Below are 57,671 nucleotides of genomic sequence, written 5' to 3' on the forward strand. Positions count from 1 at the left end.
CCGATGCTGCGTATCCTGGCGCTGATTACAACGGCCCCCATTCTCAGTGAGAAAACGATACCCAAGCGCGTCAAAGTGGGGCTGGGCATCATCATCACCATTATCGTCGCCCCTTCTCTCCCGCCCGTGGATATTCCGATCTTCTCGGCGAAAGCGGTGTGGGTTGCACTGCAACAGGTGATGATTGGCGTGGCCGTAGGCTTTACCATGCAGCTTGCCTTCGCGGCCGTGCGGACCGCCGGCGAACTGATTGGCCTGCAAATGGGTTTATCATTCGCCACGTTTGTGGATCCCGGTAGCCACCTCAACATGCCGGTGCTGGCGCGCATTATCGATCTGCTCGCCATGCTGCTGTTCCTGTCGTTCAACGGCCATCTGTGGCTCATCTCCATGCTGGTGGATACTTTCCATACGCTGCCGATTGGGGAAAACCCGGTGAACAGCAACGCGTTTCTGGCGCTTACGCGTGCGGCCGGGCTTGTTTTCCTGAACGGCCTGATGCTGGCGCTGCCGATCATCACCCTGCTGCTGACCGTGAACCTCGCCTTAGGCTTACTCAACCGAATGGCACCGCAGCTCTCAGTGTTCGTCATTGGTTTTCCGCTGACGCTGACGGTCGGTATTTTATTAATGTCATTACTGATGCCCCTTATCGCCCCCTTCTGTGAGCACTTATTCGGCGAGATATTCAATCTGTTAGCAGATATTGTCAGTGAGCTACCGCGTAAATAATAGCCCTCACAGTTGATATTGTCTTTCTGAGGATATTCCTAAAATAAAACGTGAAAAACATCTTCCAGGATATATCTGACGCGGTTTAATTGTTTCTAACCACCTCACAATACTTAATATTTACTTTACTTTAAGAAGATTCCTGGCAAATTATACGTAACTTTACGGGATAGTGAGTCCGCCTGAAAGTCTTTGTCATGCTCACAGGTTTATTAATTTTTTCCATCCCGTATGGCTGTTATGAGCTCTCAGGCAGATGGTGAATTATCGTTACGCATTGAGTGAGGGTATGCCATGTCAACGATCATTATGGATTTATGCAGCTACACCCGGCTAGGGTTAACCGGGTACCTGGCAAGCAGAGGGGTAAGAAAGAGAGACATCAACGATGCACACACCGTTGACGAACTCGCAGCCGCTTGTGACGAACTTAAACCAGGCGTGGTGTTTATTAATGAGGACTGTTTCATTCACGATCCAGCCAACAGTCAGCACATTAAGCAAATCATTAATCAGCATCCAAAAACCCTGTTTATTGTTTTTATGGCGATCGCGAATATCCATTTCGATGAGTATTTGTTGGTTCGTAAAAATTTATTGATCAGTTCTAAATCGATTAAACCAGAGTCGCTGGATGACATTCTGGGTGATTATTTGAATAAAGAAGTTAAAAATGTAGGAGCGGTTAACTTACCCACCCTATCATTAAGCAGGACTGAATCAAGCATGCTGCGAATGTGGATGGCAGGGCAAGGGACTATTCAGATCTCAGACCAGATGAATATTAAAGCCAAAACCGTTTCGTCACATAAAGGAAATATTAAAAGGAAAATTAAAACGCATAATAAGCAAGTGATCTATCACGTGGTACGCCTCACCGATAATGTGACGAACGGGATTTTCGTCAACATGCGTTAGTCGCTAAAAAAACCCTTTGCACCCTACCTTTGATCTCTGGCCTGGCCAGAGATTTTTGCTTCTGTGGACAGTGTCGGGCGCGCCAGTCGCCACCCGACGCCATGCTATTGCGCTTTCTCTACAAAGATGCCATCCGGGTGTCCCAGTTCGTTAAAAAACCAGATGCCGAGCGGGTAGTCTTCAAGTGATACCAGGTACATCGTGCCTTCACTAAACTCTTCAATTGCCAGGACCACACCCGGGCGGCGCGGTCCACCGTCCGTTTTAACGGTTACCCGATCGTTGACCTTCATACGTTCCTCCTCTGGTTTTGAGCCAGTGTAGAACAAAACGCCTTAACTGGCATCGCTGCCCGGTGTGAATGGCGTTTTTGTGCGCAGTCTATACTTACGGTTGGAGACGGCAAAATGAGGTACCCCGTAATGAAGACCGACAAAGAGTACAGCGACACCATCAAACGCGAGGTTGAGGTGGATGTCGATGCCCTGCTGGCCGCCATTAATGAGATCAGTGAGTCAGAAGTCCGTCGTTCAGACGACAATTCCGACAGGGTCATTGTGAACGGAAGGGATTATCACACCTACCGTGAACTGGCGGAGGCCTTCGAGCTTGATATACACGATTTTAGCGTGTCTGAAGCAAATCGTTAGGACGAAAAAAATCCCGGTCATGGGGATGGCCGGGATCAAAACTTGCTTATGCAAGAAGCACTTGAAAATTCGTTACACCAGGAAATCTGATGTACACAAAACACTATCCTCAACCATTTTGTATGACAAGCATATATTCTCATGGCGAATATAATATTTGGTACATAATAAATTTAGTTATGAGGGACAACATGCGCCGCATGCGGGTTTGGCAGGAGAGATACCCTTTTGCCTCACTTAAGCGTTAGGAATTTTTTTAGGAATATTCTTAGGTGGCAGTTTGTCAGTTATCAGGAGTCGTTATGCCTTCACTGCAGGATAGCCTGCTGATCTTTTCCGATCTCGACGGCTCGTTGCTCGATATTCATACGTACGAGTGGCAACCGGCCATGCCCTGGCTGGACACCCTCCAGGATAATCAGGTGCCGGTTATTCTCTGCAGCAGCAAGACCGCGGCAGAAATGCTGGATATCCAGCAGGATCTGGGTCTGGAGGGGTTACCCTTCATAGCTGAGAATGGCGCGGTAATTCAGCCCGACGTGCGCTGGGAGACAGGTCAACGCCACATCAGGGGGATGACGCACCGTGACATTCGCCCGCTGATCGACCAGATTCGCCAGCAGCGGGGCTTTAAATTCACCACCTTTGATGACGTCGACGAACGGGTTATCAGCGAGTGGACGGGGCTGACGCACTATCGTTCGACCCTCGCGCGCCGACACGAAGCCTCCGTCACGCTCATCTGGCGCGACAGCGATGAAAAAATGGCGCAATTTGACGAGGCGCTGGCGCAGTGCGGCCTGAAATGCCTGCAGGGAGCCCGCTTCTGGCATGTTCTGGATGCTCGCTGCGGTAAAGACGTTGCGGTTGACTGGCTGATTGAGCAGTACCGTGCGCGGGAAGGCATTGTGCCGGTCACCCTGGGGCTCGGCGATGGTCCAAATGATGCCCCGCTGCTGGACAGCGTGGACTACGCCGTGGTGATCAAGGGCATTAACCGGCAGGGCATCACGTTACGTGACGATAACCCCGCCCGGGTGTACCACACGCAACAGCCCGGCCCCGCGGGCTGGCAGGAAGGGCTGGATCACTTCTTATCCTGATCGTGCCAGAACACCCGGTTGCGCCCGCACTGCTTGGCCTGATACAACCGGGCATCCGCCACTGACTGCAGCTGTTCGAAATCGTAATTGTCCTTTTCCTGGGCGCTACTTACCCCCAGTGAGGCACTGATACGCACGGTGGTACTCTTTTTCACCAGGATCTCTTTACTGTTGATGCGTGAGCGAATGCGTTCCGCAATCCCCCTCGCCTCTTCAAGCCCGCTGCCGGGCAGTACCACGCAGAACTCTTCCCCACCCACGCGTCCGGCAACATCATTCTTGCGCAGTGCGCTGCCAATCAGGCCTGCGGCATGGGAAAGCACTTTGTCCCCGGCCTGATGGCCAAAGCGATCGTTAATGCTTTTAAAATGGTCGAGATCGATTTGAATCACCGAGAACGGCAGCGACTGCTGCCGACATTTTTCCGACAGCATTTTGGCACGCTCAAACAGGGCACCACGGTTATTCAGGCGGGTGAGCGGATCGTGCCAGGCCTGCCACTGCAAAGAGTGCTGAAGCGTATACATATTGCTGACCATCCGACGGATAACCAGCCACGAGATAAGAAGCATGGCGGTGAAGAGTGCCCAGAGCAGCGCCAGCACGATACTGATACTGCCGAAGTCCCCCTTAACGCCTTCATGAAGGGTATGAACGCGTAAAATCACACCATCGAAGTGGTCGAGCCGCTCCCAGCTGATAAAGCGGCTTCCGAGACGGATCCCCCCGCCGGTATCGTTCTCAATCGCGTGCGCTATCTGCGCCGTTTCGCGTTCGTCAAACCGGTTCACCAGACTACCGGCCTCTTCTGACGTGGCAATCATATTCAGCCGGGTGTCGTACAGCTGATATTCCCCCTCTGTACGCTCTTGCGTTGCCTCTTCCAGCAGATGTTTCATGGTCTTCAATGAGAAATCCATCGCCACAACGCCATACCAGTAATGGTCAAAATAGATCGGCACGCTGGCCGTGATCATCCGTTCACCACCGGTCCAGGGCGACGGGCTGGAGATAAACCAGCGCACCGCGCGAGCGCGATTGTTACGTTCAGACTGCTGGGTAAACCACGGCTGGATAACCAGATAGTAATAGCGCTGGCTAATATCACTCGTCTGTTCAGGCGTGTCCGTCGCAAGGTAAAACCCGGCGCGTGACGCATAGATAACCCGCTCTTCACTTTGCCCCACCGAGGACGCCAGTCGGAGTAAATACCCCACTTCGAGGGCGGCAGAAATTTCATTGCTGATACGCTCAGGATCACGATTCAACAACGTGGTTTTTTCGACGAACGCATCCGACACGCCGTTAATGGGGAGAGTGCGTTTTTTATCAACGGCGAGCTGCCAACTGGGGCGCGTGCGAAAGGCGTTAAAGCGTGAAATCGCTTCATACAGGACATCAAAGGCCAGCGGCGTCTGGATGGCATCACGCATGCTTTTGCGGAAAAACAGCATTTTATCCACGCTGTACTGTAACTGCCGGTCCAGCGAAGTGGCTACCGTTTCCAGATGATTACGCTGGCTGGAAATATACGCATCTTCCAGTACCACCACCTCTCGCCAGGTCAGGAGCGTGGAAAATATCAGTACGATGAGAAAACAGAGATTAACAATCAACCCCGGATTGCTACGCATATGCAGCCATTGCAGAAAAGATCGTCTTACAACAAAGGTCTCGCGCTGCACACACACTCCCTGATTACTGCCCGACGCCGGATACGGAAGGTAAAAACGCCCGGCAAAGCCGGGCGTTATGTCATTAAGCCTTGTCTCGCTTGCGCTGCCCGTCTCCCGGTTGAAGCTCATCTTCACGGAACGCTTCCCGCTTGATGCTATAACCGTCGTGCCACCGGCATTCCACCATACCGCTGGAATACCCGGTGACAATCATACGTGGGCCGCCCTTCTTAGGCTTAACTTCATCACTGACCAAAAAGACCATACCTGCCTCCTGTATCAGGGTGAAACGTTTTCAATTTAGACGAGGAATGATCTTTTTGCACCCCGCAACAGGTAACAATTAGTGCGACGTTCCGCGGATTTTTTCGACCAGTTTTACGGCCCCAACCACGATAATGCCAATGATAAAGCCCAGCACAAGATTAAGCAGCGTGGGCAGAATTGCCGCCACTATGCTGCCCTGCGCCGAGGCGAAATGTTCAATAGCATGATGCAGCGGCGCGATACCGTGAACCACAATACCACCTCCGACAAGGAACATCGCCAGCGTACCAACCACTGACAGGCTCTTCATCAGCCAGGGCGCGGTCACCAGCAGGCTTTTGCCGATACCTTTGGCGATAGCGCTCGATTTTTCTTCCAGCCAGTAGCCGATATCATCCAGCTTAACGATAAGCCCCACCAGCCCGTACACCCCCACCGTGACCAGAATGGCGATCCCGGAGAGGATCAGGACCTGGTTCAGAAGCGGTGCTTCAGAGACAATACCTAACGTAATGGCCACGATCTCCGCCGACAGAATAAAGTCGGTACGAATGGCACCTTTCACCTTATCACGCTCGAAGGTTTTAGGATCCTGCGCGGCCAGCGCCTCAAGACGCTGCTGGCGCATTTCCGGCGTGTCGCTGTTCTTACGTGCGGCGAACGAGTGCAGGATCTTCTCAGCGCCTTCGAAGCATAAAAATGCGCCGCCAATCATCAGCAGCGGCGTGATCGCCCATGGGATAAACGCGCTGATCAGCAGCGCAAGCGGCACCAGGATCACCTTATTCAGGAATGAACCTTTCGCTACACCCCATACCACCGGTAATTCACGGTTGGCCCGAACGCCACTCACCTGCTGGGCGTTGAGCGATAAATCGTCTCCCAGAACCCCGGCGGTTTTCTTCGCCGCCAGTTTTCCCATCACCGAAATGTCATCCAGTAAGGTGGCAATATCATCCAGTAATGTTAATAAGCTACTTCCTGCCAAAATCTCATTCCTTCTTTTTTTGGTAATTAAGTGAATAGTATGGAGCAAAAGTGTAAACCCGGAAACAGGCACCTCGCGTCAACAAAAAATTCACATCAACTACACAATTAAAGCGCTCGCCAGCCCGATAGTTTTGGCGTTTACTGTCAGCGACCTTTTCATTTTGTCGCGAGGGATTATGCGTTTCCGGCAACTGCTACCGCTCATTGGGGCACTTTTTTCGCTGTATATCATCTGGGGTTCCACCTACTTTGTCATTCGTATCGGCGTGGAGAGCTGGCCGCCGCTCATGATGGCGGGCGTACGCTTTCTCTCGGCGGGCGTGTTACTGATGGCCTTCCTGCTGTTACGGGGCCATAAGCTGCCTCCGCTTCGCCCGATGCTCAATGCCGCTCTGATTGGCCTGCTGCTACTGGCCATAGGGAATGGGTTTGTGACGGTCGCCGAGCACCAGCACGTGCCGTCCGGAATCGCCGCCGTCGTGGTCGCGACCGTCCCGCTGTTTACCCTGTGCTTTAGCCGTCTTTTCGGCATCCGCACCCGCAAGCTCGAATGGGTAGGGATTGGGATCGGGCTTGCCGGGATCATCCTGCTCAACAGCGGCGGTAACCTGAGCGGAAATCCGTGGGGCGCAGTGATTATCCTGATCGGCTCGATGAGCTGGGCATTTGGGTCGGTATACGGTTCACGAATTGAGCTACCGACCGGCATGATGGCGGGCGCGATTGAAATGCTCGCGGCGGGAATTGTGCTGCTGATTGCCTCAACGCTGACGGGCGAAAAACTGACAGCCATGCCGGACCTTTCGGGCTTCCTGGCCGTGGGTTACCTGGCTCTATTTGGCTCTGTCATCGCCATTAACGCCTATATGTTCTTGATCCGCAATGTCTCGCCGGCGATCGCGACCAGCTACGCTTACGTGAACCCGGTGGTTGCCGTACTGCTGGGCACCAGCTTTGCGGGCGAAACGTTATCTCCGGTGGAATGGCTGGCGCTGGGCGTGATTGTCTTTGCCGTTGTGCTGGTAACGCTGGGGAAATATCTGCTTCCTGCGAAGCCGGTTGTTACGCCGTGTGAGGTGGAGAAACCGTAAGCGGGTGAATACCCTGGGTGTCGATCTGCGCGGCCTGCCCGCCGCCGCAGATCCACTCTTCCAGCCGTTCTGTCAGGTCGGCATCGGTACGTCTTAATCTGCCGCGCAGCGCGCACTCCCAGACAATCAACACCCGCCAGCCCTGCGCGAGAAGCGTGCTAAGGTCACGGTTGTCCCGCGCGACGTTCTTGCCAATCTTCTCCAGCCAGAAATCCGTACGCGTCGCGGGAACCTTAAACAGGTAGCAGTCGTGGTGATGCCAGAAACAGCCGTGGGTAAAGATGATGCATTGATACGCATCGATAACGAAATCAGGACGGCCCGCAAGCGCGGCATCCTGCACGCGGAAATCAAACCCCGCCTCGGTCAGCAGCCCGGCTAGCCGCTTTTCAATGGCGGTATCACGCGTGCCGATGGCACGCATGTTTTTACTGCGCGTCGCCTTATCGTGAACATCCGTCATTGACGGCCTCACTCTCACGTAACGCCACGGCCTGTCTGATGCGGGAGGCCAGCAGTTTTGCCACCGCCGCAAACGCGGGAACGACCACCGAGTTACCAAACTGCCGATAAGCCTGGGTGTCCGACACCGGAATGCGGAAGGTGTACCCCTGCGGGGTCTCAAACCCCATCAGCCGAGCGCATTCACGCGGCGTTAAGCGGCGCGGACGGTGACGCTGGTTATCGGGATCGTCAAAATCTTTCTCCCCCAGCGCTTTATCCCAGCCCCGGTCGATCAGGATCTCTGCGCCATCTTTATAGTAGCGAGCGGACAACGTGCGCGTCACACAGTGCGGATCGTTCGGATTAACCATCCCGAAGCCAAAACCGTTGCCTTTGGCCTGGTGTTTTTTCGCATAGCGGTAGAGGTATTTCCACAGCACCGGGGTGAGGATAAATTTCGCGTCGACGACAGGTTCCAGCAGGTCGGCCACGGTTGGGCGACGCGCAGGGTATAAAGAGGGAATATCCCGCAGGGTAAAATCCCCCTTCAGGTTGAGATCGCGGCGAAAACCAACCAGCACAATGCGTTCGCGGTGCTGTGGCAGGAAATGTTTACCGTCGATGATTTTCGGGTCATCCGCGCCCATATGCTGAGCATCCGCTACGTCATACCCCAGCTCATCGAGCGTTTGCATGATAATGCGGAAGGTCTTCCCGCCGTCATGGCTCTTGAGATTCTTGACGTTCTCCAGCACGAAAATCGCCGGACGACGGGCGTCGATAATGCGGACAACATCAAAGAACAGCGTGCCTTGCGTATCGCAGGCAAAACCGTGGGCGCGTCCGAGGGCATTCTTTTTCGACACGCCGGCCAGCGAGAAAGGCTGGCACGGGAAGCCCGCCAGCAGCACATCATGGGCCGGAATTGACTGGCGAATGTGCTCAGCCGCCTCTTCATCACTCACGCCGCTTTTGTGGCTCAGCGTAACATCACGGATATCGGCGTTGAAACGGTGTTCATGGGGATCGCAGTACCAGTTGGCTTTGTAGGTACGGACCGCATGTTTGTTCCACTCGCTGGTAAACACACACTGCCCGCCAATCGCCTCAAACCCGTGTCGAATGCCGCCAATGCCGGCAAACAGATCGATAAAACGGAAGGCATAGTTTGGGTGCGCGGCTGAAGGACGCGGAAGCAGGTTTTGCAGATAACGAAACTCGCCCTCACTCAGACGCTGCCCTGCCCGCTCGCTGGTCAGCAGTCTCTTCAGGATTGCCGGGCTCCAGTGGCTCTCACCGTGCGCCACCAGCTGATTCGCCAGCGTTTTAGCATCATAGATATCCAGCAGCTGGCGCAATAAAGCCTGTACCGTTGCCGTTGATTTCTCAGCCTGCTCTGGCGCGGGCTCACTCACTGATCGATTTTCCTGCATTCTTTTAACCGGAGAATAAAGACTGGAAACAGATTACCACAGTTCACTCGCTCAAACTGCGACGGAAGCGGCTCAGCACCTGGGTATCCAGCCCCAGGCAGTCGCCCTGTAATTCGGCACTTAATTTCGCCATAAACTGGATGAGAAAATCGGCGTTGTGTTGCGCAAGTTCGCGCCCCACGTCTGTGTGCATTGTATCAGGCAAGCGCAGCAGCTTGGTCTGAAAATGGTCGAGGGCAAAGGCGCGATCATTAAGGGTGCGCGCGTCGGCAAACGGGTCTTCAGCGTTAAAGAGCGCCACGCCCAGCGCCCCCGATACCGCAAAGACGCGCGCAAGACCAATAGCACCAAGCGCTTCCAGCCGGTCAGCATCCTGAACAATTTTGGCTTCATGACTGTGCGGCGCGATACCGGCGCTAAAACTGTGCGCTTCAATGGCATGCTCCACGGCCGCAAAGCGTTCAGAGGAGAAATCCGGAAAATCGCGACGCAGAATATCGAGCGTCTTGCTGGCCGCCAGACGTGATGACTGGCTGCGTTGGGGATGGTTTTTCGGCAGGCTGACAATGTCATGGAAATAACAGGCGGTCAGTACCACCAGTGAATCGACCGCCTGGTTCGCCATGATTTTTTGCGCCGTCATCCAGACACGACGAAAGTGCGAAATATCATGCGCAGCGTCGTGGGTCGCGTGGTTTTTATCGAGCCAACGCTCAAAGCGAGACTGCCACTGCGTAAGTTCCATCATCACGTCCTGTTGTTAAAACGGCTACAATAGCAACTTTCCCCGCCGCTATCACGGCTTGTCCTGACAGGGACGCGTGTACCCTGCATTCCCGAGGAAATATATTTAATATCAATTGGAGATATTAAATAATACTGCCGCTAAATACTTAATGATAATTTATTTCTATATATTCTAAACTCTAATTCACCAGAAAAATAAAGCGACAGATAGAAATGTTTTGCAATATTTCTACGATTTTAATTACATTTATTTTTGAACCAAAACGACATTGCGTAGAATAGTATCAATCCTGTAATGACAGAGAGTGATTACATATATTCATATTAATTATCTTTAAAGGGAATATATAATGAAAAGAAAAGTTCTGGCAATTCTCGTACCCGCATTATTAATGGCTGGCGCAGCACATGCAGCTGAAATGTATAACAAAAACGGCAATAAAGTTGATCTGTACGGTAAGATCGATGCGCGTCATACTTTCTCTGATCACCCTGGGGATGATGGCGATGAAACCTATGTACAAATTGGTTTCAAAGGCGAAACACAAATCACTAACGATGTTATTGGTTATGGCCAGTGGGAATATAAAACTTACGCCAATAATACCGAAAGTGCCGGTGATACTTCATTTAACCGTCTGGCGTACGCTGGCCTGAAATATGGCGAATACGGTTCGTTCGATTACGGTCGTAATTACGGCGTCGTGTATGATGTTGAAGCCTGGACCGATATGCTGCCCGTATTTGGGGGCGATTCTTATACCTGGACCGACAACTTCATGGTCGGCCGTGCAAACGGTGTGGCGACCTACCGTAATGCCGATTTCTTCGGCCTGGTTGAGGGTCTGAACTTTGCGCTGCAGTATCAGGGGGCAAACGAAGGTCAGGACGCAACAGAAGATCAGGAAGGGACCAAGAACGGTCATAACGACGTGCGTTTCCAGAACGGTGACGGCTTCGGTATGTCCACGACCTATGATTTCTCCGGCGATCTGTCTGGCCTGACCTTAGGCGCGGCCTACTCCTCTTCTGACCGTACCAATGAGCAGGAAGCGAAGGGTATACAAGACAGCGCACGTTTCGCCGGCGGTAAGACTGCGGAAGCGTGGACCGTTGGCGCGAAATATGATGCCAACAGCGTTTATCTGGCGATGATGTATGCGCAAACCCGTAATATGACGCCATATGGCGATACCGGGATTGCGGATGAGACGCAGAACTTTGAAGCCGTAGCGCAATACCAGTTCGACTTCGGCCTGCGTCCGTCCCTGGCATGGGTTTACTCCAAAGGCAAGGACATGACTTATCCTGGCAAGGCGGGTAACCCACAGGGCCAGCATGGCGACATGGATCTGGTTAACTATATCGACGTCGGTATGACCTACAGCTTTAACAAAAACTTCTCCACCTATGTTGATTACAAAATCAACATGCTGGACAACGACGAAAGCTTCTACGAAGCAAACGGCATCTCTACAGATGACATCGTTGGCGTAGGTATGACGTACCAGTTCTAACTTCCTACTATGATAAAAGCCCGCATCGCGGGCTTTTTTTATTCAACAGAGAAATGTTACGGAGCTTCCTGCAGTGCCAGACGAATAAAGCCGTTGTTCTGCGCCAGCAGTTCATGCGCCTTCCAGGCATCCAGCCCTGTCAGCACCATCAGCACCGCTGTTTTACAGTTATGGTTGCAGCTCTCCAGCGCGGCTTTCGCCTTTGACCGGGTGCATCCCCCCGCTTCCATGACGATGGCAATTTGCCGTTCAGACCATTTGGTGTTGCTGGCGTCCAGATCCACGCGCAGGTTGCTGAACACGCGTCCGGTTCGAACCGCCAGGCCGGTGGTTATCATGGTCAGGATCATTTTTTGTGCGATCCCGGCTTTGGTATTGATATAACCCGCGATCGCGTCCGCGCCGAGTTCCGGGGCAATCACCATGCTCGCCAGCTGCGCGGCTTCACTTTGCGCGTCATCCGTAATAGCCGCGACCGGGGAACCCAACGACCACGCATGGCGCATCGCGCCCCAGACCCACGGTGTTTTTCCGCTGACGGTGACCGCCAGCATCATATCCTGTTCACCAAATTTGATGGCCTGCAGGTCGGCGACACCGCGCTCGTAGCTGCCCGCCTCCTCTCCCGCCGTTATGGCGATCACTGGCGTTTTTCCCGGGGCATACTCATCGGCTGCCTGCTGCGCGACACGGCCTGACGGGCCGGCGCCAACAATGACCAGACGACCACCGTGACTCAGGGTCGCAGCGGCGTTATCCACCACGCGGGCGATCGTTGTTAAACATGGGGTTATTGCAGTGGAGATGAGGGCATCATCCTGGTGAATGACTTTCAGCATGTCCAGCGTGGACAATCTATCGATATTCATCGTGCTGGCGTGCCGTCTTTCCTTGACCGAACCGGTAAGCGTAATGCTCATAAACAACCTCCTTATTATGAGTACCCCTACACTATAAAGTGTTTTAGACCGGTGACCTGCGAGGAGGGTCACGAAAAGAGGACCGAATCCATGCCTTTACATGGCTTTAAGAAACGCGCGTCATCGGCGATAATTACCCCTTTCTTAATCATCGCGGAGTTTTGATGAGCGATTTGCAGCCCTTCCCCCTGACGCGCAAGCGCCCCATGAAACTGAACACCCTGGTCACGTTAATGGTGTGCGCGATTATCGGTTCTGTGCTGCTGGTGGTATTTGCGCTCTATTCCGTCCAAATCACCCGCGCCACCCGCGATGATGTTAAGGATACGGCCCTTGGGATCGCGCGAACGCTGGCCGACAGTCCCGAAATCCAACGCGGTCTGATGCAGGCTCCCCAGGCGGATATTATTCAGCCTATCGCCCAGGCGGTCACCAGGCGCAACGACCTGCTCTTCACCGTGGTCACCGACATGCGCGGTATTCGTTACTCGCACCCGAACGAAGCCCTGCTAGGTCTGCACTTTATCGGCGATGACCTGACGCCCGCGCTGGAAGGAAAGGAACATGTCGCCGTTAACCGGGGTGCCCTCGCCGAAGCGCTTCGCGTCTTTACTCCCGTCTTTGATAGCCAGCACGAGCAGATCGGCGTAGTGGTGGTCGGTATCTCCCTTAAAAAAGTGGAAGATCAGATTGCCCGCGGGCGGCTTAACGCCGTCTGGACCATATTATTCAGTATATTGATGAGCTCGCTGGCCATCTGGGGTCTGGTTCGCGTGCTCAAACGTATCCTGTTCGGCCTTGAGCCGTATGAGATCTCGGCGCTGTTCGAACAGCGGCAGGCGATGCTGCAGTCGCTTCGCGAAGGGGTACTGGCCGTGGATATTCAGGGGCGGGTGACGATGATTAACCACACCGCCAGAGAAATATTGCTTCTGCCTTCCGGCAAACAGACCGAAAATGCCAGTGCTCCCCTGCTGGCAAGCCTGCGGGAAGTCTCGAAGAGCGGCATTGCACGCAAGGATCAGGAGATCAGCTGCAACGGGCGACTCTTGCTGTGCAACATGGTGCCTGTAAAAAGCCAGGAGCGGGTTATTGGTGCCATCACCACTTTTCGCGATAAAACGGAAATCAGCCAGCTGATGCAGCGTATTGATGGCATGGTCAATTATGTCGATGCCCTGCGCTCCCATACGCACGAGTTTATGAACAAACTGCACGTGATCCTCGGTCTGCTGCATATGAAGCGCTACGACAAACTTGAAGAGTACATCATCCAGACGGCGCATAATTATCAGACCGATATTGGTACCATTCAGAGCAAAGTTAAATCTCCGGTGATAGCCGGGTTCCTGCTGGGTAAAATCAACCGGGCTAAGGAAGCAGGGATCGCCCTGACGCTGGCCGATGAGTGCCAGATACCGGATACCGCCAACGAAGAGCAGGTTGCGGTGCTGATTACCGTGCTGGGTAATCTCATTGAAAACGCGCTCGACGCGATGGCAGGACAGCAGGAAGGCGAAATTGGCCTGCTGCTACATTATCAGAATGGCTGGCTCAGTTGCGAAGTCAGCGACGATGGCCCCGGTATTGATCCGGCTCAGCTCGAGGCTGTTTTTACAAAGGGCTTCTCAACCAAAGGCGAAAATCGCGGCGTTGGGCTGTTCCTTGCTCGTCAGCAGATCCAGAACCTGGGCGGAGACATTACCGTCGAGTCTGAGCCTGGCGTATTTACCCAATTTTTTGTTCACATCCCCTGGGATAGCGAGAGGAATATCGCGTGATAAATGTGTTAATTGTCGATGATGACGCCATGGTGGCCGACCTCAACCGTCTGTATGTCAACCGTGTTGAAGGCTTTAGCTGCTGCGGCGTCGCCTCCACGCTCAACCAGGCCAGGGCCATCATTAACGACCCCAGTCAGCCTGTCGATCTGGTGCTGCTGGATGTCTATATGCAGCAGGATAACGGGCTGGATCTCCTTCCCGTCATCCGTGCCTCAGGCCGGCCGATTGATGTCATTATGATCTCCTCCGCCGCCGATGCCGCCACCATCCAGACCTCCATCCATTACGGTGTGGTGGATTATCTGATTAAACCGTTCCAGTTCCCGCGTTTTGAAGAGGCGCTGAACGGCTGGAAGGCAAAGCACAGCCTGATGGGATCGCATCAGTACTATGAGCAGGCCGACGTCGACAGATTGATCCACGGCGGTGCGCCGGAACTGGCGGACAGTAAAAAACTGCCGAAAGGGTTAACGCCGCAAACGCTGCGTACGATTTGTCAGTGGATTGATGCGCACCCGGAGACGGAGTTTTCCACCGATGATCTGGCAAACGCGGTTAATATCTCGCGCGTGTCCTGTCGCAAATACCTGATCTGGCTGGCGCAAATCAATATTCTGTTCACCAGCATTCATTACGGTGCCACCGGCCGGCCAGTGTATCGCTATCGCCTGCAGCCCGAACAGACGGCACTGCTCAAACAGTACTGTCAGTAACGCGGTAGCTGTTATCCAGCAAGGTAAAGCGGAAGTGGTGCGCTGAAGAGAGCACCACTTCTTTTGTTTTGGTCACGAAGATTGCTTCAATGTCGGGTCGTGCACGCAGCGCTGAACAGCCTTTACTGACGCCCATGCCGTACATCAGCGTGGTCCAGATATCACCGTCAATGGAGTTTTTCGAAATGATGGTGACGCTGTCCAGTTCGTTATCCAGCGGATAGCCGGTACGCGGGTCAAGTATGTGGTGATAACGCCTGCCATTTTGCTCAAAAAAGCGTTCGTAGGTACCCGATGTCACCACCGACATGTTCTCTACGGTCATCGTACCGATCAGCGCCTCCCCGGCGAACGGTTTTTTGAGCCCCACGCTCCAGCCCCCTTCTGGTGAACCCAGCGTCTGGATATTACCGCCAAGATTAATAAGCCCCAGTTGAGCACCCTCTTTACGCAGGTAATCGCGCACTCTGTCGGCGATATAGCCTTTGGCGATAGCCCCCAGATCAATCTCCATGCCCGCCCGGGTAAGAAACACGCTGCTGCTGGCCTCATCAAGGACCACATCCTCAGGATGGGTAATGGCGAGCAACGACGCGATTTCATCGGCAGGCGGAACGCTATCTCCCCGAAAACCGATTTTCCAGCGTTTCACCAGCGGGCCGATGGCCAGGTTAAATGCGCTGTCCTTGAGCTGGCTTGCCGCTTTCGCACAGCGGATAAGCTCAAAAACCGGGCGACTGACGGTGACAGGATGCTGGCCGGCAGCATGGTTGATATCCATCACCTGCGAGCTGGCACGGTTGACGGTCAGCAGGTCTTCATACTGTTTAATCAGTCTAAAAACGCGAGAAGCGAGGGCTTCATCATGAGAGAAAAGCTTCAGGAGAATGGGCGATCCCATCAGAACGGCGGAGTAACTGTAGACGCGGTGGTCAGAAGACATGGTGCAAGCTCCCTGGTTGAAATGCCGGATACACGGTGCGTATCCGGCATACCCTTATGGCTGACTTACGCCCTTTTCGCGCGCATCGCCGCCTGATGTCCGGCAAGCGTACCAAAAATAATGATATCTGCCACCGCGTTACCCCCGATGCGGTTACCACCGTGGATACCACCGACCACTTCACCGGCCGCAAATGCCCCTGGCAGCACGTTGTGGTTGCTGTCCAGTACGCAGGTTTCGGTGTTAATGGTCACACCGCCCATGGTGTGGTGCACGCCCGGCGCAATCTGAATGGCATAAAATGGCCCTTCGTTGATTGGTGCACGCAGCGCGGTCGTACGGCCAAAATCGTCATCGTGCTGTTTTTCAACAAACCCGTTGTAACGCTCCAGGGTCGCCAGGAAAGCGTGATAATCCATACCCAGGGCTTCAGCCAGCGCTTTAGGTGAGCTGGCGCTGGTGACAAATCCTTTGGCGATGTACTCATCTGCCGCTTTGTTTTTGGCGCGGACATGCTCATCAAAGACGATGTAAGCGTATTTCTCCGGCAGGGCGATAATTTGTGCAGAGACTTTATCGCGGGTTTCCATCTCGTTGAAGAAACGGTTCCCCTGCTGGTTCACCAGAATCGCCCCGCCACCGCGGATGGATTCGGAAATCAGGTACGAGGTTTTCTGCTCAACAGTTGGGTGGATCTGGATTTCCCCCATATCGACCGTACCGGCGCCAATACGCTCCAGCAGCGCGATACCGCCCCCTGTCGCCCCTTTGTGGTTGGTGGTCACGAAACCTTCCAGGTCAGGACGGTACTTCACCACCATCTGGCTATTGGCGCTGAAACCACCGGTAGCCACAATGACGCTTTTGGTTGCTACGGTAAGGGTTTCGTTTTCTTCCGTGGTCAGACGTACGCCGGTGACTTCGCCGTTCTCGAAAAGAATGTCGCTGACCGACGTATCGAGCATGACCTCGATGTTGCGTTTGTTGACGTTACGCACCAGGCCGCTAATCAGATAGCCGCCCACCGCAGAACCGTCTTTTGGACGGTGAGTACGGTCGATGCTCATCCCGCCGGTGGTGGTGATGTCGTTGAGCATAATGCCGCGGGTCGCCAGCCACTCTATCGCCTGCGGGGCATTTTCCACAAAGCGGCGCAACAGTTCCGGGTTGTTCTTGTTTTTACCGCCTTTCAGGCTTTCCTGATAGAACAGCTCTTTGCTGTCCTGAATTCCTTTCACCCGCTGGAAGCGTGTTTCCGCGGCGTTCATCCCCGCAGACGCTTTAATGGTGTTACCGCCGATGGAGGGCATTTTCTCGATAATCAGCACGCTTGCGCCTTCGTCATGCGCCTGGATTGCTGCGGCCAGACCCGCGCCACCGCTACCGACCACCACAACGTCAACGCTTCGGGTCTCGTTCGGGTCGACACCCACTTCGGCTGCCAGCGCTTTGCTGGATTTCAGCATGGCTTTGGACACCGCTTTTTTGACCGCTTCACTCTGGCTGGTTGCACCGGTAATGGCATCCACGTGCGGGGTGTTTGCATCCAGAATACGGGTGCGGATCTCTTCGAAGCTGGTGACAAACTCAACGTCCTGGGTCGGGCCAGAAGCCAGTTCAATGTCGGCGATGCGGTCGGTCTCCAGGCTGACGTTAATCACCAGTTCATTGCTATCGTCCCGAACATTTTCAATAAACATGCCCGGTTTAAATTTCGATTCACCCATGCTCATATCGCGGATCATCGCCTCCACCAGCGAGAAACGCCACAGCGGCTCAGGGATGCTTAGCGCTTCGCGTCGGGTGCTGTCCATAAACAGTTCCAGCGTTTCTCCCGCCGCGATGCGGTCTGTCCAGTCCGGATAGGCGATGGTGGCGCGGCCTACGGCGATAAGATCGTAGCCATGTTCCAGCGCCTCGTTCGCATCCGCGGCATTGACCACGCCACCGACGCCCATGACCGGCACCTGCGCCAGCGTGTCAGAACGCATTGCGCGGTATTTTTCGATAAGCGGGGTCGGATCCTGCGTGTCGACAATAGAAGGACGCAGGGTTGCGCCAACGGAGAAGTGCAGGTAATCCACACCGCGCGCGGCCAGCTTTTCCAGCAGGTACATGGTGTCTTCAAAGCGGATGCCCGGCTCTTCCAGCTCTTCAGGGGAGAAGCGATAGCCGATGATAAAGGCGTCATCGGCGTACTGGCGCACCATTTTATGGGTGATGTCGAGCACGGCCAGCGGGAATTTCGCGCGGTTATCGCGGCTGCCACCCCACTCGTCGTCACGCTGGTTAGAGTTTGGAGAGTAGAACTGCTGAATCAAATAGGTGTTGGCCCCATGGATTTCAACGCCATCGAAACCCGCCTGAATCGCACGGCGTACTGCTTCACCGAACTTACCGATCATCCCTTCGACGTCTTCCCCCGTCAGGGCAACCGGCGTGGCGGCGCCGTCACGTGGCGCGGCAACGGCACTTGGCCCCACCGGCGTGCGGCCACCGATCAGTTTCGGATCAACCATGCGGCCGCCGTGGTAGATCTGCAGCAGCGCTTTAGATCCTTTGGACTTAATCGCCTCAGCGATCTTCGCCAGCCCGGCGATTTTCTCGTCGTTATCAATGCCAATCGCACCCGGGAAGGCGAGACCGAGATCGTCAACAAAGCAGCACTCAACAATAATGGTACCAATACTGCCTGAGCGGGCGCGATAGTACTCAACCAGCTCGCTGGTCACCGTACCGTCGTAATAACCGGTACAGGTCGTCATAGGGGCCATTAACAAACGGTTTTTCAGTTCGGTACCATTCGGTAATGTGAAGGGGCTTAGAATACGTTCGTTAGTGCTCATAATAGAAACTCCAAACTTTAAAATTAAGAATTCGTTATCGGGCTCAGTTTTATTTCGATTTTTTATTCCGATGTCATAATACTAATATAATGATTTTTTTAGTTTCTAAAGCTATTACGTTAGTTAAAAAACTATTTAATCCCTTCAATAACATTAATAACACATTGGTGTTAGCAATATTAATTACTCCATTCACAATCCTTTAAACACTGTTAACGTATCAATGACCTTTTCACGATCCCAAGAGACAAAAACAAACCATTAAAAACAAATAGTTATATGAAAATGGTTATTTGAAATGTTAACAACATTGAGTAAAATCCATATCAAAATAAATAATACCCACATACACCAGAGTGGTTATTATCAGTTGAACAAAAACACCACTGCAACTCTATTTTTTTGATCGCGATCAAGCATCGAGACAGTCAAAGGCGCAATATATAAATATCATCAATTTTTAATTTAGCGCATCAAAAATGCGTTAAATCGCTATTGCTGAAATAGCAAATGCGCACCTTTAGTAACTAAATAAAATAAAAACAAACTAAAGAAAGCAAATGAATATTTCAGCGCATAACCGAATTCCTGACAACTTAAGACGCGAAACTATGAATACAAAAACTGCTGTAACGCCCCCTGTGGCGAGTCAAGCATCCAACGGAAAGGCAAAACGTCTGCTAATGATGGCATTGCCCGTTGTCGTTGCCGTGCTGTTACTGTTTGTTCCGGTCCCGGAAGGGCTTCCTCCTTACGCGTGGCACTACTTCGCTATCTTTGTCGGCGTGATTGTCGGTTTGATCTTCGAACCGCTGCCAGGCGCGGTCATTGGCCTGACCGGCGTCGTGGCGATTGCGCTCTGCAGCCAGTGGGTGTTGTTCAGCCCGGAACAATTGGCCGACCCGAAATTCAAACTGGCGGGTGCCTCCTTTAAATGGGCCGTGAGCGGTTTTGGTAACTCTACCGTATGGCTGATTTTCGGTGCCTTCATGTTTGCCGCAGGCTATGACAAAACCCGCTTCGGCCGCCGTCTGGCGCTGATTCTGGTGAAATATCTGGGTCGTCGCAGCCTGACGCTCGGTTACGCTATCACCTTCGCAGACCTGCTGCTGGCACCGTTTACACCTTCCAACACCGCGCGTAGCGGCGGGACCATCTATCCGATTATCGCTAACCTGCCGCCGCTGTATGGTTCGAAACCAAACGATCCAAGCGCGCGTAAAATTGGTTCTTACCTGATGTGGGTGGCGATCACCGCGGCCTGTATTACCAGCTCAATGTTCCTGTCCGCCCTCGCACCGAACCTGCTGGCGCTGGCGCTGGTGAAAAGCACCGTGGGGATCGACATCTCCTGGGGCACCTGGTTTATCGCATTCCTGCCGCTGGGCGTGCTGCTGATTCTGACCATGCCGCTGCTGGCCTACTGGTTCTACCCGCCTGAAGTTAAAGTGAACAACGAAGTGCCGCTGTGGGCGACCCGTGAACTGGAAAAACTGGGCAAACTGTCCCGTAACGAAATCCTGCTGCTGATTTTCGTCTGCTGCGCGCTGCTGATGTGGATCTTCGCCGCCGCGTGGATTGAACCGGCGATGGCTGCACTGTTAATCGTGGGTCTGATGCTGTGGACCGGGGTGCTGGAGTGGAACGATATCACCGGGAATAAAGCCGCCTGGAACACCTTCGTCTGGTTCGCCACCCTGGTTGCGCTGGCGGATGGCCTCTCCTCCACGGGCTTCATTAGCTGGCTGGGTAAAGAAGGCGGTCTGCTGATGAGCGGTATCTCGCCGGGTGTTGCCACCATCGTACTGCTGCTGGCGTTCTACCTGCTGCACTATCTGTTTGCCAGCACCACCGCACACACCACGGCGCTGCTGCCAGCGATGCTGACCATCGCCTCTACCATTCCTGGCATGAATATGGAGGTGTTCGTCCTGCTGATGGTGACCTCCCTGGGTGTCATGGGGATTATCACCCCTTACGGTACCGGCCCTAGCCCTATCTACTACGGTAGCGGCTACCTGCCAACCAAAGACTACTGGCGCCTCGGCACCATCTTTGGTGCCATCTTCCTGGCGGCCCTGCTGCTGATTGGTTATCCGTGGATGTCCATGATGTTCTGATCCCTGACCGCCGGGCTACCTCTCCGGCGGTTTTATTTTTTTGGAGCAATACGCTATGTCAAACAAACCGTTTTACTACCAGAACCCCTTCCCTCTCGCACACGACGATACCGAATACTATCTGCTGACCAAAGAACACGTCTCTGTTGCCGAATTTGAGGGTCAGGAGATCCTGAAAGTGGAACCCGAAGCGCTGACGCTGCTGGCACAGCAGGCCTTCCACGACGCCGCCTTTATGCTGCGCCCTTCGCATCAGAAACAGGTTGCCGCTATTCTTAACGACCCACAAGCCAGCGAAAATGATAAATACGTTGCCCTGCAGTTCCTGCGCAACTCTGAAATCGCGGCCAAAGGCGTGCTGCCCACCTGCCAGGATACCGGCACAGCGATCATCATGGGTAAAAAAGGCCAGCGCGTCTGGACCGGTGGCGGTGACGAAGCCGCGCTGAGTCAGGGTGTCTATAACACCTACATCGAAGATAACCTGCGTTATTCCCAGAATGCCGCGCTGGATATGTATAAAGAGGTCAATACCGGCACTAACCTGCCTGCGCAGATCGATCTCTACAGCGTCGACGGGGACGAGTATAAATTCCTGTGCATGGCAAAAGGCGGCGGTTCCGCGAATAAAACCTATCTCTATCAGGAAACCAAAGCGCTGATTACCCCGGCGAAGCTGAAAAACTACCTGGTTGAGAAAATGCGTACCCTGGGTACCGCGGCCTGCCCGCCTTACCATATTGCCTTCGTGATTGGGGGAACCTCGGCTGAAGCGACGCTGAAAACCGTTAAGCTCGCCTCAACGCGCTATTACGACGCGCTGCCCACCGAAGGCAACGAACACGGTCAGGCGTTCCGTGATGTTCAGCTCGAACAGGAACTGCTTCAGGAAGCACAGAACCTCGGCCTGGGCGCACAGTTTGGCGGGAAATACTTCGCCCATGATATTCGCGTGATCCGTCTGCCGCGCCACGGTGCCTCCTGCCCCATTGGCATGGGCGTCTCCTGCTCCGCTGACCGCAACATCAAAGCCAAAATCAACCGCGACGGTATCTGGATTGAAAAACTGGAGCACAATCCGGGCCAGTATATTCCTGAATCCCTGCGCCAGCAGGGCGAAGGCGACGTGGTCAGCATCAATCTGAATAAGCCGATGAAGGAGATCCTGGCCCAGCTTTCTGCTCATCCGGTCTCTACCCGCCTGTCGCTGAACGGCACCATCATCGTGGCGCGCGATATTGCCCACGCGAAGCTGAAAGAGCTGCTCGACAACGGTGAAGAACTGCCGCAGTACGTCAAAGACCATCCAATCTACTACGCAGGCCCGGCCAAGACTCCGGAAGGCTATGCATCAGGCTCTCTCGGCCCAACCACGGCAGGACGGATGGATTCGTACGTCGACCTGCTGCAGTCTCACGGTGCGAGCATGATCATGCTGGCGAAAGGCAACCGTAGCCAGCAGGTGACCGATGCCTGTCATAAGCACGGCGGTTTCTACCTCGGCAGCATCGGCGGCCCGGCGGCGGTACTGGCACAAAACAGCATCAAGCGTCTGGAGTGCGTGGCCTATCCTGAGCTGGGTATGGAAGCCATCTGGAAAATCGAAGTGGAAAACTTCCCGGCGTTTATCCTGGTGGATGACAAGGGTAACGACTTCTTCCAGCAGATCCAGAATCAGCAGTGCAATGGGTGTTCACAGCGCTGAGTTTTTCCACAACGCCGGTAACAGTGACAGCGTTTCAGCGATCCTCTCTCGCTTGTCGCTTCCCGGCTTCCAGATGGTCACCATCGTCTGACTTATCCCCTGGCTGCCCACTTCGGTGTGCAGCCTTTTTACCTTTTTCCACCCGGTCGGCTGGAAATGCGTCGGTAAAAACCCCCAGCCGCATCCCTGCTCCAGCAGGCCCCGCAACATCTCCAGCTCGTTGGTAAAAAGGGTGTGCCCCGAAATCTGCAGACGACGCGCCACCGGCTCATCCGAGGCGGCGTGCATAATCACCTGCGGCACCAGCGACAACTCAAGCAGCGACAGCGGCTGCGTGGCTTCGGCGAACAGCGTGTTGCAGGCGTAGAAATCCATATCGATCGCCCCGAGCGCCCGCCACTCCATTTCATTACCCACACTGCGATTACGTGCCTGGCAAATGCCCAGATCCGCCTGCCCGCTGGCCAGCATCGCTTCAGCCTCATCCCGGGAGGCGCTGACCAGGCTCAGACGTAAATGTCGCTTCGCCATCTCGCCAATCAGCGCCTACAAAAATGGCCTCGAGGTAAAGGGATCGTAAACCAGCGTGATGTCCTGCGTAGCACGCTCCGGCACTGCGCTGGCAAATGCCTCAAAGGCTTTCACCTGGCGCATCAGCAGGTGCGCCTGCCGCTGCAGCTGCTCGCCCTCAGGGGTCAGACGCAGCGTGCGTCCTTCACGCACAAACAGCCTGTACCCTAATCCATCTTCGAGAAAATCAATCAGGTCGCGCAGCGTCGTACGATCTTTCCCGAGCTTCATCGCCGCTTTTGTCAGGCCACCGTATTCCACCACGGCGGTAAACGCTTCCAGTTGGGCAAAGGAATAAATTACCGTCGACACGCCACTCTCCATTCAGTTTTCGGGGGGAATTTCCCCCATTACGCGTTTTTTATTATAAGTCGCGGGTTCTTAAACTGAAGGCGTTCCTAATCACAGCGAGAAAAATGATGAATTATCCTTCACTGAACCGCACGCTGCTGGCGGGCGTTGTAATTAGCCTGTGCAGCGGTCTGTTTGCGCCTGTCGCGCTGGCTGCCTGCGACGGTACTGACCTGAACACCTGCCCTGCTCCGTTCGACAAACAGCTTCCTGACACGCACAAGATGCTCACCTGGAGTCAGGCGGATCGCGTGGTCGGCTTTCGAAATGACTACCGCAACTACGCGGGAGATGTGTTCCATCACGGCAACGCCACGCCGCTGCTCAGCGCAGAGAAACCGCTCACTGACGCCCGCTATCAGGTCAACGGCAAGACCTATAACCTGCAGGACTACCTGAAACGTCAGAACGTGAGCGGCATGCTGGTACTGAAAGACGGCAAAATCGCGTGGAAATATCTCGGCGAAGGCAATACGGATACGACGCTCTGGACCTCCCGTTCGGTCGGGAAATCCGTGGTCTCAACGCTGGTTGGCGTGGCTCTCAAAGAGGGAAAAATTCGCTCACTCGACGACCAGGTCACGCAATACGAGCCAGACCTGAAAGGCACCGCCTGGGACGGCGTGACGTTAAAACAGCTGATCACCCACACCTCCGGCGTGGCATGGAACGAAGACTACACTAATCCCGCCTCCGATTTCGCGCAGCTCACCGAATGCGAAGCGAAACCAGGCACCTATGACTGCGTGCGTAAGCTGGTGTCCGGGCTGAAACGCGAACACCCGGCAGGCCAGCACTGGTCTTACTCCTCCGGTGGCGCCTGGCTGTTGGGTGACGTGCTTGAGCGTGCAACGGGCATGACCCTGGCCGCCTATCTTGAGAAGAGCATCTGGCAGCCGTACGGCATGGCGAGCGACGGTGTGTGGCATGCCTACCGTAAAGGTCAGCATGATGTCGGCGCGCATGGCTTTAACGCCACGCTGGAAGACTGGGGACGCTTCGGGGAATTTATCCTGCATAACGGCACACTACCGAACGGTAAACAGATCCTGCCTGACAACTGGGTGAAAGACGCCTCACGCTGGACGCAGGCTGATGGCTCTGTCTCTGACGCACACCCGACCGGCTTGTACGGCTATCAGTGGTGGAACAACGAAGTGCCCGTCACGGCCACGAAGGTGGTGCCCGCGGCGAATGAGTCGCTGAAAGGCTCGCTCTGGGCGCTGGGCATTTTTGGGCAGATGATCATGGTAAACCAGGCGGAAAATCTGGTGATCGTTCAGTGGTCCACCTGGCCGCAGGCCGAACCGTCGTTTAGCGCACAGCCGCTGGAAGCCTCACTGATGTTCAGTGCGATTGCCAACGCGTTGCGGTAAGTGATAGTTAACAGCCAGGCATCGCCTGGCTTTTGTATTCGCTGCAAACAGGGGTGCCTCTGCGCGATGTCACAAAACGGCAATATCAGTGACTTACCCAAACTGGTGAATAAAAAATCAATTAATTGTTAAGTTGCTGTTACGACAATCACTCCCGATCGGCTCTTCGCCATTGATGCGTTAAATGCATCAGTCCATGTATTAATTGCGCTTATAAATTTGGGGTTCTTGATCCAGTTTTCAGAAACAGACGAGCAAAACGTCAACAATAAACTGGAGATAACCATGTTTTCCTCAACCTCACCTGCAACCGTTCGCTCGAAAGCGGGCGCGATACTTCGCGTGACGTCCGGCAACTTTCTCGAGCAATTCGACTTCTTTCTCTTCGGCTTTTATGCGACCTACATCGCGCATACCTTTTTCCCGGCGAGCAGTGAATTTGCTTCCCTGATGATGACGTTTGCCGTCTTCGGCGCAGGATTTTTAATGCGCCCCATCGGGGCAATCGTACTGGGTGCCTATATCGACAAGGTTGGGCGCAGAAAAGGACTCATCGTGACCCTGTCGATTATGGCGGCGGGTACCTTCCTGATCGTACTTATTCCGTCTTATCACAGCATAGGTCTGTGGGCACCGTTACTGGTTCTGACTGGCCGACTGTTGCAGGGTTTTTCTGCCGGAGCGGAGCTAGGTGGCGTATCGGTCTATCTGGCAGAAATTGCCACGCCCGGCCGCAAAGGTTTTTACACCAGCTGGCAGTCCGGCAGCCAGCAGGTCGCTATTATGGTTGCGGCAGCCATGGGGTTTGCGCTGAATGCGCTGATGGCAGAGAGCGCCATTCGTGAATGGGGCTGGCGTATCCCGTTCCTGGTCGGTTGTTTAATCGTACCGTTTATCTTTTTCCTGCGCCGCAAGCTGGAGGAGACAGAGGAATTCAACGCACGCCGCCATCATCTGGAGATGCATCAGGTCTTTAAAACCCTGCTCGGTAACTGGCAGGTGGTCATTGCCGGCATGCTGATGGTGGCAATGACCACCACGGCCTTTTATCTGATCACCGTTTACGCGCCGACTTTCGGGAAAAAAGTGCTGATGCTCAGCGCCTCGGACAGCCTGCTGGTCACGCTTCTGGTGGCAATTTCCAACTTTATCTGGCTGCCGGTAGGCGGTGCGCTATCGGACCGCTTTGGGCGTAAACCGGTGCTTATCGCCATGACGCTGCTGGCTCTGGCGACGAGCTACCCGGCACTGACGCTGCTGGCGCAGGCACCGAGCTTCTCAATGATGCTGAGCGTCCTGCTGTGGCTCTCTTTCCTCTATGGCCTGTACAACGGTGCGATGATCCCGGCGCTCACGGAGATCATGCCTTCTGAAGTTCGCGTGGCGGGTTTCTCTCTGGCCTACAGTCTGGCAACGGCGGTATTTGGGGGGTTCACGCCGGTAATGTCTACCGCGCTGATTGAATATACCGGGGATAAAGCCTCTCCCGGCTACTGGATGAGTTTCGCCGCGGTATGCGCCCTGCTGGCAACGCTCTACCTGTACCGTCGTCGTGCAGTGACGCTGCAAAATACCGTGAAATCAGAGGGGGCGGCATGAGACTGATTCCTCGACTGACCACCAGCGCGTTGATACTGACCGTCCTGAGCTTTAGTGCCTCAGCGAAAGAGGTGACGGTCATGATCTCAGGCGGTTTCAAAGCCGCCCTTGAAAAGCTGGCACCGGAATATGAACGCCAGACCGGAGATAACATTGTGCTCATTCCCGGCCCGTCTATGGGAACGACTCCGCAGGCAATTCCTAACCGGCTTGCGCGTGGGGAAAAAGCCGACGTGGTGATCATGGTGGGCGATGCGCTGGCAACACTTGAAAAGGACAACCTGACTCAGCCTGGCTCGCGCACGGAACTTGCGGACTCCCCTGTCGGTATGGTGGTAAAAAAAGGCGCAGACGTCCCGGATATCAGTAACGAGGCAAAACTTCGCCATACGCTGCTTCAGGCGGAGTCCATCGCCTACTCCGACAGCGCCAGCGGCAGATACGTCAGCCAGACGCTGTTCAAAACGCTGGGGATTGAAAAAGAGGCGATGGGTAAAGCAACGAAGGTTGAGCGCATCCCCGTCGCCGAAGAAGTGGCGAAAGGGAAATACGCGGTAGGTTTCCAGCAGGTCAGCGAACTGCTGCCGATTCCAGGGGTGACGTTTATTGGCAAACTCCCGGACAACCTGCAATACATCACCCGCTTTGCTGGCGCCGTGACCCTCCACGCCGACCATCCTGGCGAAGGGAAAGCGCTGCTGGATTACCTTTCCTCGACACAGTCCAGCGCCGTGATTCGCGACACGGGGATGAGCCCCGTCACGTCCCGCGGTACTGCTCAGTAATGTGTTTTTCCAGTTCAGCCGCAATGTAAGACTGGATACGCCCCCGGCGTCGAATCAGCCCCACAGTGCGTTTCACCTCCGGTGCCACGAGCGGGACAGACGTCAGTAGCGAGTGCTCTGACGTCGGCATCGACATGGCGGGCACGGCAGCAATGCCGATGCCCGCCTCTACCATACCGAGCATCGTGGTCACATGGCGCGTTTCGCAAACGCTGGGACGCGCAGGCACGATATCCCCCAGCATCCGGTCGAGCAGGTTACGGTTGCCTGACGTTTTGTCGAGGATGATATAGTCCTGCTGATAAAACGCCTGCCACGTCAGGTGAGTCTTTTTTGCCAGCGGGTGATCGCGCCTGCACGCGGCGACATAGCTATCTTCCACAAGGGGGAAAAACTCGATTTCAGAGGGCAAACTCCCGGCGAAACAGATCCCGAAATCCGCCTGGCTACGGGCAACCGCGTCAATGACATTCCCCGCGCTGCTGTCGATGAGCTTAATCCGGACACGCGGATAACGGGACTGAAAGCGACGAATGACATCCGGCATAAAGTAATAGGCCGCAGACGGTACCGTAGCGACGGTAATCAGCCCGGTCCGCTCTTCACTCACTTTATCAATATCAGCCAGCATGGACTCAACGTTATCGAGCAACTGCGTTGAACGTTCAGCAAAGTTCTGCCCGTACAGTGTCAGAGCCACGTGGCGGGTGGTCCGGTCAAACAACTTCGCTCCCAGCGCCGCCTCCAGTTTTTCAATCCTGCGGCTCAGTGCTGACGGGGACAAACAGATAGATTCAGCAGCAACCCGAAAGTTGCCGTATTCCACTAACGCTCTGAAAGCATAAAGATCGTTAAGGTCAAAATTTACGGGCATAGCGTCTGAATGTCCTGTCTGGCAATACGAACGAAAGTCAAAAATAATAGCGGCTTATTGTCCTGCCGCAACCGGTGAAGCGCCGAAATTCCTTAAGGAGTTGGTTTTCACGCTGACCTTAATGGGGTAAGTGTCATAAGATTAGGCTTCGACTGAGTTCACAAAATGAAGGTGATACCAGCAAACCGCTATCCACCGTTACGTACGAAGTGATAGTTTATCCAGGCTGGAATTGAAGCAATGACCGAATGTCTGGCATTTTAACAGAACCTTACCTTCCCCTTTTGTTCAAGTGACGAGTTTGCGAGCAAAGCGATGATTAAGTGGCCCTGGAAAACGAATGACGCTGGCCGAAATATGGCGCTGCCGTGGGATGAAGCGCTGGCGATCCCTGTTCTGGCTAATCTTCAGCCGGATGAACAATCAAAACTGGTTCAACTGGCGGATCGCTTTTTGCAGCAAAAACGTCTGGTTCCGCTGCAGGGCTTCGAGCTGGATCCCCTGAAAAACGCGCGTATCGCCCTGCTTTTCTGTCTGCCGGTACTGGAACTCGGTATTGAGTGGCTGGATGGCTTCCATGAAGTACTCATCTACCCTGCACCGTTCGTGGTGGACGATGAATGGCAGGACGATTTCGGCCTGGTGCATAACCAACGGGTGGTGCAGTCCGGGCAAAGCTGGCAGCAAGGGCCCATCATCCTGAACTGGCTTGATATTCAGGATTCCTTCGACGCATCTGGCTTTAACCTGATCATTCACGAAGTGGCGCATAAGCTGGATACCCGCAATGGGGATCGCGCCAGCGGTGTACCGCTGATCCCGCTTCGTGAGGTTGCAGGTTGGGAACACGATCTGCATGCGGCAATGGATAATATCCAGGATGAGATAGATCTGGTGGGCGAAAGTGCCGCCAGCATCGATGCCTATGCGGCAACCGATCCTGCGGAGTGCTTTGCGGTGCTGTCAGAATATTTCTTTAGCGCGCCTGAGCTTTTCGCCCCCCGTTTCCCGGCCCTCTGGCAACGGTTCTGTCAGTTTTATCAGCAAGACCCTCTGCTGCGTCTGCGGCAAAATGAGGATCCTGCCGGCAATTCATCTCACCAGCTCCATTAAGACGGGTCGACATGGGTACGATTGACCGCCCGTACCCATAGGCTCATCACCAGAAACATCAGCGCCATCACCCAGGCGGCCTGCGTTAAAAATACCTCGCCGAATAAACGCGTGACGACAGGCACCAGCAGCGCACTCAGGCCGTAGCCCAGCGTGTGGCTGGTGGCAATCACTCCCGCCCCTTTTCCGGTGGTCAGCCGTTCATTCAGCAGCAGCTGGTATCCCGGCGTCGCCATGGCGGCTCCCAGCGACGTCATGACAATCCCCACGTAGAACAACACCAGACCGGCAATACACATTAGCCCCAGTCCCGTCACCATCAGTACCGCGGCCAGGCAGAGCAATGTCACTGGGCTGAAATGCTGCGGACGGACCACCAGAAATTGTGCAGCGAGCGTTGCCAGCGCGGCCAGACTCAGCAGCAGCGCGACATGATGGCTCACCTCTCGTGGGTTACCGTCCAGCAGAGGGCTGAGATGCGGTGACAGGCCAAGCTGCATCAGGCTCACCAGTGCGGCCAGAAGCAACGCCAGCACAAGGTACGGCAGCATTGAAACCTGCACACGCGTCGCCTGATGTGCGACCGGCGGCAGCGGCGGATCGGCGACCTCTCGAAGGACCAGCAGGAGAGCGATAAACGGTGCAATCGCCATCAACCAGAGGGGAGCCACCGGATTGACGCTGAGCATCATCGCCGCCAGCGGCGGCCCCAGCAGACGACCGCAGCTGAGGCCGGAGCTTATGGTCGCCAGCGCGGCCATGCGTTTATCCAGCCCCGCGCGCTGGATGGCCCATGTCTGAGCCGCGGGCACCAGCCCTGAGACGGTCAGGCCGTACAGCGTACGCGAGAGGATCAGGCCCGCCAGCCCCCAGACAGCACTCATCATCCCGCTTGCCATCGCCCAGACCACCAGCGCCATCACGACGAAACTTGCCAGATAGCCACTTAGCGAGGCCTGCATCACGACCTTGCAGCCGTGTCGCTCGCTCTGACGCCCCCACCAGGGCGATGCGGGTAAAAAGAGCATGGAGCCGAACATTAACAGCCCCGCCCAGACGGAGAGCGATAACCCGGTCAGGGTGACCAGTTGCGGCAGCATGACCAGCAACCCGTTTTGCCCAATACCTAACAATCCGGCGCATAACGCCAGTGGCCAGTTCGCTTTCGGGGTGAGGTTTTCCGTCAGTGTTTCAGGGTAAGTGCGCATGAGAATGTGAACATAGTGTCAATAAATGTGTGGAAATCTTGAAGTTTATGAAAACAAATATTGCAAAAATAGTTGCGACTGTAAACAGAATGCATATCATAACGATAATTATTATCAATCATGGAATGAGGTACACCTATGCGTACTCTGCCCCGCTCCGCCGGTACAGACGTTGCGGCCCAGTGTTTTTTGAACGCCCTGTTGCGTGAAACGAAGGACTGGCGCTATCTCCCCGCTACCGTTGCGGATGAGCTATCGCAGATTCATATTCCGCTCTCTTCAACCCAGGCCATTCGGGTTCCGGTACGCTATTTCTCTCCGACTCAGCATCATCAGTATCACTTTCCGGCGATGCTTATCCAGCGCGACAGCGACAGCGGTGACGCCGTCACTTTCACGCAACTGATTGATTTAATCTTGGAAAAACCTTCAGTTAAAGGCTCACTCGATACCGAAACGCTGGCTCGCTTTAAGCAACGTGCCCTTGAAAGCCATGCCCACACCTGGCAGGCCATCGATTTGCGCCACAACTGGGCAAACCTGCGTGACAAACCGCTGAATTTTGCGCAAGCAGAACAGGCGCTGCTGGTGGGCCATGCGTTTCACCCGGCCCCCAAATCTCACGAGCCGTTTAACGAAAGTGAAGCGCGCCGCTATTTGCCTGATTTTGCCTCCCGCTTCCCGCTGCGCTGGTTTGCGGTTAAGCGTGAATTGATTGCCGGCGACAGCCTGGCCGTCTCTCTTCGCGAACGCCTGCTGCGCTTCGCAGCGCAGAGTGCCCCTGAGCTCCTCGGTCACTTCACCGATACCTGCTGGCTGCTGCCGATGCATCCGTGGCAGGCCGAGCATCTGCTGGGTCAGGCCTGGTGCCAGCGTCTTGTGGCTAACGGCGACCTGCAGGATTTGGGCGAAGCGGGCGCGCAGTGGCTGCCCACCAGTTCCTCGCGCTCGCTCTACAGCGAAACCAACAGCGACATGATCAAGTTTTCCCTCAGCGTGCGCCTGACCAACTCCGTGCGCACGCTGTCGGTGAAAGAGGTTAAACGCGGTATGCGCCTGGCGCGTCTGGCTAAGACAGCGCGCTGGCAGACCTTACAGGCACGCTACCCGACCCTGCGTGTTATGCAGGAAGACGGCTGGGCGGGGCTGCGTGATGAAAATGGCATCATCCAGGAAGAGAGCCTGATGGCCCTGCGCGTGAACCTGCTGTTCGAGACGCCAGAGAGCCAGACCAACGTACTGGTGAGCCTGACGCAGGCGGCCCCGGACGGAGGTGACAGTCTGCTGGTTGCGGCGGTACGTCGTCTGAGCCAGCGCCTGGATTTACCCCTCGCCGAGGCTGCGCGCTGCTGGGTGCAGGCGTATTGCGATCGCGTTTTACTTCCGCTGTTTAGCGCGGAAGCGGATTACGGCCTGGTTCTGCTGGCGCACCAGCAAAATATCCTCGTTGAGATGCAGCAGGATTTCCCCGTCGGGCTGATCTACCGCGATTGTCAGGGCAGCGCCTGGACTGAAGGGGCCGATGAATGGCTAAAAGAGGCGGGTGAACATGATGTGGAAAACCGTTTTGGCGAAAGCCAGCTGCTGCGCTACTTCCCCTACTACCTGCTGCTGAACTCAACGCTTGCCGTGACTGCCGCCCTCGCCGCCGCCGGTTTCGACAGCGAAGAGAGCCTGATGGCGCAGGTGCGTGACGCACTGGCCGAATTACGCAAAACAGCGAAACAGACCCGCTGCCTCGACTACGTGCTCGACAGCCCAACCTGGAACTGTAAAGGCAACTTTTTCTGTTACCTGCACGATCGCAACGAAAACACCATCGCCGATCCGGCAGTGATCTATTTCGACTTTAGCAACCCGTTTTACAAGGAGAAGGCGTGATGGCAAACGCGAATATCGTCCATTCTGGTTATGGCTTTCGCTGCACCGCAACGGAGAACACTCTGCCCCTGACGTTAGGTCTCGACGGCAGCGCAGTGCTTGAGCGCGTGGGTGGTATCCCGGAAGGCTGGTTAGTCGACGCGCTGGATCAGCTGTTTATCGCCGCACCGGCACTGACCGGCGTCACGCTCCCCTGGTCCGCCTGGCAGGATGAACCGCAGGCGCAGGCGCTGTTTACGCTTGCCAGCGGAGATTATCTGGCGCGCGAAACGTTCTGGCAGTTACCCCTGTGGCTGCAGGGAGAACGGCCCCAGAACCACGGCGGCATGCAGTTCGATGAAAGCCGTCAGCTTTACTTCCCGCTGCGCCCTCACCGCCCGCAAGGTGAAGTCTATCGCCGTTACGACCCGCAGATTAAACGCATCCTGAGTTTCCGCGTGGCCGATGTGGCGCAGGACGGCGAACGTTTCACCCGCTGGATGAACACCCCACGCGTTAACGCCTTCTGGGAGATGGCCGGCCCGCAGGCGGAGCAGGAAAATTACCTGCACCGTCAGCTCGACTCGACCTATTGTTATCCGCTTATCGGCTGCTTTGATGACCAGCCGTTCGGCTACTTTGAAATTTACTGGGCGGCGGAAGACCGTATTGGCCGTCACTATCGCTGGCAGCCGTTTGACCGCGGCCTGCACATGCTGGTTGGGGAAGAAAACTGGCGCGGCGCGCAGTATATCCGCAGCTGGCTGCGCGGTCTGAGCCATTATCTGTGGCTGGATGAGCCACGCACAACACGCATCGTTGCCGAGCCGCGTTTCGACAACCAGCGCCTGTTCCGCCATCTTTCGTCTGCCGGTTTCGAAACCGTGAAAGAGTTCGACTTCCCGCATAAACGCTCGCGCCTCATCATGAACCAGCGTCACCGCTTCTTCAGCGAGGTGGGACTGTGAACGTGTACTGGCAGAAAGTGAACCGCGACATGGTGGCGAAGATCCTCGCCGAACTGGAATATGAACGCACCCTGAGCGCCCGGCAGCTGGCAGACAATCGCTGGCAAATCACCATGGGCGCGGAGACCTGGCAGTTCCAGGCCACGCGCGGGATCTGGGGCTGGCTGCATATCGACCCCGCGAGCCTGACCACCGTCAGCGGTAAGGCAGTGGACGCAGAAACTGCACTGCTGCAGCTTGCGACGGTACTGGAGATGAGCGACGCGCAGACCGCGGAGCATCTGGAAGATCTCTATGCCACGCTGCGGGGTGATATTCAGCTGTTACAGGCGCGCGAAACGCTGGATGCTGATGCGCTCATTCATCTCGACCCGGACGAATTACAGTGCCTGATGAGCGGCCATCCTAAGTTTATCTTTAACAAGGGACGCCGCGGCTGGGGGCTGGATGCGCTACGCCAGTATGCCCCGGAATACCGTGGCCGTTTTCGCGTGCACTGGGTCGCCGTGCAACGTGCGCACCTGGTCTGGAGCAGCGATGTTGATTGCGATATCAATACCCTGCTGGCGAGCGCCATGGATAACGCCGAGCGCGCCCGGTTTGATGCCCGCTGGCAGGCGCTGGATCTTGATGATAACTGGCTGCCCGTGCCGCTGCATCCGTGGCAGTGGCAACAAAAGATTGCTGTCCATTTCCTGGCGCAACTCGCGCGCGGCGAAATGGTTGAGCTGGGCGAGTTTGGCGACGAGTACCTGGCGCAGCAATCGTTGCGTACCCTCACCAATGCCAGCCGCCGCGCGCCGTTTGACATCAAGCTGCCGCTGACCATTTACAACACCTCCTGCTATCGCGGTATTCCGGGTAAGTACATTGCCGCTGGCCCGCTGGCCTCACGCTGGTTACAGCAGCAGTTCGCCAGCGATGCCACGCTTATTCGCTGTGGCGCGCAGGTGCTTGGCGAGCCCGCGGCCGGGTATCTTTCCCACCCGGGTTACGCCGCGCTGCCGAAAGCGCCTTACCGCTATCAGGAGATGCTGGGGGTTATCTGGCGCGAAAATCCGTCCTGTTATCTTCAGCAGGGTGAAGAAGCGGTGCTGATGGCTGCGTTGATGGAGAGCGATAACGCCGGACGCCCCTTGATTGACGCATGGATCGCCCAATCCGGTTTGACCGCTGAAGCCTGGCTGGAAAAGCTCTTTGACGCGACGATTATCCCCTTCTATCACCTGCTCTGCCGCTACGGCGTGGCGCTTATCGCCCACGGCCAGAACGTGACGCTGGTGATGAAAGACGCCATCCCGCAACGCATCCTGCTGAAAGATTTCCAGGGGGACATGCGCCTGGTGGATGAAGATTTCCCGCAGGCAGCAAGCCTGCCTGAACAGGTGAAGTCCGTCACGGCGCGCCTGAGTGCGGATTACATCATTCACGATCTGCAAACCGGTAACTTTGTCACGGTGCTGCGGTTTATTTCACGCCTTACCCTGCAAAGCGGCGTCAGCGAAACCCGTTTCTACCAGATCCTGGCCGAGGTATTGCGCCGCTATATGGCCGCGCATCCCGATCTCGCCGAACGCTTTGCGACGTTTGATCTGTTTAAGCCGCAAATTATTCGCGTGATCCTCAACCCGGTCAAACTGACCTTCTCCGAACACGACGGCGGCAGCCGCATGTTGCCGAACTATGTCACCGATCTTGATAACCCTCTTTTTCTGGTCTCCCAGGAGTCAGCGCAATGAAAACGTATGATTTCATCGGCATTGGTATTGGCCCGTTTAACCTCAGCATCGCCGCACTGGCTGAAGGACTGGACGGTTTTAGTTCGCTGTTTCTTGAACGCAAGCCGCATTTCTCCTGGCACCCTGGCATGATGGTGCCGGACTGCCATATGCAAACCAGCTTCCTGAAAGATCTGGTGAGCGCCGTGGAGCCCACCAATCGCCACAGTTTTCTTAACTATCTGGTGCAGCGTAAAAAGTTCTATCGTTTTCTGACCACCGAGCAGCGTACCGTCTCTCGCGAAGAGTTTGCCGATTACCTGTGCTGGGCCGCGGAAAACCTCACCAACCTGTCCTTCAGCCAGCAGGTACAGCAGGTCAGTTTTGATGAAAAAAACGGTCTGTTCGACGTGGTGACTCAGCGCGATCGCTTCCTGGCGCGTCACGTCTGCGTGGGAATTGGCAAACAGATTAACCTGCCTGACTGCGCTCCGGCGCAGGATGACAGCTGCTTCCACGCCAGCGAGATGATGCTGCGCACGCCGGACTTAGCGGGCAAGCGCGTCACCGTCGTCGGCGGAGGTCAGAGTGGTGCAGATCTGTTTCTAAATATCTTCCGCGGGGAGTGGGGTCAGCCACTGAGCCTGAACTGGGTTTCCCGACGCAACAATTATAACGCGCTGGATGAAGCGGCTTTCGCCAACGAGTATTTCACACCGGAATATGTAGACAGCTTCTCCACGCTTGGCGAAGAGGCGCGTCGTCAGATGCTGCACGAGCAGAAGATGACCTCTGACGGCATCACTACGGAGTCTCTGCTGGCGATTTATCGCGCCATGTATCACCGCTTCGAAGTGCTGCGGGAAAAACCGTGGGCACACCTCCTGCCCTCTCGCTCGGTCACCGCGATCGCGCAGCAGGAGAACGGTAAGCGCCTGACGTTACAGCATCACCTTGACGGTGGCCGTGAACAACTCGATACCGACGTGGTGATTTTCGCTACCGGCTATCGCACCGTGCAGCCTGCGTTTCTGGCACCGCTCTCCCATCGCCTGCGTCTGGACGCCGACGAAACCTTCTGCATCAACAATGATTTCACCCTTGAATGGGACGGTCCGCAGAGCAACCGCCTGTTCGCCGTGAATGCCGGGATGCACCGTCTTGGCATTGCCGAACCCCAGCTCAGCCTGATGGCCTGGCGCGCCGCGCGAATTCTGAATCGCGCGCACGACGACGAGCCGTTTGAGCTGGCCACCACCCCTGGCGTGATCCACTGGCGTAGCACTCCCCGCCCGGACAGCAGCCAGGTTTATCAATCTTTAGCAAGAACCACCGAGTACTGACACACACATTCAGGAACTACATAACAATGAAACGTTCTCATCTTTGGGTTTTAAATCCTTGCTTGCTTGCAATGCTTTCTACCTCTGCGTGGGCGGAAGAACAAAAGGAAGAAAATATTGTTGTCTCCGCCAGCCGCGCGCACCGCAGCGTGGCGGAGATGGCGCAGACTACCTGGGTTATTGAGCGTGCTGAGATTGAACAGCAGGTTCAGGGTGGAAAAGAGATTAAAGAGGTGCTGGCGCAGTTGATCCCGGGCATGGACGTCAGCAGCCAGGGCCGCACCAACTACGGTATGAACCTGCGCGGCCGCTCGATGATGGTGATGGTGGATGGCGTGCGTCTTAACTCGTCCCGCAGCGACAGCCGCCAGCTCGACTCCATCGATCCGTTCAACATTGACCGTATCGAAGTGATCTCAGGTGCAACCTCGCTTTATGGTGGTGGCAGTACCGGCGGTCTGGTGAATATCGTGACCAAAAAAGGCCAGCCTGATACCGAAGTGGAGTTCCAGACCGGAGCAAAGAGTGGCTTTAACAGCCATAACGATCATGATGAGAACGTGTCAGCCGCGGTGAGCGGCGGCAACGACAATGCCTCTGGCCGGTTGTCAGTATCGTATCAGCGCTACGGCGGCTGGTACGACGGCAAAGGCAACGAGGTGATTATTGATAACACCCAGACCGGATTACAGTATTCCGACCGTCTGGATGTGATGGGAACAGGCACCCTCAACATCGACGATCACCAGCAGCTGCAGCTTACGACGCAATACTACAAGAGCGAGTCCGACGGGAAGCACGGCCTTTTCCTCGGGGAAAACTTCTCCGCGGTTACGGGTGATGCCAAAGCCTACAATAAAGGCAACCTGAACTCTGACCGCCTGCCGGGCACAGAGCGGCATCTGATTAACCTGCAGTACTCCAACACCGATTTCTGGGGCCAGGATCTGGTCGCACAGATTTACTATCGTGACGAAAGCCTGACCTACTACCCGTTCCCGACACTGACCAAAGGCGTGGTGAGCAGCATCGGTGCGTCGCAGCAGAAAACCGATTTTTACGGCGGCAAGCTGACGCTGAACAGCAAACCGATGGATGATTTAACGCTGACCTGGGGTGTGGATGCTGACCACGAAACCTTCGACGCTAACCAGCAGTTCTTCAATCTGGACAAAGCGGCAGCAAGCGGCGGTATGGATCTGGAGAACGCTTATAACGTTGGCCGTTACCCGGGTTACAGCATTACCAACCTCGCCCCGTTCCTGCAGGCCAGCTACGACATTGATGCCATTACCCTGAGCGGCGGCGTGCGCTATCAGTACACCGAAAACAAGGTGGATGACTTCGTTGGTTATACCCAGCAACAGGCCATCGCTAACGGGAAAGCCACATCGGCTGATGCGGTACCGGGCGGGAAAACCAATTACAACAATTTCCTGTTCAACGCCGGGATCCTTGGCCGTCTGACCGAACAGCAGCAGCTGTGGTTTAACTTCTCCCAGGGCTTCGAAATTCCGGACCTGGCGAAGTACTACGGCTCCGGTACTTACCAGCTTGTCGACGGGCACTATCGCCTGCTGAACAGCGTGAACGTTAACGACTCGACGCTGGACGGCATTAAGGTTAACGCGTATGAGCTGGGCTGGCGCTACACCGGCGATAACCTGCGCACGCAGGTTGCGGCGTACTACTCGCTCTCGGATAAAACCATCACCATCAACAAAACGGACATGACCATCAACCTGGAAGACGACAAACGTCGTATCTACGGGATTGAAGGCCAGGTGGACTATTTCTTCACCGACAGCGACTGGAGCACCGGCGCGAACTTTAACGCCATTAAGTCTGAAACCCGCGAGAACGGTAAATGGGAGAAGCTGACGGTAGACAGCGCCAGCCCGTCGAAAGCCAGCGCCTGGGTCAACTGGGCACCGGGCGACTGGACCCTGCGCGTGCAGAGTACGCAGACCTTTGACGTGTCAGATGCCGACGGTAAGAAGATCGATGGCTATAACACGGTCGACTTCCTGGGCAGCTACGACCTGCCGGTGGGTAAAGTCAGCTTCAGCGTGGAAAACGTGCTGGACAAAGACTACACCACCGCCTGGGGTCAGCGTGCGCCGGGGCTGTATAGCCCAACCTACGGTGCACCAGGTCTGTATACTTATAAAGGCCGTGGCCGTACGTTTGGTCTGAACTACTCCGTACTGTTCTAATCCTGCGCGCCGCCTGCGGGCGGCGCAATTTACTGTGTAATTTCAGCGCGAATTTGCTATAAAATCAGCGATTTGCTGAAATTGTCGGCAAACGAACGAAAAGTGCGTTTTCCCCCTTTGACAAGACGAACTGAGGTCGATACTATGCGCCTCGTTCACACGATTCCTCTGTAGTTCAGTCGGTAGAACGGCGGACTGTTAATCCGTATGTCACTGGTTCGAGTCCAGTCAGAGGAGCCAAATTTGAAAAGCCTGCTTTTAAAGCAGGCTTTTTGCTTTTCTGTTAGCCGTTACTTTCCACAGGCCCTGTCAACTGACGCCAGGCCGCCACTTCCTCATCCAGCCACTCACCAAAGAGAGCCACCTCCGGTTTCGCTTCCGTTAACTGCAATGTCACCAGCCAGTAAGGCCAGGGATAAGGTGCAGTGAAAGGGGTAAGCTGGACCCGTTCGCCTCGGGTGATGGCATCCTGTACCAGAGAGCGACGCTCCAGCGCGATACCTTTACCGAGTCTGACAGACTCAAGGACTAAATTTGAGTCGTTAATGCATAACCCGCCGGGCACAATATCTTTTTCCAGTCCCGCATTGAAACACCAGGTTTTCCACGACTCCATGGAGAATATGATTTTACTCTTCGCCACCTCAGCTGGTGTTGCCGGGAGGACGCCGCCGTTATAACCGGGTGCTGCAACCACAATCAGTTCATCTGAAAAAAGATAATGGCAGTTGCTTCCTTCCCAATTACCTTTCCCCATGCGTATCGCCACATCTATCCCTTCCTGCTGCATGCGGGTGATCGTCAGACTGGCCAGGATTCGCAGCGTGATGTGTGGATATTTTTCCCGAAACCGCTCCAGACGCGGCAACAACCAGTGACAACCAAAAGACGGCACCATCGCCAGCGTCAGTTCCAGTATTCTCGGTTTCACCTGCACTAACCGGGTGGCATCTGCGATATGATTCAGCGCTTCGCGCACCTGTAACGCGTAGAGACGCCCCTCTTCGTTGATCTGCACCCCTCGCCCATGACGGATAAACAGCTTCACCCCCACCATTTCCTCCAGCACTTTAATCTGCTGGCTGAGGCGGAATGGGTAACATGAAGCTCTTTCGCCGCAAGCGTTACGCTGCCAAGGCGAGCCACAGCTTCAAAACTACGCAAACTTGCGATAGGTGGAAAATCCGACATGAAACCACGCCCTCATACACTGAATCTGATAAACGCTAACCGGCCAATCTGTCAGTAATACTCACTCAGGCCGTAAGATACTGATGATATTCGCCATAACGAATTTATTGTAATGTCTGTTTATCATCTTCAATGAAGCGTTTTTTCACACAGACAGGAAAACGGGAATCATGATAAAGCTGATTGGCATGATGGATTCTCCTTATGTACGCCGCGTGGCGGTCTCCCTGGAACTTTATGGCGTTGCGTTTGAAAGCCAGCCGTTGTCCGTATTCAGCACATTTGAGGAATTTTCCCGGATTAACCCTGCGGTAAAAGCGCCAACGCTGGTTCTGGAGAATGGAACACGTCTGATGGACTCGTCTCTCATACTGAATTATTTTGAGGCTCAGGCCGCGCCTGAACGGAGACTCCTGCCCGTGACGCCGGATGCACTGGCGAACGATCTCCAGACGCTGGGCTTTATCCTCGCCGCCGCAGAGAAAGCTGTGCAAAATGTGTACGAACACAATCTGCGCCCGGCGGAGAAACAACATAATCCGTGGATAGAACGTATTACCGTCCAGCTACTGGCTGCCTGTCGGGAATGGAACGCGCTGCTGGAAGCACGCCCGGAAAACGCGGTGGCCGATCAGGTTGCTGTTACCAGTACGGTTATCTGGACATTTATTCAGTCAATGATCCCTCACGTCGTTAACGCCGGGGATTTTAAAAAGATTCAAGCGGTAGCCGACATTTTCGAAAACCAGGCGGCATTTAAAAAATACCCTTTTAGTTAACGCTTCGCTCGGCGTGTTATAGGGCTTTTCAGCCCCTTTTTTTTGCCGCACGCGAGTATTATCCTCATCTAAAAGAATCATATTTCTTTATTTATTCTTATATTTAACCCAATGGAAAATATGAGAAACATTTCACTATAAACCAATCTTATGACGTCACAGGGTATCGTTATTCATCAGGATATTCTTGAGAACTAGCGGTCAGGAAATTAAACGGTTTCAATAAAAAAGCCTGCTTTAATTGCAGGCTTGTGCTTCTTGTCGACGGGGATGGGTGCTATAAGGGGCTTAAATCTGATAATCAATCGCCACTTCTTCTGGCTCCATCACCTGACGTTTAATCTCATCCACGGACAGCCCGGCGTTGCAGAGCTCGATAAAGCGCCACACATAGTTGCGCTGCAGTTGTCCACGCTTCAGGCCGAGCCATACGGTATTGGCATCAAAGAGATGACGCGTATCCAGTCGTACCAGGTTCTCCGTCTCGCGTTCACCACCGGACTGTTCCGCCACCAGACCAATGCCCAGCCCCAGCTCGACGTAGGTTTTGATTACATCAGAGTCCTGTGCACTCAGCACCACATCCGGCGTTAAGCCTTTGCGGTTAAAGGCTTCATCAATGCGCGAGCGTCCGGTAATACCCTGCCGGTAGGTAATCAGCGGCCATTTCGCGATATCTTCCAGCGTCAGGGGCGTAACCTGATTCAGCGGATGGTCGACGGGAAGTAACAGACTGTGGTACCAGCGAAACCACGGGAAAGCCACCAGCAGCGGATCGTTGCTCAGGCGTTCACTGGCAATGCCGATATCTGCCCCACCGTTTTGCAACAGCACGTCAATTTCCTGCGGTGTGCCCTGGATAAGCTCCAGACGGACGTCAGGGAAAAGTTCACGGAAGGCTTTAATCACCGGCGGCAGGCTGTAACGCGCCTGGGTGTGGGTGGTGGCGATAGTGAGGACGCCCGAGGCGTCATTGGTAAAGAGATCCGCCAGGCGACGAACATTACTGGCCTCGTTGAGGATCCGCTCAGCGATGGTCAGCAAGGCTTTTCCCGGCTCCGTCATGCCAAGCAGACGCTTGCCGCGACGGATAAAAATCTCTATCCCCAGTTCTTCTTCCAGCTCGCGGATATGGCGACTGACGCCGGACTGAGAGGTATAAAGCATATTGGCGACCTCGGTCAGGTTGTAGTCCCGCCTGGCCGCCTCACGGATAATTTTAAGTTGCTGGAAATTCACGATTCACTCCGGCGCATCTGACATAACGCTATTGTTAGAGTCAGCCGACCTGCAGAACAAATAATAAAAACCAGCATCTTATGCTTTTATGGAATATCAACTCACCAGCTGCAGCTCACGGTTCTCCAGAGACGGTTTGCTGACCAGCGACATCAGAATCTCTTTTACCGCCTGCGCCTGAGGTGACAGCGATCCGCGCGCGGACATATTCAGCGACAGCGGTAAGCTCATCGAAGGCGTGGTGATGCGCGCCATCCAGCCGTTTGCCGCGCTGCACAGCGAACGTGCTGCGGATTCTGGCAGAACGGTCACACCCATACCGCTGGCTATAGCGGCGGTTAGCGTGGAGATGGAATCAATTTCACCGATAATTTTTGCCGTCAGGCGGCGCAGGGAGAACGCTTCATCCACACGCACGCGCACCGCGCTGTAGTCACGCGGCAGGAAAAGATTCATTTCTGCAACGGCCGTCAGATCGACGCTCTGCCCCGGACAGTCGCGGGTGCCCACAAGGTAGAGATCTTCTTTCAGCAGCGGCTGGCTGGTGATCCCGGCCACCGGTGAGCGGTCGTACAGCACCGCCATATCCAGCTGGCCGCTAAGAAGTTTGTCATTCAGCACAGAACCGCTGTTCTCATGCAGGTAAACCAGCACTTCTGGCAGCTCTGCGCGGACGGCCTGCAGCAGCGGCATGGTAATAGAGGACGCGGCCGTTCCCGGAGCCAGCCCAATGGATACGTGGCCGCTCAGCGTCTGGCCCACGTTATTCACCGCCAGCTGCGCCTGTTCGCACTGGCGAAGGATGGTGCGCGCATGGGTATACAGGATTTTGCCTGCTTCCGTTGGCGTCACGCCACGTTTGGTGCGGATCAACAGCTGCTGATCCATCTCGCCTTCCAGAGTAGCCACCTGCTGGCTCAGCGCAGGCTGCGCGATATGCAGCACTTCCGCCGCTTGAGTCAGGCTGCCGATATCGACGATTTTTACGAAGTATTTCAGTCGTCTTAAGTTCATTTTGCCCCCTGTTCGAAATGCTGTGCCGGTACTGGCTTTTCATTGTTGATAGGGTTTTGCAATATGAATGCCAGTTTTACGAAGAGGTCTGATTTGTCGCTAAGCGGCTGAAAATAAGGAAAGCTAATCATAAGCAGCGGTTTTATTACTGAAACAGCAGTTTATGATCTGCCCCATTAGGGGTATGTGCGCACCATTACGGTGCATTCCGGCGTCAAAAACGCCATTTTGCTGATTTTGTCAGCAAACGATCAAAAGGCGTTGATCCACCCTTTGACAAGGCCGGCTGACGTCGATAATATGCGCCCCGTTCACACGATTCCTCTGTAGTTCAGTCGGTAGAACGGCGGACTGTTAATCCGTATGTCACTGGTTCGAGTCCAGTCAGAGGAGCCAAATTTGAAAAGCCTGCTTTTAGAGCAGGCTTTTTGCTTTTCTGCGGCAGGTAAAATTGCCCTCAGTTGCTGAGCTTAACCGGCATCCCTGACCGACGTTCCAGTTCCGCGCCCGCCCCCTCGTTGACAAGCTCGGTTCGCAGCGAGGCAGATATCGGCAAAGGCACTTTCCGGGTCGATTCAAATTCCGCCCGGTTCCGTGATAGCGGTTCATGCACCTCTACCCAGCGGCTGCCGTCCGGCTCTGTCGTCACTTTAACGGGCTGATCGATAAGCTGCACACGGGTGCCTACCGGGACGTTATCGAAAAGATATTTAATGTCGTTATTGCGCAGACGAATACAACCCTGGCTCACCCGCAGTCCGATGCCAAAATTGGAGTTTGTCCCGTGAATGGCATACAGCCTGCCAATATAAATCGCATACAGTCCCATTGGGTTATCGGGCCCAGCGGGCACGAATGCAGGCAGCGTTTTCCCCTCTGCCGCATAGGCACGGCGCGTATTCGGCGTAGGAGACCAGGTGGGGCCTTCCTGCTTACGTTCTACCGCCGTGACCCAGTTTCGCGGGGTTTCGCGCCCGGCCTGACCAATGCCGATGGGTAACACTTCAACGGTATTGCTGCCTGGTGGGTAATAGTAGAGGCGCATTTCTGCCGCATTAACGATAATTCCCTCGCGGACGGTGTCAGGCAAAATCAGCTGCTGAGGTATCACCAGTTGCGTACCGGATTTAGGCAAAAAAGGATCCACGCCCGGGTTCGCTTCCAGCATATTGCTCAGACCCTGCCCGTATTGCGCGGCAAACGCTTCGAGCGGTAGCGTATTGTGATCCGGCACGGTAATGGTTTGCGAAGTGCCCACCAGCCGACTGCCTGTCGGCGGTAAAGGATAACTTACCGCCTGAACGCTCTGGCTGATAAGTAATGCAGCAAGACAACTCAACACATTTATACGACACATATTCCCTTCCTCAGTCGCACCTCGATTTGCTAAGCATAGCGTAGCCGCTTTGCATTACCCATCAGGAAATAAAATCAGTTTGCACACGCGCCCTGGCGCGGTAGTCTCATACGTTCCGTTTATATGACGGTGGCTATGTGAGTGACCTTTTCTTATACCAATAATTAGAAATACGTGCAGACAGGACAACTATGGACTCCACTCTCACCTCCACACATCCCAACGAGGAGACACCTTCGCTCAATCGTGCCCGCCGCGCAGCCCTCGGCAGCTTCGCGGGTGCCGTCGTCGACTGGTATGATTTTCTGCTTTACGGCATTACTGCCGCGCTGGTGTTTAACCGCGAATTCTTCCCCCAGATTAGCCCGGCAATGGGTACGCTCGCCGCGTTTGCTACCTTTGGCGTCGGCTTCCTATTTCGTCCACTGGGCGGAGTGATCTTCGGCCACTTCGGTGACCGTCTCGGTCGCAAACGCATGCTGATGCTCACCGTCTGGATGATGGGCATCGCCACCGCGCTGATTGGCGTTCTCCCTTCATTTTCCACCATTGGCTGGTGGGCGCCGGTGCTTCTGGTTACGCTGCGCGCCATTCAGGGCTTCGCGGTAGGCGGCGAATGGGGTGGCGCGGCGCTGTTATCCGTTGAGAGTGCCCCAAAGAACAAGAAAGCGTTTTACAGCAGCGGCGTGCAGGTGGGCTATGGCGTAGGTCTGCTGCTCTCCACCGGGCTGGTGTCGCTGATGAGCCACTTCACCACCGATGAACAATTCCTGAGTTGGGGCTGGCGCATTCCGTTTATCTTCAGCATCGTGCTGGTTGTCGCTGCCCTGTGGATCCGCAACGGCATGGAAGAATCTGCTGAGTTCGAACAACAGCGGCAAGAACCGCCCGTTGCCAGAAAACGGCTGCCGGTGATGGAAGCGCTTGTCCGGCATCCTGGCGCTTTTCTGAAAATTATTGCCCTGCGCCTGTGCGAACTGCTGACGATGTATATCGTGACCGCGTTTGCCCTCAATTATTCAACGCAAAATCTCGGTCTGCCCCGCGAGCTGTTCCTGAACATTGGCCTGCTGGTCGGCGGGATCAGCTGCCTGACTATCCCCAGCTTCGCCTGGCTGGCGGACAGGTTTGGTCGCCGTCGCGTCTATATCACCGGGGCGCTAATTGGCACCCTCAGCGCCTGGCCGTTCTTCATGGCGCTGGAGGCACAGTCGATCTTCTGGATTGTCTTCTTTGCCATCATGCTCGCTAACATCGCCCACGATATGGTGGTCTGCGTGCAGCAGCCCATGTTTACCGAACTGTTCGGGGCGAGCTATCGCTACAGCGGCGCGGGCGTAGGCTATCAGGTGGCAAGCGTGGTCGGCGGCGGGTTTACGCCATTTATTGCCGCCGCGCTGGTGACCTTCTCCGGGGGCAACTGGCACAGTGTGGCACTTTATCTGCTGGCCGGTTGCCTGCTGTCAGCAGCGACGGCGCTATTGATGAAAGAGACGAGCCACACCTGATCTCACTTTTGTTTCACAGGCGTGTGACATACTATCGGGTAGAGTCGCACACCTGTGGAACAAGGAGACAGAGATGAATAATAAGGGCTCCAGCCTGACCCCGGCTCAGGCACTGGAAAAACTCGATGCACTGTATGAACAGTCCGTCAACGCGCTGCGCAGCGCCATCAGTGAGTATATCGAAACAGGGAAACTCCCCGACGAAAAGGCCAGAAGTAAGGGCCTTTTTGTTTATCCATCGCTTTCCGTCACCTGGGACGGCAGCGCGACTAACACGCCGAAAACGCGCGCCTACGCACGCTTTACCCACTCCGGCTGCTACAGCACTACCGTCACCCGCCCTGCACTGTTCCGCCCTTATCTTGAAGAGCAACTCACGCTGTTGTATCAGGATTACGGCGCGCACATTGCCGTTGAACCCTCACAGCATGAGATCCCGTATCCGTATGTGATTGACGGTTCGGCATTAACCCTTGACCGCTCCATGAGCGCGGGACTGACGCGCCATTTCCCGACCACCGAGCTGTCGCAGATTGGCGATGAGACGGCGGATGGTATCTACCACCCGGCAGAATTTTCACCGCTGTCGCACTTTGATGCCCGCCGCGTGGATTTCTCTCTGGCGCGCCTGCGTCACTACACCGGGACGCCCGTCGACCATTTCCAGCCCTTTGTACTGTTTACCAACTACACCCGCTATGTCGACGAGTTTGTCCGTTGGGGCTGCAGCCAGATCCTCGACCCGGATAGCCCTTACATCGCGCTGTCCTGCGCCGGCGGGATCTGGATCACCGCGGAAACCGAGGCACCCGAGCAGGCCATCTCCGACCTGGCGTGGAAAAAACACCAGATGCCTGCCTGGCACCTGATCACCGCTGACGGCCAGGGGATCACCTTAATTAACATCGGGGTTGGTCCGTCAAATGCCAAAACCATCTGCGACCATCTGGCGGTATTGCGCCCGGACGTGTGGCTGATGATTGGACACTGCGGCGGCCTGCGTGAAAGCCAGCTGATTGGCGACTACGTGCTGGCCCACGCCTATCTGCGTGATGACCATGTGCTTGACGCTGTGCTTCCACCGGATATTCCTATCCCGAGCATCGCCGAAGTGCAGCGTGCGCTGTATGACGCCACCAAAGAGGTGAGCGGTATGCCGGGTGAAGAGGTTAAACAGCGTCTGCGTACCGGTACGGTAGTGACGACGGATGACCGCAACTGGGAGCTGCGTTACTCCGCCTCCGCGCTGCGTTTCAACCTCAGCCGTGCCGTCGCGATTGATATGGAAAGCGCCACCATCGCCGCACAGGGATATCGCTTCCGCGTCCCTTACGGCACGCTGCTGTGCGTTTCCGACAAACCGCTGCACGGCGAAATTAAGCTTCCGGGTCAGGCCAACCGTTTCTATGAAGGGGCAATCTCCGAACATCTACAAATCGGCATTCGCGCCATTGATTTGCTGCGTGCGGAAGGCGACAGGCTGCATTCCCGTAAATTACGTACCTTCAACGAGCCGCCATTCCGCTAACAAGAACAAGGAAAAACCATGCACACCCCATCACGCTTATCGGCCCTGCGCCGATGGCTACAGGAAAACAATCTTGATGGCATGATCGTGCCGCGCGCGGATGCCTGGCAGAGTGAGTATTGCGCGCCGTACGATGAAAAGCTGGCCTGGCTGACGGGCTTTGATGGCTCCGCAGGTCTGGCGCTGGTACTGAAAAACACAGCCCTGCTGTTTGTCGATGGCCGCTATCAGGTTCAGGCTCGCCTTCAGGTCAATATGGATGAAATTGAAATCCACCATTTGCACTATGAACCGCTGGCCGAATGGCTCACAGCCAACGTCGGGGCCGGCATGCGTATTGGGTTTGAAGCACTGCTAATGACCAATACGGAGTTCGGGCAACTGTCTGCAACACCCTGTGAACTGGTTCCACTCAGTCAGTCGCCGTTTGATACCTTATGGCACGATCGCCCTGCCGCGCCGGCGGGACGTATTCGAGAAATGCCGGTGGAGGTCAGTGGCGAAAGCAGCCTCGCCAAACGCCAGCGCGTTGCCGCCGTGCTGGCCGCACACGATGCCGATTATCTGGCCGTGACTCTGCCAGATAACATCGCCTGGCTGTTGAACGTGCGTGGCGCTGACATTCCATCCAGTCCTGTTCCCCTCTCCTTTGCCCTTCTTGATCGTGACGGTAGCGTGGAGTGGTTTGTTAACGACAATAAGCTCAGCGAGCTACCCGAGAGCGTGAGAAACGCGTTCAGGATTGCGCCACAGGATGCCTTTATCGAACGCTGCCAGCGCCTGTCACAAGGCAAGCGGGTGATGGTTGATGCCGATTCCGCGCCGGTCGCCCTGCGCTTTGCCATTGAGCCAGAGGGCGAAATAGTCTGGCGAACCGATCCCATCACTCTGATGAAAGCCACTAAAAACCCGGTCGAACTTGCCGGGTATCGCGAGTGTCATCACCAGGACGGTGCTGCCTGGGTGAATTTCCTGGCCTGGCTAAGCCGTGAAGTCCCCCTGCGTGAGGCGGCGGGAAAACCGCTGACGGAGCTGGAAGCGCAGGCGCAGCAGCTTGCATTCCGTAAACAGCAGCCTGGATTTATTGAGCAAAGTTTTGCCACCATCTCCGCCTCCTCCAGTAATGCGGCGATGTGCCACTATCACTCAAGCGAAGCCAGCAATAAGCCCATCGGTCAACATCATTTTTACCTTAATGATTCCGGCGGTCAGTATCATAACGGCACCACTGACGCCACGCGTACGCTGGCATGGGGTAGCGTGCCGCCACAGCAGAAGTTGCACTACACCGCCGTACTGAGAGGGTTCCTGTCGTTGATAACCTTACAGTTTCCCTCCGGCAGCCAGGGCCATCAGCTTGATGCCTTCGCGCGTCGCCCGTTGTGGGAAATGGGGCTGGATTACGATCACGGGACAGGGCATGGCGTAGGACATCAGTTGCTTATCCATGAGAACCCGCATCGTCTCGCCAAAAAGGTTAACCCGTGGCCCCTGGTGGCCGGCACCATCATGACTATTGAGCCTGGATATTATCTGGCGGACAGCCATGGGATCCGCATTGAAAACCAGGTGGAGATTGTCGAAAGCCGTCCGGGATTCTGCACGTTTTCCTCACTGACGCTGATCCCGATCGACCTGAGCCAGGTCGAGTTACAGCTGTTGAACGAACAGGAAAAACAGTGGCTGGATGAGTATCATCAGCAGGTGCGTGAGGCCCTGTTACCGTTGGTCGACAGCGACGCGCGGCAATGGTTGCTTGAGGCGACGATGCCGGTTCGGGTTAACCATTAGAAATAGCAGTGGATGCCGGGCGGCGGTTTCGCCTGACCCGGCTGTAAGCCCGTGGCATCGGACCTTTTCAGAACGCAGAAAAGCAAAAAGCCTGCTATAAAAGCAGGCTTTTTAAATTTGGCTCCTCTGACTGGACTCGAACCAGTGACATACGGATTAACAGTCCGCCGTTCTACCGACTGAACTACAGAGGAATCGTGTGAACGGGGCGCATATTATCGATGCTCCCCGATGATGTCAAAGGCAGAATGCATATTTCTGACTGTTTGCCGAATTATTCTCCACTTCGCGCATTTGTCAGGTATTCTATTGATTCTGTGGTCGTCGGTTCCTGTTTTATTCGCGGGTATTTCCAGAGCCAGCGCCCACTGACCATACGCCAGTAGAACAACGCTCCACGCACCGCCCAGTCAAGGAACATCCCCAGCCAGACGCCGACTACCCCTATGCCAAGCATGACCCCGAGCGTGTAGCCCACCACCACGCGGCAACCCCACATGCCGAGCATCGATACCCACATCGCGAAGCGTGCATCGCGTGCCCCTTTCAGCCCGGCAGGCAGAACCCATGAAGCCGCCCAGATGGGCATAAAGGCCGCGTTCAGCCAGATCAGGATCTTAACGACCTCTTTGACATCATCTTCGTGGGTATAAAAAGAGGCCATAAGCCCGGCAAAGGGGGCGCTTCCCCAGGCGATCAGCGTCAGGCCAATGGTTGACAGCCAGAAGACGTGCCGCAACTGCCGTTCCGCCTGCCCTATCTGCCCTTTTCCCAGCCGTTTACCGGTGATGATGGTCGACGCCGAACCGAGGGCGTTGCCCGGCAGGTTTATCAGGGAGGCGATGGAGAAGGCAATAAAGTTACCGGCGATAACGTCAGTCCCCATCCCGGCGACAAACATTTGCGTCAGCAGCTTGCCCCCGTTAAACAACACGGATTCAATACTGGCGGGAATACCAATTCCCATCACTTCCCAGATAATGGCGAAGTTAAAGGGGCGGAAATAGCTCTTCAGCGTAAGGCGCAGTGACGGCGTGATCCCCGCCATCAGCACCCCGAGAATGGCGGCCGCGCCGATATAACGTGAAATCGTTAACCCCAGCCCGGCACCCACGAACCCGAGCCCGTCCCAGGAGAAGACGCCGTAGATCAGCACGCTGCTGATAATGATATTCAGGATGTTCATCCCGCCGTTTATCAGCAACGGAATTTTGGTGTTGCCCGCCCCGCGCAGCGCGCCGCTGCCAATCAGCGCGATGGCTGCAGCCGGATAACTCAGAACCGTCATTTCCAGGTAGGTCAGCGCCAGGTCTTTAACTTCATTTGTGGCCTCACCGGCGACAAAATCGATAATTTCCCTGCCGAAATAGTGGATCACCGCCGCCAGCACGATCGAGAAAATGGTCATGATCATTAGCGACTGTCGGGCAGCCTCGCGCGCACGTTTAGGATCGAGCTTACCGAGGCTAAAGGCGACGACAACCGTCGTCCCGAGGTCAATGGCGGCAAAAAAAGAAATAACCACCATGTTAAAGCTGTCCGCCAGCCCGACACCGGCCATCGCCTCTTTACCCAGCCAGCTGACCAGAAAGGTACTCAGGACCCCCATCAACAGAACGCAGGTGTTTTCCAGGAAAATAGGCACGGCAAGGGGGGTGATTTCACGCCAGAACAGAACACGATAGCTTTTACGCTTTGCATACCATGGCGTGCGCATAATCGCCTGGCGTAGGGGGGCAGTGACGTTCAAAATGGACCTTAACGAGAAAGTTGAAACTCCATTTCAAATGATGGGGGAGAAATGCTAAACCTGCAAAGTATTTTCCATAAAAAGATGTGTGGATTTACAACAAACTGTCGACAGAATCATCAATCGATCGCTAATCGCTAAGATCAGGTTTGACAAAACTTTTTTCGCCGCTAAGATAAGCCTCCACAACGATTCCTCTGTAGTTCAGTCGGTAGAACGGCGGACTGTTAATCCGTATGTCACTGGTTCGAGTCCAGTCAGAGGAGCCAAATTTAAAAAGCCTGCTTTTATAGCAGGCTTTTTGCTTTGCTGATGAGGGAAAATGAACGCTCTGTTTGTCTACGGCACGCTACGCCCGGGTCACGCGAATGCACATATTCTTGAAAACATCGGTGGCGAATGGCAGGCCGGTTTTGTCACCGGGACGTTTTACGAACATGGCTGGGGCGCGGCGGCAGATTTTCCGGGAATAGTGCTGCACCCGGACGGCCCACACGTGGAGGGCTTTCTGTTTATCTCTGATAGCCTGAGTGCACACTGGCCAATGCTGGACGAATTTGAAGACGGCTACGATCGGGTTGAGGTCAATGTGACCACGCCGGATGGAAAACAGGTCAACGCCTGGATTTATCAGCTACAGCCGCGTACTGCGTAATAAAAAAGGCTCTCTGTCACCAGAGAGCCTTTTTTGTATTCATCGGCGATTACTCGCTTTTGGCTTCACCGTTTTTGATTTCGCCCATTACTTTCAGTTTCTTGGAGATATCACGGCGTTCTTTAGACAGCTCAGCGTTTTTGATGATGTAGTCATCAACGCGGTCTTCATAGTCGCTCTTCATGCTGGCGATGATGCCCTGAATAGCCTCAACGCTCATGCCTGGCTTGATGTAGTCGCTCAGGTTATCGAGCAGCAGGACACGTTTCTGGTTGTCACGGATCTTCTTCTCAACGTCCTGGATTTCACGCTGCAGTTTGTTTTTGCGGCGGAACAGGCGGACGAATTCCAGAACATCCTGGAACGAAGGCTTGGTAGTTTCCATTTTTACACCCCTGATAATGTGAGATTCGGATTCGTTAAAGCAACCGTTGTAACAATAACCTTACTGACAGCGGCTGCGAATGACAATGAGTATATCGTTTAAAGCTATCATAACCCCAATTGATGCTGAATCGAAGCAGCAGGCGTCACATATGGAGATAGCTGCTCTTTATTTGCGCAGCGCCCGGCAAATGAGATGCGACAGTAGCTCCAGCTGCCGCGCCAGCTCCATGCTCAGCCAGACATAACCATGAATAGGCGTTTCCGCGACGTTATCGCTCTGACGCTCATTCATTAACTGCTTCAACTCCGCAACGATCTCATTCAGACGTTCACTGTTCGCCAGGATGGGCTGCGGGTTACCTTCATAAAGCGCGTGGGCGATGGTGAGCAGCGTTTGCTGCGTCATCTGCTGCGTCTCTTTTAAGGTATGGGCGTTGAGCATTAAAAGGTGGCTGGGACGAGAAGCCCAGTGCGCGTTGATTTGCAGCTCAAGCATGCATACCAGATTGCGGCTTACCGTCTGTATGGCTTCAAAAATGGATTTCTGGATATGGGTTTCTTTGCTGGCCGGGGTAATCAGCCCGCGCATCCTGACCACATCGTTGAGGATCGTTTGCAGGTGTTTTTCCAGCCGGGGGCGCTCAACCAGGTTAGGGGAAAATCCGGCCTGATAGACGCGGTTGAACGCGGTGACATAGTTAGCCATCTGAATACGCCAGTGCAGAAAAGCACGCTGTGGCCAGATGCCGGTAAAAAGCATAGCCAGCAATGAGCCGAGGATAACGTCCCCGCTTCGCCACAGGGCGGTCGTCATATCCCCTGCCGGGGCACCGACCACCACCGACAGCGTGATACCAATCAGCAGCGCCTGATAGGGCCTTTTGCCTAAAGCCAGCCAGCCGCAAAGGAACATCGCGGCACCGCACCAGATCAACATAACCGGAAACGAGATAAGCTCAAGCTTCAGCGCGATAAGCCCCAGGGCAGAGCCTAAAACGGTACCGCCAATGCGCTCGAAGGCGCGTGGAACAACGTTCCCCCAGAACGAAATAGGCCCCATCACAACCACCAGCGTGATAAGCGGCCATGTTCCCTCAGGAACATCCAGCAAACGAACCAGCACAAACGTCAACACAAAAGCCAGCGCGATACGGCACCCATGTACCACGCGGTAGTGTTTGTACAGACGAATTTCAAAAGGGGTTAATGATTTGTCGGGACGCACACCCGCTCTCCAGCTACACGGCAAATCACAATTGTACTGTGTTTTCAGCCGGGCGGATCACACCCGGCTGAAAAACCCTGTAATAACCAGGCTTAACCGGCTTTGTGCTCTACACCAATATACATTTCGATGTCCCAGTAACCGTCCGCGTTACCATCATTAAGGTAGCGCTCGAAGCAGGGTTTAGGGGCCATCTGGTAGCTGTTGTCCTGCAAGAGGGAATTAAAGAACTGGTTCCAAGGGGTCGCGAAGTCATGGTTTTCAACGCGTGCCGTCGCCACCGCATACTCTCCAGCGGCGATTTCCGTCATCATGACGCCTTCGCTGTTTTCAGGAATGACAAAATCGTCCGGGACCGTTACGGCCGTGTCACAGCGCAATTTTTCTGCCGGGACCTCGTCCGGATTATCGTAGTAAACCGCAACCCACTCCAGCGGCTGAATGTGACGTCCATCCACCCACATGACTAACTGTTCGAAGCCCTGTTTTACCGTTTTGTCCCACGGCCCGACCAGATGAAAGCCGGCGATTTTACGTTTCTGTTGCTGCTTGATGCTGTAGTCCATGCTGCCTCCTTTTATTACTGTATATTTATACACTATAAAGCAGGTTTTAACTGTTCAGCAAACGAGGAGTGTTTATTATGTGAGCAGACTCGCAACCGCGCCAGTCTGCTCATGTGCTTTAATGCAGGCCGTTACAGCGTGTGATGCAGATAATCGCTCAGACGGGAGAAGAGGCCGCCTTTATTCACCGCTTCGAGCGTCACCAGAGGCCAGTGCGCCACGACTTTGTCACGGTCGTAAAGCTGGATCTCCCCTACCCGCTGATGAGCCGCAATCGGCGCTTCCAGCTCTTTTTTATCCAGCACGTATTTGGCTTTGATGTTAGGAACTTCTGTTTTAGGCAAGGCCAGCCAGAAATCCTGGTCGGTGCCCAGTTCCACCTGCTCTTTATCGCCGTACCAGATACTCTCTGTTCCCACTTTTTTGCCGTTATGCAGGATCTGCACCGTATCAAAGTTCTGCTGCCCCCAGTGCAGCAGCTTCCGGGCCTGTTCCTCACGCCCTTTCGGGCTGTCGGCACCCATCACCACCGCGATTAAACGACGCTGACCGTCAACCGCTGACGCAATCAGGTTAAAGCCCGCTCCCGACGTGTGCCCCGTTTTCAGGCCATCAACGTTCATGGTTTTATCCCACAGCAGGCCGTTACGGTTTTGCTGGGTGATCCCATTCCAGGTAAGGCTCTTTTCGCTGTACATGTGGTAGAACTCTGGCTCGCCGTGAATGATAGCCCGGGAGAGCACGGCCAGGTCATAGGCAGAGCTGTGCTGGCCCGGCGCGTCCAGACCGTGGACGGTTTCAAAGTGGGTATCGCGCAGGTTCAGCTTTTGTACATAGTCGTTCATCATCTTCACAAACTGCGGCTGACCACCCGCTACGTGATCCGCCAGCGCCACGCAGGCGTCGTTACCGGAATCCACAATCAGACCACGGCTCAGGTCGCGCACCGAGACGCGATCGCCCTCTTTCAGGAACATCAGCGACGATCCTTCAAACACCGGGTTTCCTTTTGCCCACGCGTCGCGGCCAACGGTAACGATGTCATCCGGGGTAATGCGATGGCTGTCGATGGCCCGATCGACAACGTAGCCCGTCATCAGCTTGGTAAGGCTCGCCGGATTACGTTGTTGATGTTCGTTGCCCGCCGTTAAGATCTGACCAGTCGTGTAATCCATTAGCACCCAGGAGCCCGCCTGAATGGCCGGAGGCTGCGGCGAAAAATCCAGCGGATCGGCCGCGAAGGCAGAAGAGACACTCGAAGCGAGTAAAGAAACAGCAATAAACAGACGGCGTTTCAACGGTATATCCTCAGGTCATTAAAAATCGATGACCTTTTTACGGGAGTTCTGTTGTCGTTACCTGGCTTAATTGCAAAAAAATGTGACAGAAAGCAGATTTTACGCTGAAGCGGCCTCGCAAATTTGCACGGTGATGGCGCTTTTTATTCGGACTGACCTGCACGATCGTTTACCATAGAGACGTCATTTTTTAACAGGATGGTATTACTGGTGTCTGATTCAGCCGCGCGCCCTACATTTTTGTTCCACGACTACGAAACCTTTGGCACCCACCCGGCGCTGGATAGACCGGCACAGTTTGCGGCCATCCGTACCGACGACGAATTCAACATCATTGGCGAGCCTGAGGTCTTTTACTGTAAGCCGGCCGATGACTACCTGCCCCAGCCCGGCGCGGTAATGGTCACCGGGATCACCCCACAGGAAGCCCGGGACAAAGGCGTGAACGAGGCCGCATTCGCCCGGCGTATTCACGACCTCTTCACCGTCCCGAATACCTGTGTGGTCGGTTACAACAACATCCGTTTCGATGACGAAGTGACGCGCAATATCTTCTATCGCAACTTCTACGATCCTTATGCCTGGAGCTGGCAGAACCGCAACTCGCGCTGGGATTTGCTCGACATTATGCGTGCCTGCTATGCGCTGCGCCCGGAAGGCATCAACTGGCCTGAGAATGATGAAGGGCTGCCGAGCTTCAGACTGGAACACCTGACGCGCGCGAACGGTATTGAGCACAGTAATGCCCACGATGCGATGGCCGATGTCTACGCCACCATTGCTATGGCAAAGCTGGTGAAAACCGCTCAGCCACGGCTGTTTGACTATCTGCTGAGCCACCGCAGCAAGCAGAAACTCACCACGCTGATTGATGTGCCGCAGATGAAACCGCTGGTGCATATCTCCGGTATGTTTGGCGCCTGGCGCGGCAATACCAGTTGGGTCGCACCGCTGGCCTGGCATCCGGATAACCGTAATGCCGTGATTATGGTGGATTTAGCCGGTGATATTACACCGCTGCTCGATCTCGACAGCGATACGCTGCGCGAACGGCTCTATACCCCAAAAGATGAACTCGGCGATCTGCCCGCGGTGCCGGTCAAATTGGTCCATATCAATAAATGTCCGGTCCTGGCCCAGGCCAATACTCTGCGCGCGGAGGATGCAGACAGGCTGGGGATTAACCGTCAGCGTTGCCTGGATAACCTCAAGGTGCTGCGTGAAAACCCGCAGGTGCGTGAGAAAGTGGTGGCGATCTTTGCCGAAGCCGAACCCTTTGTTCCGTCCGACAACGTCGATGCGCAGCTGTACAACGGCTTTTTCAGCGACGCAGACCGTGCGGCAATGAATATTGTTCTGCAAACCGAACCGCGTAACTTACCCGCGCTGGATATTACCTTCGCGGACGCACGTATCGAAAAACTGATGTTTAATTACCGCGCGCGCAACTATCCTGGCACGCTGGATGAAACCGAACAGGCGCGCTGGCTTCAGCATCGTCGTCATGTGTTTACACCGGAGTTTCTGCAGAGCTACGCGCAGGAGCTGGAGATGCTGTATAGCCAGTATGAAGGAAATGCTGAAAAACAGGCGCTGTTAAAAGCGCTGTATCAGTATGCGCAGGAAATCGTCTGACAGATTTTGGGCGAAAAAAAACCGGAGGCGATGGTCTCCGGTTTTTTTTACTTAGTTCTTACGCAACGTCTTCGTACTGAGGAACCGGGTTACGGAAGCTCTTCGTGACGCACGCCAGGTAAACCAGGCCGATACCCGCCCAAATCAGGCCAAGCACCATGGAGCTCTCTTCCAGGTTAACCCACAGCGCACCCACGGTCAGCGCACCACACATCGGCAGGAACAGATACTGGAAGTGATCTTTCAGCGTTTTATTACGCTTTTCACGGATCCAGAACTGAGAAATAACCGACAGGTTAACAAAGGTGAACGCCACCAGCGCACCGAAGTTAATCAGCGCAGTTGCCATCACCAGGTCAAAGTTAATCGCCAGCAGAGCAATAGCGCCGACCAGGATGATGTTCATCGCCGGCGTACGCCAGGTTGGGTGAACGTAGCCGAAGAAGCTTTTCGGGAATACGCCGTCACGACCCATTACGTACATCAGACGTGCAACGCCTGCGTGCGCGGCCATGCCGGATGCCAGTACCGTGATGGTGGAGAAGATCAACGCGCCAACCTGGAACGCTTTACCCGCCACGTAGAGCATAATTTCTGGCTGAGAGGCATCCGGATCCTTAAAGCGAGAGATATCCGGGAAGTACAGCTGCAGGAAGTAGGTCGCAAAAATAAAGATCAGACCACCAATCAGCGCCGTCAGGAAGATAGCACGCGGGATAACACGCTCTGCGTCCTTGGTCTCTTCAGACAGGTTGCTGATGCCGTCAAAACCGGTAAAGGAGAAGCACAGAATGGTTGCCCCGGTAATCATCGGGATCACATGCGCATCACCAGACCAGAACGGCTTGCTGCTCGCCAGGGTACCTGCGCCTTCACCGTGGAAGACACCAAAGATAACCATGCCCAGAATCACGGCAATCAGGATGACCTGAAGCACAACAATAACGGAGTTAAAGTTCGCAACGGACTTGATGCTGCGCAGGTTGAACGCCGTCATAAAGGCCACCAGCGCCACGACGAACATCCACGAAGGGATCGACGGCACCAGTGCTTCAAAATAAATTTTAGCCAGCAGAATGTTGATCATCGGCGCGAACAGATAGTCGAGCAGCGAAGACCAGCCCACCATAAAGCCAACGGTCGGGCTGATGGATTTCTGGGCATAGGT

The 57,671-nt window shown here is 54.9% G+C and carries 47 protein-coding genes, 4 tRNA genes and 2 pseudogenes (2 of these 53 only partly in view); 28 read left to right on the forward strand and 25 right to left on the reverse strand.

Going from position 1 to position 57,671, the window contains the following annotated elements:
- Both fliR and rcsA read left to right on the forward strand, forming a co-directional pair.
- Nucleotides 1-748 (forward strand): annotated as a pseudogene (fliR, locus tag QMG44_RS10385) (flagellar biosynthetic protein FliR) (it extends 54 nt beyond the left edge of the window).
- Nucleotides 749-1,026: 278 nt separating this feature from the next.
- Entirely contained in the window at nucleotides 1,027-1,650 is a 624-nt protein-coding gene (gene rcsA, locus QMG44_RS10390) for a transcriptional regulator RcsA (protein WP_008500313.1), read from the forward strand.
- Nucleotides 1,651-1,754: 104 nt separating this feature from the next.
- Here rcsA and dsrB read toward each other — a convergent pair whose 3' ends face one another.
- Nucleotides 1,755-1,943, reverse strand: a complete 189-nt coding sequence (gene dsrB, locus QMG44_RS10395; RefSeq protein WP_020883333.1) for a protein DsrB — start codon at nucleotides 1,941-1,943, stop codon at nucleotides 1,755-1,757.
- A 129-nt stretch (nucleotides 1,944-2,072) separates the two neighbouring features.
- Here dsrB and yodD point away from each other — a divergent pair, with 129 nt between their 5' ends.
- Together yodD and QMG44_RS10405 are read left to right on the forward strand one after the other, a co-directional pair.
- Complete coding sequence (yodD, locus tag QMG44_RS10400) at nucleotides 2,073-2,300, forward strand: YodD family peroxide/acid resistance protein (protein WP_008500310.1); 228 nt, start codon at nucleotides 2,073-2,075, stop codon at nucleotides 2,298-2,300.
- A 302-nt stretch (nucleotides 2,301-2,602) separates the two neighbouring features.
- Nucleotides 2,603-3,403: a mannosyl-3-phosphoglycerate phosphatase-related protein gene (locus tag QMG44_RS10405; RefSeq protein ID WP_086532339.1), complete on the forward strand. Its 801-nt coding sequence runs from the start codon at nucleotides 2,603-2,605 to the stop codon at nucleotides 3,401-3,403.
- Here the strand turns inward: QMG44_RS10405 and dgcQ are convergent.
- The 3 genes from dgcQ to QMG44_RS10420 all read right to left on the reverse strand — a co-directional run bounded on the left by dgcQ (nucleotide 3,388) and on the right by QMG44_RS10420 (nucleotide 6,334).
- Nucleotides 3,388-5,088: a cellulose biosynthesis regulator diguanylate cyclase DgcQ gene (gene dgcQ, locus QMG44_RS10410; RefSeq protein WP_086532338.1), complete on the reverse strand. Its 1,701-nt coding sequence runs from the start codon at nucleotides 5,086-5,088 to the stop codon at nucleotides 3,388-3,390. The two genes, QMG44_RS10405 and dgcQ, sit on opposite strands and share 16 nt — an antisense overlap.
- A gap of 73 nt (nucleotides 5,089-5,161) precedes the next feature.
- Entirely contained in the window at nucleotides 5,162-5,344 is a 183-nt protein-coding gene (locus tag QMG44_RS10415; protein WP_014170745.1) for a YodC family protein, read from the reverse strand.
- Between the two features lie 78 nt (nucleotides 5,345-5,422).
- The gene (locus QMG44_RS10420) at nucleotides 5,423-6,334 is read right to left on the reverse strand and encodes a DUF808 domain-containing protein (RefSeq protein ID WP_020883330.1); all 912 of its coding nucleotides are present in this window, start codon (nucleotides 6,332-6,334) and stop codon (nucleotides 5,423-5,425) included.
- A gap of 178 nt (nucleotides 6,335-6,512) precedes the next feature.
- On the opposite strand from QMG44_RS10420, the gene yedA reads away from it, so the two are divergent.
- On the forward strand, nucleotides 6,513-7,427 hold the full coding sequence (gene yedA / locus QMG44_RS10425; protein ID WP_086532337.1) for a drug/metabolite exporter YedA: 915 nt from the start codon (nucleotides 6,513-6,515) through the stop codon (nucleotides 7,425-7,427).
- Here yedA and QMG44_RS10430 read toward each other — a convergent pair.
- The 3 genes from QMG44_RS10430 to QMG44_RS10440 form a co-directional block, all read right to left on the reverse strand.
- Nucleotides 7,399-7,890, reverse strand: a complete 492-nt coding sequence (locus QMG44_RS10430) for a very short patch repair endonuclease (protein WP_050737015.1) — start codon at nucleotides 7,888-7,890, stop codon at nucleotides 7,399-7,401. The genes yedA and QMG44_RS10430 overlap by 29 nt on opposite strands.
- Complete coding sequence (locus QMG44_RS10435) at nucleotides 7,871-9,286, reverse strand: DNA cytosine methyltransferase (protein ID WP_050737016.1); 1,416 nt, start codon at nucleotides 9,284-9,286, stop codon at nucleotides 7,871-7,873. Before QMG44_RS10435 ends, QMG44_RS10430 begins: the two co-directional genes overlap by 20 nt.
- 61 nt (nucleotides 9,287-9,347) lie before the next feature.
- Nucleotides 9,348-10,049 (reverse strand): phosphohydrolase, encoded by a 702-nt coding sequence (locus QMG44_RS10440; RefSeq protein ID WP_086532336.1) that lies wholly within the window; start codon nucleotides 10,047-10,049, stop codon nucleotides 9,348-9,350.
- A gap of 352 nt (nucleotides 10,050-10,401) precedes the next feature.
- On the opposite strand from QMG44_RS10440, the gene ompC reads away from it, so the two are divergent.
- Complete coding sequence (ompC, locus tag QMG44_RS10445; protein WP_086532335.1) at nucleotides 10,402-11,568, forward strand: porin OmpC; 1,167 nt, start codon at nucleotides 10,402-10,404, stop codon at nucleotides 11,566-11,568.
- Between the two features lie 56 nt (nucleotides 11,569-11,624).
- On the opposite strand, the gene QMG44_RS10450 is transcribed toward ompC, so the two are convergent.
- Nucleotides 11,625-12,488: an N-acetylmuramic acid 6-phosphate etherase gene (locus QMG44_RS10450; RefSeq protein WP_086532334.1), complete on the reverse strand. Its 864-nt coding sequence runs from the start codon at nucleotides 12,486-12,488 to the stop codon at nucleotides 11,625-11,627.
- Nucleotides 12,489-12,652: 164 nt separating this feature from the next.
- On the opposite strand from QMG44_RS10450, the gene QMG44_RS10455 reads away from it, so the two are divergent.
- Together QMG44_RS10455 and dcuR are read left to right on the forward strand one after the other, a co-directional pair.
- The gene (locus QMG44_RS10455; RefSeq protein ID WP_047744873.1) at nucleotides 12,653-14,269 is read left to right on the forward strand and encodes a sensor histidine kinase; all 1,617 of its coding nucleotides are present in this window, start codon (nucleotides 12,653-12,655) and stop codon (nucleotides 14,267-14,269) included.
- Nucleotides 14,266-14,985, forward strand: coding sequence for a two-component system response regulator DcuR (gene dcuR / locus QMG44_RS10460; protein WP_014170753.1), 720 nt, complete (start codon nucleotides 14,266-14,268; stop codon nucleotides 14,983-14,985). Before QMG44_RS10455 ends, dcuR begins: the two co-directional genes overlap by 4 nt.
- On the opposite strand, the gene QMG44_RS10465 is transcribed toward dcuR, so the two are convergent.
- Both QMG44_RS10465 and QMG44_RS10470 read right to left on the reverse strand, forming a co-directional pair.
- A complete protein-coding gene (locus QMG44_RS10465) occupies nucleotides 14,966-15,928 on the reverse strand; it encodes an FAD:protein FMN transferase (protein ID WP_086532333.1) in 963 nt (320 codons plus the stop codon). The two genes, dcuR and QMG44_RS10465, sit on opposite strands and share 20 nt — an antisense overlap.
- A gap of 65 nt (nucleotides 15,929-15,993) precedes the next feature.
- Complete coding sequence (locus tag QMG44_RS10470; RefSeq protein ID WP_086532332.1) at nucleotides 15,994-18,774, reverse strand: flavocytochrome c; 2,781 nt, start codon at nucleotides 18,772-18,774, stop codon at nucleotides 15,994-15,996.
- Nucleotides 18,775-19,385: 611 nt separating this feature from the next.
- Here QMG44_RS10470 and QMG44_RS10475 point away from each other — a divergent pair.
- Entirely contained in the window at nucleotides 19,386-20,894 is a 1,509-nt protein-coding gene (locus tag QMG44_RS10475) for an anion permease (RefSeq protein ID WP_074148147.1), read from the forward strand.
- A gap of 55 nt (nucleotides 20,895-20,949) precedes the next feature.
- On the forward strand, nucleotides 20,950-22,599 hold the full coding sequence (gene fumA / locus QMG44_RS10480) for a class I fumarate hydratase FumA (RefSeq protein WP_025203790.1): 1,650 nt from the start codon (nucleotides 20,950-20,952) through the stop codon (nucleotides 22,597-22,599).
- Here the strand turns inward: fumA and QMG44_RS10485 are convergent.
- Nucleotides 22,588-23,493 (reverse strand): annotated as a pseudogene (locus QMG44_RS10485) (LysR family transcriptional regulator). The gene fumA and the pseudogene QMG44_RS10485 sit on opposite strands and share 12 nt — an antisense overlap.
- A 95-nt stretch (nucleotides 23,494-23,588) precedes the next feature.
- Between QMG44_RS10485 and QMG44_RS10490 the strand changes: the two are divergent.
- The 3 genes from QMG44_RS10490 to QMG44_RS10500 all read left to right on the forward strand — a co-directional run bounded on the left by QMG44_RS10490 (nucleotide 23,589) and on the right by QMG44_RS10500 (nucleotide 27,280).
- Nucleotides 23,589-24,896, forward strand: coding sequence for a serine hydrolase (locus tag QMG44_RS10490; RefSeq protein ID WP_086532922.1), 1,308 nt, complete (start codon nucleotides 23,589-23,591; stop codon nucleotides 24,894-24,896).
- A gap of 285 nt (nucleotides 24,897-25,181) precedes the next feature.
- Complete coding sequence (locus QMG44_RS10495) at nucleotides 25,182-26,495, forward strand: MFS transporter (RefSeq protein ID WP_032680672.1); 1,314 nt, start codon at nucleotides 25,182-25,184, stop codon at nucleotides 26,493-26,495.
- Complete coding sequence (locus tag QMG44_RS10500; RefSeq protein WP_086532330.1) at nucleotides 26,492-27,280, forward strand: substrate-binding domain-containing protein; 789 nt, start codon at nucleotides 26,492-26,494, stop codon at nucleotides 27,278-27,280. Before QMG44_RS10495 ends, QMG44_RS10500 begins: the two co-directional genes overlap by 4 nt.
- On the opposite strand, the gene QMG44_RS10505 is transcribed toward QMG44_RS10500, so the two are convergent.
- On the reverse strand, nucleotides 27,255-28,154 hold the full coding sequence (locus QMG44_RS10505) for a LysR family transcriptional regulator (protein ID WP_047355489.1): 900 nt from the start codon (nucleotides 28,152-28,154) through the stop codon (nucleotides 27,255-27,257). The two genes, QMG44_RS10500 and QMG44_RS10505, sit on opposite strands and share 26 nt — an antisense overlap.
- 315 nt (nucleotides 28,155-28,469) lie before the next feature.
- On the opposite strand from QMG44_RS10505, the gene mtfA reads away from it, so the two are divergent.
- Complete coding sequence (mtfA, locus tag QMG44_RS10510; protein WP_014170764.1) at nucleotides 28,470-29,267, forward strand: DgsA anti-repressor MtfA; 798 nt, start codon at nucleotides 28,470-28,472, stop codon at nucleotides 29,265-29,267.
- On the opposite strand, the gene QMG44_RS10515 is transcribed toward mtfA, so the two are convergent.
- The gene (locus tag QMG44_RS10515; protein WP_032680667.1) at nucleotides 29,264-30,475 is read right to left on the reverse strand and encodes an MFS transporter; all 1,212 of its coding nucleotides are present in this window, start codon (nucleotides 30,473-30,475) and stop codon (nucleotides 29,264-29,266) included. The two genes, mtfA and QMG44_RS10515, sit on opposite strands and share 4 nt — an antisense overlap.
- A gap of 138 nt (nucleotides 30,476-30,613) precedes the next feature.
- On the opposite strand from QMG44_RS10515, the gene QMG44_RS10520 reads away from it, so the two are divergent.
- The 6 genes from QMG44_RS10520 (at nucleotide 30,614) to QMG44_RS10545 (ending at nucleotide 38,820) form a co-directional block, all read left to right on the forward strand.
- Complete coding sequence (locus QMG44_RS10520; RefSeq protein WP_086532329.1) at nucleotides 30,614-32,356, forward strand: IucA/IucC family siderophore biosynthesis protein; 1,743 nt, start codon at nucleotides 30,614-30,616, stop codon at nucleotides 32,354-32,356.
- The gene (locus tag QMG44_RS10525) at nucleotides 32,356-33,303 is read left to right on the forward strand and encodes a GNAT family N-acetyltransferase (RefSeq protein WP_032680665.1); all 948 of its coding nucleotides are present in this window, start codon (nucleotides 32,356-32,358) and stop codon (nucleotides 33,301-33,303) included. The genes QMG44_RS10520 and QMG44_RS10525 overlap by 1 nt, the downstream gene beginning before the upstream one ends.
- A complete protein-coding gene (gene iucC, locus QMG44_RS10530; protein WP_086532328.1) occupies nucleotides 33,300-35,042 on the forward strand; it encodes an IucA/IucC family siderophore biosynthesis protein in 1,743 nt (580 codons plus the stop codon). The genes QMG44_RS10525 and iucC overlap by 4 nt, the downstream gene beginning before the upstream one ends.
- Nucleotides 35,039-36,364, forward strand: coding sequence for a lysine N(6)-hydroxylase/L-ornithine N(5)-oxygenase family protein (locus QMG44_RS10535; protein ID WP_020883310.1), 1,326 nt, complete (start codon nucleotides 35,039-35,041; stop codon nucleotides 36,362-36,364). The genes iucC and QMG44_RS10535 overlap by 4 nt, the downstream gene beginning before the upstream one ends.
- Before the next feature lie 26 nt (nucleotides 36,365-36,390).
- Nucleotides 36,391-38,580 carry a TonB-dependent siderophore receptor gene (locus QMG44_RS10540; RefSeq protein WP_014170770.1) on the forward strand — a complete coding sequence of 730 codons (2,190 nt, stop codon included), beginning with the start codon at nucleotides 36,391-36,393 and terminating at the stop codon, nucleotides 38,578-38,580.
- 164 nt (nucleotides 38,581-38,744) lie between these two features.
- Nucleotides 38,745-38,820, forward strand: a tRNA-Asn gene (locus QMG44_RS10545).
- Nucleotides 38,821-38,863: 43 nt separating this feature from the next.
- Here the strand turns inward: QMG44_RS10545 and QMG44_RS10550 are convergent.
- Entirely contained in the window at nucleotides 38,864-39,649 is a 786-nt protein-coding gene (locus QMG44_RS10550; protein ID WP_404997240.1) for a LysR substrate-binding domain-containing protein, read from the reverse strand.
- Nucleotides 39,625-39,771 (reverse strand): LysR family transcriptional regulator, encoded by a 147-nt coding sequence (locus QMG44_RS24310; RefSeq protein ID WP_394146060.1) that lies wholly within the window; start codon nucleotides 39,769-39,771, stop codon nucleotides 39,625-39,627. The genes QMG44_RS10550 and QMG44_RS24310 overlap by 25 nt, the downstream gene beginning before the upstream one ends.
- Nucleotides 39,772-39,941: 170 nt before the next feature.
- On the opposite strand from QMG44_RS24310, the gene QMG44_RS10555 reads away from it, so the two are divergent.
- A complete protein-coding gene (locus QMG44_RS10555) occupies nucleotides 39,942-40,550 on the forward strand; it encodes a glutathione S-transferase family protein (protein WP_020883302.1) in 609 nt (202 codons plus the stop codon).
- Nucleotides 40,551-40,838: 288 nt separating this feature from the next.
- On the opposite strand, the gene cbl is transcribed toward QMG44_RS10555, so the two are convergent.
- Nucleotides 40,839-41,789, reverse strand: coding sequence for an HTH-type transcriptional regulator Cbl (cbl, locus tag QMG44_RS10560; protein WP_025203722.1), 951 nt, complete (start codon nucleotides 41,787-41,789; stop codon nucleotides 40,839-40,841).
- 96 nt (nucleotides 41,790-41,885) lie between these two features.
- The gene (nac, locus tag QMG44_RS10565) at nucleotides 41,886-42,803 is read right to left on the reverse strand and encodes a nitrogen assimilation transcriptional regulator NAC (RefSeq protein ID WP_014170773.1); all 918 of its coding nucleotides are present in this window, start codon (nucleotides 42,801-42,803) and stop codon (nucleotides 41,886-41,888) included.
- A gap of 320 nt (nucleotides 42,804-43,123) precedes the next feature.
- Here nac and QMG44_RS10570 point away from each other — a divergent pair.
- Nucleotides 43,124-43,199: transfer RNA gene (locus QMG44_RS10570), tRNA-Asn, on the forward strand.
- 61 nt (nucleotides 43,200-43,260) lie between these two features.
- Here the strand turns inward: QMG44_RS10570 and ldtA are convergent.
- Nucleotides 43,261-44,160, reverse strand: coding sequence for a L,D-transpeptidase (ldtA, locus tag QMG44_RS10575; RefSeq protein WP_032680660.1), 900 nt, complete (start codon nucleotides 44,158-44,160; stop codon nucleotides 43,261-43,263).
- 191 nt (nucleotides 44,161-44,351) lie between these two features.
- Here ldtA and shiA point away from each other — a divergent pair, with 191 nt between their 5' ends.
- The 3 genes from shiA (at nucleotide 44,352) to QMG44_RS10590 (ending at nucleotide 48,987) form a co-directional block, all read left to right on the forward strand.
- Nucleotides 44,352-45,668 (forward strand): shikimate transporter, encoded by a 1,317-nt coding sequence (shiA, locus tag QMG44_RS10580; RefSeq protein WP_020883300.1) that lies wholly within the window; start codon nucleotides 44,352-44,354, stop codon nucleotides 45,666-45,668.
- A gap of 73 nt (nucleotides 45,669-45,741) precedes the next feature.
- On the forward strand, nucleotides 45,742-47,196 hold the full coding sequence (locus tag QMG44_RS10585; RefSeq protein ID WP_014170778.1) for an AMP nucleosidase: 1,455 nt from the start codon (nucleotides 45,742-45,744) through the stop codon (nucleotides 47,194-47,196).
- Nucleotides 47,197-47,214: 18 nt separating this feature from the next.
- The gene (locus QMG44_RS10590; protein WP_086532327.1) at nucleotides 47,215-48,987 is read left to right on the forward strand and encodes an aminopeptidase P family protein; all 1,773 of its coding nucleotides are present in this window, start codon (nucleotides 47,215-47,217) and stop codon (nucleotides 48,985-48,987) included.
- Nucleotides 48,988-49,105: 118 nt separating this feature from the next.
- Here QMG44_RS10590 and QMG44_RS10595 read toward each other — a convergent pair.
- A tRNA-Asn gene (locus QMG44_RS10595) sits at nucleotides 49,106-49,181 on the reverse strand.
- Nucleotides 49,182-49,261: 80 nt separating this feature from the next.
- Nucleotides 49,262-50,704, reverse strand: a complete 1,443-nt coding sequence (emmdR, locus tag QMG44_RS10600; RefSeq protein WP_232937515.1) for a multidrug efflux MATE transporter EmmdR — start codon at nucleotides 50,702-50,704, stop codon at nucleotides 49,262-49,264.
- Between the two features lie 226 nt (nucleotides 50,705-50,930).
- On the opposite strand from emmdR, the gene QMG44_RS10605 reads away from it, so the two are divergent.
- Together QMG44_RS10605 and QMG44_RS10610 are read left to right on the forward strand one after the other, a co-directional pair.
- Nucleotides 50,931-51,006, forward strand: a tRNA-Asn gene (locus QMG44_RS10605).
- 53 nt (nucleotides 51,007-51,059) lie between these two features.
- Nucleotides 51,060-51,392, forward strand: coding sequence for a gamma-glutamylcyclotransferase family protein (locus QMG44_RS10610; RefSeq protein ID WP_086532325.1), 333 nt, complete (start codon nucleotides 51,060-51,062; stop codon nucleotides 51,390-51,392).
- Between the two features lie 49 nt (nucleotides 51,393-51,441).
- Here the strand turns inward: QMG44_RS10610 and QMG44_RS10615 are convergent, their stop codons facing one another.
- From QMG44_RS10615 to dacD, 4 genes are all read right to left on the reverse strand, one after another.
- On the reverse strand, nucleotides 51,442-51,777 hold the full coding sequence (locus QMG44_RS10615) for a DUF496 family protein (protein ID WP_008499467.1): 336 nt from the start codon (nucleotides 51,775-51,777) through the stop codon (nucleotides 51,442-51,444).
- Nucleotides 51,778-51,945: 168 nt separating this feature from the next.
- Nucleotides 51,946-53,004, reverse strand: coding sequence for an FUSC family protein (locus tag QMG44_RS10620; protein ID WP_020883296.1), 1,059 nt, complete (start codon nucleotides 53,002-53,004; stop codon nucleotides 51,946-51,948).
- A gap of 92 nt (nucleotides 53,005-53,096) precedes the next feature.
- Nucleotides 53,097-53,570 carry a DNA gyrase inhibitor SbmC gene (gene sbmC, locus QMG44_RS10625; protein ID WP_032678501.1) on the reverse strand — a complete coding sequence of 158 codons (474 nt, stop codon included), beginning with the start codon at nucleotides 53,568-53,570 and terminating at the stop codon, nucleotides 53,097-53,099.
- Nucleotides 53,571-53,701: 131 nt separating this feature from the next.
- Nucleotides 53,702-54,868, reverse strand: a complete 1,167-nt coding sequence (gene dacD, locus QMG44_RS10630) for a serine-type D-Ala-D-Ala carboxypeptidase DacD (RefSeq protein ID WP_086532324.1) — start codon at nucleotides 54,866-54,868, stop codon at nucleotides 53,702-53,704.
- A gap of 198 nt (nucleotides 54,869-55,066) precedes the next feature.
- Here dacD and sbcB point away from each other — a divergent pair, with 198 nt between their 5' ends.
- Nucleotides 55,067-56,503, forward strand: a complete 1,437-nt coding sequence (sbcB, locus tag QMG44_RS10635; RefSeq protein WP_014170785.1) for an exodeoxyribonuclease I — start codon at nucleotides 55,067-55,069, stop codon at nucleotides 56,501-56,503.
- A 58-nt stretch (nucleotides 56,504-56,561) separates the two neighbouring features.
- Here sbcB and plaP read toward each other — a convergent pair whose 3' ends face one another.
- Nucleotides 56,562-57,671, reverse strand: partial view of a putrescine/proton symporter PlaP gene (gene plaP, locus QMG44_RS10640; protein ID WP_014170786.1) — the 3' portion only. It continues 249 nt past the right edge of the window; 1,110 of the gene's 1,359 nt are visible here — the last part of the coding sequence; the start codon falls outside the window, past its right edge; it ends in the stop codon at nucleotides 56,562-56,564.

The organism is Enterobacter sp. 200527-13 (assembly GCF_027924865.1).
GTDB classification, from domain to species: Bacteria; Pseudomonadota; Gammaproteobacteria; order Enterobacterales; family Enterobacteriaceae; genus Enterobacter; species Enterobacter ludwigii.

What these genes read in the sequence shown, in the direction of transcription:
- rcsA (WP_008500313.1), top strand. Translation starts at nt 1,027, where the DNA reads ATGTCAACGATCATTATGGATTTATGCAGCTACACCCGGCTAGGGTTA.
- dsrB (WP_020883333.1), bottom strand. Translation starts at nt 1,943, where the DNA reads ATGAAGGTCAACGATCGGGTAACCGTTAAAACGGACGGTGGACCGCGC.
- yodD (WP_008500310.1), top strand. Translation starts at nt 2,073, where the DNA reads ATGAAGACCGACAAAGAGTACAGCGACACCATCAAACGCGAGGTTGAG.
- QMG44_RS10405 (WP_086532339.1), top strand. Translation starts at nt 2,603, where the DNA reads ATGCCTTCACTGCAGGATAGCCTGCTGATCTTTTCCGATCTCGACGGC.
- QMG44_RS10415 (WP_014170745.1), bottom strand. Translation starts at nt 5,344, where the DNA reads ATGGTCTTTTTGGTCAGTGATGAAGTTAAGCCTAAGAAGGGCGGCCCA.
- yedA (WP_086532337.1), top strand. Translation starts at nt 6,513, where the DNA reads ATGCGTTTCCGGCAACTGCTACCGCTCATTGGGGCACTTTTTTCGCTG.
- QMG44_RS10430 (WP_050737015.1), bottom strand. Translation starts at nt 7,890, where the DNA reads ATGACGGATGTTCACGATAAGGCGACGCGCAGTAAAAACATGCGTGCC.
- QMG44_RS10440 (WP_086532336.1), bottom strand. Translation starts at nt 10,049, where the DNA reads ATGGAACTTACGCAGTGGCAGTCTCGCTTTGAGCGTTGGCTCGATAAA.
- ompC (WP_086532335.1), top strand. Translation starts at nt 10,402, where the DNA reads ATGAAAAGAAAAGTTCTGGCAATTCTCGTACCCGCATTATTAATGGCT.
- QMG44_RS10450 (WP_086532334.1), bottom strand. Translation starts at nt 12,488, where the DNA reads ATGAGCATTACGCTTACCGGTTCGGTCAAGGAAAGACGGCACGCCAGC.
- QMG44_RS10455 (WP_047744873.1), top strand. Translation starts at nt 12,653, where the DNA reads ATGAGCGATTTGCAGCCCTTCCCCCTGACGCGCAAGCGCCCCATGAAA.
- QMG44_RS10465 (WP_086532333.1), bottom strand. Translation starts at nt 15,928, where the DNA reads ATGTCTTCTGACCACCGCGTCTACAGTTACTCCGCCGTTCTGATGGGA.
- QMG44_RS10470 (WP_086532332.1), bottom strand. Translation starts at nt 18,774, where the DNA reads ATGAGCACTAACGAACGTATTCTAAGCCCCTTCACATTACCGAATGGT.
- QMG44_RS10475 (WP_074148147.1), top strand. Translation starts at nt 19,386, where the DNA reads ATGAATACAAAAACTGCTGTAACGCCCCCTGTGGCGAGTCAAGCATCC.
- fumA (WP_025203790.1), top strand. Translation starts at nt 20,950, where the DNA reads ATGTCAAACAAACCGTTTTACTACCAGAACCCCTTCCCTCTCGCACAC.
- QMG44_RS10490 (WP_086532922.1), top strand. Translation starts at nt 23,589, where the DNA reads ATGAATTATCCTTCACTGAACCGCACGCTGCTGGCGGGCGTTGTAATT.
- QMG44_RS10495 (WP_032680672.1), top strand. Translation starts at nt 25,182, where the DNA reads ATGTTTTCCTCAACCTCACCTGCAACCGTTCGCTCGAAAGCGGGCGCG.
- QMG44_RS10500 (WP_086532330.1), top strand. Translation starts at nt 26,492, where the DNA reads ATGAGACTGATTCCTCGACTGACCACCAGCGCGTTGATACTGACCGTC.
- QMG44_RS10505 (WP_047355489.1), bottom strand. Translation starts at nt 28,154, where the DNA reads ATGCCCGTAAATTTTGACCTTAACGATCTTTATGCTTTCAGAGCGTTA.
- mtfA (WP_014170764.1), top strand. Translation starts at nt 28,470, where the DNA reads ATGATTAAGTGGCCCTGGAAAACGAATGACGCTGGCCGAAATATGGCG.
- QMG44_RS10515 (WP_032680667.1), bottom strand. Translation starts at nt 30,475, where the DNA reads ATGCGCACTTACCCTGAAACACTGACGGAAAACCTCACCCCGAAAGCG.
- QMG44_RS10520 (WP_086532329.1), top strand. Translation starts at nt 30,614, where the DNA reads ATGCGTACTCTGCCCCGCTCCGCCGGTACAGACGTTGCGGCCCAGTGT.
- QMG44_RS10525 (WP_032680665.1), top strand. Translation starts at nt 32,356, where the DNA reads ATGGCAAACGCGAATATCGTCCATTCTGGTTATGGCTTTCGCTGCACC.
- QMG44_RS10535 (WP_020883310.1), top strand. Translation starts at nt 35,039, where the DNA reads ATGAAAACGTATGATTTCATCGGCATTGGTATTGGCCCGTTTAACCTC.
- QMG44_RS10540 (WP_014170770.1), top strand. Translation starts at nt 36,391, where the DNA reads ATGAAACGTTCTCATCTTTGGGTTTTAAATCCTTGCTTGCTTGCAATG.
- QMG44_RS24310 (WP_394146060.1), bottom strand. Translation starts at nt 39,771, where the DNA reads ATGTCGGATTTTCCACCTATCGCAAGTTTGCGTAGTTTTGAAGCTGTG.
- QMG44_RS10555 (WP_020883302.1), top strand. Translation starts at nt 39,942, where the DNA reads ATGATAAAGCTGATTGGCATGATGGATTCTCCTTATGTACGCCGCGTG.
- nac (WP_014170773.1), bottom strand. Translation starts at nt 42,803, where the DNA reads ATGAACTTAAGACGACTGAAATACTTCGTAAAAATCGTCGATATCGGC.
- ldtA (WP_032680660.1), bottom strand. Translation starts at nt 44,160, where the DNA reads ATGTGTCGTATAAATGTGTTGAGTTGTCTTGCTGCATTACTTATCAGC.
- shiA (WP_020883300.1), top strand. Translation starts at nt 44,352, where the DNA reads ATGGACTCCACTCTCACCTCCACACATCCCAACGAGGAGACACCTTCG.
- QMG44_RS10585 (WP_014170778.1), top strand. Translation starts at nt 45,742, where the DNA reads ATGAATAATAAGGGCTCCAGCCTGACCCCGGCTCAGGCACTGGAAAAA.
- QMG44_RS10590 (WP_086532327.1), top strand. Translation starts at nt 47,215, where the DNA reads ATGCACACCCCATCACGCTTATCGGCCCTGCGCCGATGGCTACAGGAA.
- emmdR (WP_232937515.1), bottom strand. Translation starts at nt 50,704, where the DNA reads ATGCGCACGCCATGGTATGCAAAGCGTAAAAGCTATCGTGTTCTGTTC.
- QMG44_RS10610 (WP_086532325.1), top strand. Translation starts at nt 51,060, where the DNA reads ATGAACGCTCTGTTTGTCTACGGCACGCTACGCCCGGGTCACGCGAAT.
- QMG44_RS10615 (WP_008499467.1), bottom strand. Translation starts at nt 51,777, where the DNA reads ATGGAAACTACCAAGCCTTCGTTCCAGGATGTTCTGGAATTCGTCCGC.
- sbmC (WP_032678501.1), bottom strand. Translation starts at nt 53,570, where the DNA reads ATGGACTACAGCATCAAGCAGCAACAGAAACGTAAAATCGCCGGCTTT.
- sbcB (WP_014170785.1), top strand. Translation starts at nt 55,067, where the DNA reads ATGGTATTACTGGTGTCTGATTCAGCCGCGCGCCCTACATTTTTGTTC.